Below are 55,150 nucleotides of genomic sequence, written 5' to 3'. Positions count from 1 at the left end.
GGTGGTCGTCGAGCACGGCACAGCGCGGCAGCGAAGTCATACCGGCATGATCGCGCACCGCCCCGCGGCCGTGGGGAGCGCCCGGGCGAGGGAAGGGACAGGGAAGGGGCAGGGGCGGGGACAGGGGCGGGGCTCACCCGATCGGGGGCGTCCGGGAAGCCGGTTCCGGGCCCCGCCCGCACAGTGGCCCCATGGGAGCACCTGACGGCGGGACCGACGACGAACTCACCCTGCTCCGTGCCCGGGTGGCCGCCCTGGAGGCCGGCACCGGGCAGGGCGCCCCGAAGCGCGAGCACCACCGGCTGCGCTCCTTCTTCTCCGGGCTCCTCGTCGTCATCGGCTGCGTCCTCGTGCCGCTGGGCCTGGTGGCCGCCTGGACGGCCGACCTCCTGGGCGACACCGACCGCTACGTGCAGACGGTGAGCCCGCTCGCCTCCGACCCGGACATCCAGGCGGCCGTGGCGAACCGGGTCACCGGCGCCGTCATGGAGCACATCGACCTCCCGGCGCTCCTCGAAGGCGTCGCGCCCGACCAGCGGCCGCTGGCGGAGAAGGCGCTCGGGAAGCTCGGCGACTCCCTGGAGAGCGCGGTCTCCAGCTTCGTCCACGACCGCGCGCAGGACGTCGTCGCCTCCCCGGCCTTCGAGACCATCTGGACCGACGCCAACCGCGCCATCCACACCTCCCTCGACCGCGCTCTGACGGGCGACCAGGACGGGGCGGTGAAGATCGAGACCGACACGGTGACGATCGACCTGGCCCCCGTCATCGAGCGGGTGAAGGAACGCCTGGTCGACTCCGGGCTCACCGTCGCCGGCAAGATCCCCGAGATCCACACGGACTTCACGGTCCTCAGGTCCGACGACATCGGGAAGGCGAAGACCGGCTTCGCGCTGCTCCAGACCATGGGCGTGTGGCTGCCGGTCATCGCGGTGCTGCTGGTGGCGGGCGGCGTGCTGCTCGCGGTGCGCCGGCGCCGGGCGCTGGTCGCCGCCGCCCTCGGCTTCGCCTTCGCGGCCGTGGTCCTCGGGATCGCGCTCACCGTCTTCCGCACGGTCTACCTCAACGCGCTGCCCTCCTCGGTCTCCCCGGCCGCCGCGGGCACGGTCTACGACACCCTGATCCGCTTCCTGCGCACCTCGGTCCGGGTCTGCGCGGTGCTCGGCGTGCTCGTCGCCCTGGTCGCCTGGCTGTCGGGCCCGAGCCGCCCGGCGGTCCTGGTCCGCGGGCTGTGGCACTCGGGCATCACCGCGACCCGGTCGACGGCGGACCGGGCGGGGATGCGGCTCGGCCCGGTCGGCGGCTTCGTGCGCCGCTTCCGCACCTGGATCGTGTGGATCCTGGTGGCGGCCGCGGCCCTCGCCTTCGTCCTCTGGCCGCACCCGACCGGCTGGGTTGTGTTCGGCCTGGCCCTGGCCCTCCTCTTCGCCCTGGCGGTGATGGACTTCCTGGCGGAGCCGGAGCCGGAGCCGGGGTTGGAGCCGACGTCGAAGTCGGGTCCGGGCCCCGGCGCGGGTCCGGGTCCGGGCCCCGGCGCGGGTCCCGGTGCGGGTCCGGGGCCGGGTGACGGGCCGGGGCCGGTTCACGGGGTCGGCTAGGAGGGGGGACCCGGGTCCTCCAGAACGCCCGGCACGTCCTCGTCCTCGCCGGCCCGGCGCCCGCGGTGACGGCGGTGACGCTCCTCCGGGACCCGCCCGCCCGAACACGGTCAGGATTCGAGAAGCGCGCGCCCGCGCCGCCAACTACCTTGATCCGCATGGACCTCACCATCCACACCACCGTCCTCCCGCACGAGGACCCCGACGCCTCCCTCGTCTTCTTCCGCGACGTCCTCGGCTTCGAGGTGCGCAGCGACGTCGGCCAGGGCAGGACGCGCTGGATCACCGTCGGCCCCGCCGGACAGTCCGGCACCTCGATCCTGCTCGCCCCGCCGGCCGTCGATCCGGGCATCACGGAGGACGAGCGCCGCACCATCACGGAGATGATGGCCAAGGGGACGTACGGCTGGATCCTCCTCGCCACCCCCGACCTCGACGCCGTCTTCGCGAAGGTCGCCGCCGGCGACACCGAGGTCGTCCAGGAGCCCACCCAGCAGCCCTACGGCGTCCGCGACTGCGCCTTCCGCGACCCGGCGGGCAATCTGATCCGCATCCAGGAAGTGCGCTGATCCGGCAGGGGGGACCGACATGTGCCAGCCCGCGTGGGCCGAAGCCCGCACCCGGACGGTACGGCTCCAGGAGCTGAGGGAGCTGCGCAGGATCCGCGACCGCATCGACCGCGAGTACACCCGCCCGCTGGACGTCCCGGGCCTCGCCCGGGAGGCGGGCCTGACCGCGGAGACGCTGCACCGCACGTTCACCCGGGCGTACGAGACGACGCCGTACGCCTTCGTCACCGCACTGCGCGCCACCCGGGGGGAGACGCCATGACCACCACGCCCGCGCCGAGGTCCCGCGAGGAACGCCTCAAGGACACCCTGGCCCGCCTGGAGACCGACGTGGACCTGTGGGTGGCCAGTCAGGGCCACCTGATCCCGCTCTCCTTCCTCTGGGACGGCGCCGCCGTCCTGGTCTCCACCCCGCGCGCCTCCCTCACCGGCCGCAACCTGCTGGCCGACGGCCGGGTCCGGCTGGCCCTCGGGCCCACCCGCGACGTGGTGATGATCGACGGCACCGCCGAGCCCGTGGACCTCGCCGACCTCCCGGCCGGCACGGGCGACGCGTTCGCCGAGAAGACCGGCTTCGACCCGCGCGAACTCACCCGGCCTTACCAGTACTTCCACATCCGGCCGCGGCGCGTGCACGCCTGGCGCGAGGCCGACGAACTCGACGGGCGCACCCTGATGCGCGACGGCGCCTGGCTCGCCTGAGCCGCCGGTCGGTTTCGGAGAAGCACCCGGGACCGGCGAAACCTAGCCTGGAACAGCACCGAGCAAGCCGAGCGGCACATCGACGAGGGGACCGGCCATGACCACCAGGAGCACACGGACCACCAAGGGCGCGGGGGCGACCGGGAGCGCCAAGTCCTACGACGGCTTCGACGAGGACGAGCGCGAGGCGATGAAGGAGCGGGCGAAGGAGCTGAAGGCCGGCACGGCCCGCGGCGGCCGCGCCAAGGCCGCCGACGGCGAGGCCGACCTCCTCGCGAAGGTCGCCGAGATGGCCGACGAGGACCGCGTCCTCGCCGAGGGCATCCACGCCCTGGTCAAGCGGGTCGCGCCCGGCCTGACCCCCAAGACCTGGTACGGCATGCCCGCCTACGCCCGGGACGGCAAGGTCCTCTTCTTCTTCCAGAGCGCCGCCAAGTTCAAGGCCCGCTACGCCACCCTCGGCTTCAACGACCCCGCCACCCTCGACGACGGCGACATGTGGCCCACCGCCTTCGCCCTCACCGTCCTCACCCCCGAGGTCGAGGCCCGCATCGAGGCCCTCATCGAGCGCGCCACCGCCTGACCGCCACCGCCCGGCCCCGCAGCACACCCGCCCGGCCCCGTTCCGACCCGCGGCGCACCCGCGCCCGCGGGTCAGCGGGCCGCCGCGGCCGCCATGCCCGCCCGGTGGTCCGGGTGGCGGGGGGTCCAGCCGAGCTCCCGGGTGGCCTTCGCGTGCGAGACCCGCAGACGGGTGTCGAGCATGAGGGAGCCCAGGTAGGGGACGGCCAGGCGGAGAAGACGGCCGGGCAGGCGGAGACCGCGCCCGCCGCGGGCCTCGGCGAGCTCGCCCCAGGTGGAGGGCCGGTCGTCGACGATGTTGTACGCCTCCCCCGCCCGCCCCCGGGCCAGCGCGGCGACCGTCGCCTCGGCCGCGTCCTCGACGTGCACCCACGACATCGTGCCGCCGCCGCCCCGGGGGACGGGGAACGGCCGGCTGCCGGGCGTCGGGTCGAACCAGGTGCCGGGGCCGTAGAAGACGCCGTACCGCAGCGCCGTGCCCGCCACGTGCCCGGCGGCGAAGAGCCTGCCCTCCGCCTCGACGAGACCCGTCACGACGTGGTCGGCGACGGTGCCGCCGAGGACGCCGAAGCGGTCCTCCTCGGTGACGGGCCGCTCCCCGTGGTCGTGGTAGCCGTAGCCCAGGACCAGCGACTGCGTGACGAAACGGCCCGCCCCCAGCACCCCCGCCGCCTCCAGGAGGTGCGCGGTGCCGCGCTCCCGCAGCACGTTGCTCGGGTCGTCCGCCGTGAGCCGGAGCCGGGGCGCCTTGAGCGCCGTCAGCTGGTGCACCACCGCGTCGGCGGACAGCCCGTCCAGGGCCCGCAGCAGGCCCTCCCGGTCGAGCGCGTCCGCCCGGACGGGCGTCGCGCCCAGGGCGCGTACCGTCCCCGCCGAGCCCTCCGAACGGGCCAGGGCCAGCACCTCGTGCCCGTCCCGGATCAGGGCACGGGTCAGCGGACGTCCGATGGCGCCGGTCGCGCCGGCGATCAGGATCCTCATGGTCAACCTCCAGGTGTCTCCACCAGGGAAGACCGGACAGGGCCTCCGGATGTGACACCCGGCCGGGGGCGGGGGGAGTGATCCGGGTCACCCGCCCCCTCCGTCACCCCCCGCCGCCCGTGCCGCCCCGTCGCCCGTCGCCCGCGCCTCGGCGGTCGAGCCCCGTCGCCCGCCCCCTGTCGACCGCGCCCGTCAGACGCCCGCGGTCCGCGCCCGGGCCCGCGCCCGGACCTCCGTCTCCGGCTCCCACGAGAAGCCGTCCGGGTCGGTGAAGCGGGCCGTGCCGCCGCCGAGCGCGACCCGGTGCGCCCCGCCGCCGTCGGCCGGGACGCCGGCGTCCTTGGCGAGGGCCCGGCGCGGGTACAGCGCGAGCGTCACGGCGCCCTCGGGCGCGGCGAACTCGACGTACTTGCGGCCGAAGCTCCGGGCGACGGTGAGGCCGTGGGCGACGTAGAACTCCTTGGTGGCGGTCATGTCCGAGGTGCCCAGCAGCACCACGACCCGCTCGACCAGCCCGGTGGCGGGCCCGCTCTCCTTCTTCTCGGAGGAGGCGAACTTCCAGATCGTCCCGTCCGGGGCGGACACGACGCCGCCGTAACCCCAGAAGGACTTCGCGGCGGGCTTCAGGGCCGTGCCCCCGGCGGCGGTCGCCGCCTCGACGAGGGCCCGGACGTCGGCCGGCCGCGGCACCGTGAGGGAGACCGTGAAGCCGCGGAACCCCTCCGAGGGCACGTCCGCGGCGGCGGCCCGCAGCCGCACGTGGGCGCCGAGCCCGGAGGCGGCGTAGAAGCTCTCGGCGGCGGCGAGGTCGGTGACTTCCAGCGTGATCTGCGTCAGTGAGGTCATGACGAACACGCTAGGTCCGGCCCCCGCACCCCCGCTTCTCCGATCCTGACCGGCCCCGCACGCCGCCCCGGCCCCTTGCCCGCGTCCTCCCGGCCGGACACCATGGACGCCGCACCCGCCCGGCGCCGGAGACCACCGCCCACGAGGCGGAGTCCCCGGCCCCGCCCGCTTCCCACCCCTCGCGAAAGGCGCAGCGCATGACGGAGCACGGACCCGCCCCCATGGACATCGTCACCGTCCCGGTCGGCCGGGTGGTCGGAGGCCGGGCCGAGGTCCGGGACGACGAGTGGGGCGGGGTGGCGGCGGTGATCCGCCTCGACGGACGGTTCGGCGCGGACGCGCTCGCCGGACTGGACGCCTTCTCGCACGTGGAGGTCGTCTACCACTTCGACCGGGTGCCGGAGGAGAAGGTGGAGACGGGGGCCCGGCACCCGCGCGGCAACCCCGACTGGCCGCTGGTCGGCATCTTCGCCCAGCGCGGCAAGAACCGCCCCAACCGCCTCGGGGTGTCCCGCTGCCGGCTGCTGCGGGTCGACGGACGCGAGCTCCACGTGGAGGGCCTGGACGCGGTCGACGGCACCCCGGTCCTCGACATCAAGCCCTACATGGACGAGTTCGGCCCGCGCGGCGCCACCACCCAGCCCGCCTGGGCCACCGAGATCATGCACAGCTACTACTGACGGCCCCTCAGTCCGTCCGTGCGGCGGACCGGTCGACGCGGGGCGGGCGGGCCCGGGCGCACGGACCCGGGCGCACGGGGGCGGGCCGCGGTCGCCGGTGAGGCGCGGGCGCGCGAGGAGCCGCCCGGAGCGCGGCGCGCCGGCGGCGCGGGTGCCGACGGGAAGGCCGGGGGCTTCGGTCCGGATCGGCGCGGGGCCGTCCTGCCCCGCCTCGTCGACCCGGCCGGGGAGGGGACCGGGTAACGTCGCGATCCCATCCCCCCACCACCCGGGAGCCCCCGTGACCGACAGCAAGAACATCAACAACCCCGTCGGCCAGGGCGGCGGCCAGCGCAAGAAGCTGTCCCGCGCCGAGCGCCAGAACAACGGCCCGCACCGCAACCTCGACCGCCAGGACGCCGCCGACCGCAAGGCGGAACTGGTGCGCAAGATGCGCGAGAAGGCCCGCGGGGCCGAGGCGACGGAGACGCCCGACGACGACGGGAAGAACTGACCGGCGACTCGACGGCGCCGCGAATCTCCCTCGGGTGAACGGGAGTTGCGCACTACCGTAGGCGTCATGACGACAAGATCCACTTCATCGGACGAGGTCCGGCCGGAACCCGCGGCCGCCCCCGGATCCGCACCTGGTCCCGCCCCCGCGTCCACCCCCGCCCCGCTGCCCGACGCCCTGAGGCTCCAGGCCCGGAACTCCGCCGCGCTCTGGACCGCGACCGGCCGGAGCCGGGGGCACCAGGTCGTCCGGCGCCGCGGCTTCGTCGCGATCGACGGCGACGAGCGCGCCGGCCTGCGCGTCCTGGTCCAGGAGCCCGACCTCGGGCCGGACGAGGTGGCCGAGGCGAGCGAGCTGGTGCGCCGGGCCGCGGGCCCGGCGCTCGTCGAGGACCCGTTCAGCTCGACCGACCTGAGCCACCTGGGCCTGCGCAGCTGGCAGATGCCGGTCATGACCCGCCCGCCCGGGCCCGTCGGCGCACCGGCGCTCGACGTGATCCGGGTCCGCCGGCCCGAGGACCTCCAGGCGGCCGAACGGATCGTGATCGAGGGCTTCGACCTGACCGGTTTCACGCCCCACCACCCCGGCGAGCTGTTCCCGCAGGCCCTGATCGAGCAGCCCGGCGTGGACGTCCACCTCGCCCTGCACGACGGCGTCCCGGCGGGAGCCGCCCTCAGCGTCGTGGACGCCGGGGTCGGCAGCCACTACTGGGTCGGCACCTCCGCGGCCTTCCGCTCGCGCGGTGTGGGCCGCGCCGTCATGCTCGGCTCCCTCGCCCCCCTGGCGCACCTCCCGGTCACGCTCACCGCCTCGAAGCTGGGCCGCCCGCTGTACGAGTCCCTGGGCTACACCGTCGCGGCCCCCTCCACCTGGTGGGCCTCGCCCGCCACCTGACCCCGCCGAGCGGCGCCGGCCTTCCGCTGATCGTCATGCGGCTGGACGGGTGGAGTTCGGATGCGGCTCCGGCGCCCCGGGCCCGGAGCGGTGCCCCGCCGGGTTACACAGGGGCCTGCGTCTCGGCGCGGGGCGTGCCGGTGCCCTCACGGCCCGGGCCACACGACTGGAAGAGCACCATGGCAGAGCACGACCCTCGCAACCGCACCGGCCGGAGCCCGCTACGTCGCGGGCTCGTGACCGCCGTGCTCGCGGTCGGCATGCTGACCGCCTCGACGGCATCCGGGTACGGGACCGACACGGCCGGTCCCGCGTCCGGCCCGCAGTTCACGCCGCTGACGGCGGCGGTGATGACCGAACCGACGCCGTTCCCCGCCACGGACGGCAGGACGCACCTCTCCTACGAACTGCTCACCACGAGCGCGCTGCCCAGCAGCACGCGGGTGCGCCTCGACCGGGTCGAGGTCCGGGACGCCCGCACCCACCGGGTGGTGGGCTCGCTGAGCGGCCGGGCGCTGGCCGACGCCGCCAATCCCGTGGGCGACCCGCTGCCGGGTGCGGACGGGTACACCCCGGCGCCCCCGGGGCCCACGCCGACCGTCATCCCGGGCTCCCAGCAGTGGGTCATCTGGATCGACCTGGCCCTCGACCGCGACCGGCGGGTGCCCAAGGTCCTCGAACACCACCTCTCGGGCGCCGTTCTCACCGCCTCCGGCCCCTCCCCGTTCGAGGAGACCGTCCAGGTCACCCCGACCGGCCGCACCGCGCCGCTGAACCTGAACGCCCCGGTCCGCCCCGGCACCTGGTACTCCAGCGAGTCGTGCTGCGGCAACACCCACCACCGGCGCGGCCTCGCCCCGATCAACGGCCGCTTCGACGTGCCGCAGCGCTTCGCCATCGACTGGTACCGGGTCGGCGAGCGGGGCCGGACCTGGGAGGGCGACCCCGCGCTGCTCACCAGCTACCTGAGCTACCGGCAGCCGGTCGTCGCCGCGGCCGGCGGCAGGGTGGTGGAGGTCCGGGACGGGATCCCGGACAACACGCCGCCCGTCTCACCGCCGATCCCGCCGATCGACGAGACCGTCGGCAACCACGTCACCGTGGAGGTCGCGCCGGGCCGCTACCTGCTCTACGCCCACCTGGAGCCCGGCTCGCTCAAGGTCCGGGAGGGCGACCACGTCGAACCCGGCCGGGTCCTCGGGCGGATCGGCAACAGCGGCAACTCGACCACGCCGCACCTGCACTTCCAGGTGATGACCACGCCCGAGTTCTTCCCGACCGACAGCCCGCCGTTCACCTTCCGCGAGTTCCGCGTCGTCGGCCACGTGGAACCCCGCATCTGGGACGACAACCTGGGCCTCCAGCCCACCGGCGTCCTCCCGATCAGCCCCTCGCCGTACGACGGCCCCCACCGCGCCCGCTACCCGCTCGACCGCGAGGTGCTGGAGTTCTGACCGGCTGCCGGCCGTGCCGGTTGCTGCTGCGCGGCCCTCGCGAAGAGGGCCGCGTCCCGCTCGCCGCCGTCGCTCGCGCGCACGCGGACGGACGGCCGGGGCCGGGGCGGGGTGTGGTCGTCTCAGGCCTGTTCCGAGGGCGGGCCGGATTCGGCGGCGCGGCGGTACTCGGCGTTGATGCGCTGGGCCTCCTCGAGCTGGTCCTCGAGGATGATGATCCGGCAGGCGGCCTCGATCGGGGTGCCCTGGTCGACGAGTTCACGGGCCCGGGCGGCGATGCGGAGCTGGTAGCGGGAGTAGCGGCGGTGGCCGCCTCCGGAGCGCAGCGGAGTGATCAGGCGGGCTTCGCCGAGGGCGCGGAGGAAGCCCTGGGTGGCGCCGATCATCTCGGCGGCCCTTCCCATGGTGTAGGCGGGATAGTCGTCGTCGTCGAGACGGTCGTACGAGTCGTCTGCTGTCATTTGCACCTCTCCGTGAAACGCATAGAGGGGCCCTGGTGCCAGTGCTGGCACCAGGGCCCTGAAGGAACTACTACACCACCTGCCGGCCCTGACGAAGCGCCGGCCTTCTGTGTCCGCCCGCCCGGCCTGGTCGCTGCCGGGGGCGCGGGGATCGCGGTTGCTCGACCGAAGACCACCTCGCTGACGATGTCCTGCGGTACCCGGGCCCAAGACGTCGGCCCGGGCGATCCTGATGGCGCCGCACTCCTCCGTTCTTCCTCGCTGATCGACCTCTTGCCCTGCTGGTGGTGCGTACCGCTCTGCGGCCCGGGAGGGCGCCGCTGTCGCGCCCCCGGTGCGCGCGTCCGCAGCCCGACGCCTTTCACCGGGGGTACCGCTCCACTGCTTCCGCGGGTACCGCTTCGCCATGACCGCGGTCCCGCTCTCGGAGGCCCCTGATCACCGCGGGCCTCCCGGTCCGGCCGCCAGTCCCGTCGCCGTCATGCCCAAGCCCTGGCTTCGAAACTCCGCCGCCGCACCGTCCTGCTCACTGATGCCGTTCGTGCTGCTCGCCGGCAGTTCGTCTCTGCCCGGCTTCCTTGTCTCTCTGGGTTACGAGAGAAAACGTAACCCACCTACCCCTCTATGTCTACTACGGCCACGATAGATTTTTGGTCCTCCGTCGAGGAGACAATCGGCTCTCGGCGGGGTGCGGAAGGAGTGCGGAAGCGCTGCGGCCCCTCCGCGCACGCGTCCGGGCCGTCGGCCCCGCCCGCGAGAGAGACCTGGGGGAGGAGGCGGGCCGCCCCGTAGGATCGGCTTCCATGTCGAAGATTGACGAGCTGCTCGTTGACGTCGCCCGGCTGGTGGAGTCCGGGCGGAGCAACCAGATGTCCCTGACCGTCGTCACCGGGGGCGCGGTCATCACAGGCCGGCTGGCACCCGAGGCGGTGTGGCGGCAGCGGGTCTCGGAGGTCCTGGCGGACTCCGACCACCTGGCCGACTTCTCCGCGGTCTTCGCCGCCGCGTCGAAGGCCGAGTCGCCCACCCATCTGCACTTCCACCTGGCGCGGATCCTTCAGGGCACGGTGGGGATCCCGGAGACGGGCGGCATGTACCGCGTCTCGATCGCGGACGTCAGCGCCTGGACGATGGGCGACGTCAGCTACTCCGAACACTGAGCCCGCCGCGGGAGTCAGGGGCGGTGGTGAGCCGGCCCCACCCTTCTCCGATGCCCCCGCCGTACGGGCGGGGGCATCGCGCGCTTCCACCCGGCCGGTTCGCGCCGGAGAACCTTTCGCGGTCCGGCACGGATCGAGGAGTCACCGCACGGGGCGAGCGGTTCCGGGAAGAAGGAGAGAATTCCGGAAGGAATGGGGGGCGGTGAATTCCGCGCGCGGGTGGAAGGAGCGGCGGGGCCGGTTCGAACGGGCCCGAAAGTCCTGGGAAATGCGAAGAGCTGGGGCCCGCACCCCGAAGGATGCGGGCCCCAGCTGCACAGGGCGCGTCAGCGTCAGGCGGGAACGATGTTCTCCGCCGTCGGGCCCTTCTGGCCCTGCGCGATGTCGAAGGAGACCTTCTGGCCCTCCTGGAGCTCGCGGAAGCCCTGGGTGGCGATGTTCGAGTAGTGGGCGAACACGTCAGGGCCGCCACCGTCCTGCTCGATGAAGCCGAAGCCCTTTTCCGCGTTGAACCACTTCACGGTACCGGCAGCCATGTCATTTCTCCTTCGGGCAGTGCAGCGGAACCCGCGATCTGCGGATTCCGTGTCGCCGCGATGATTCCCTGCCCGGAAGAAGACCGGAATGCAAGACGCCGCCGCTCGGCGTGCGGCCGGACGGGGCGTCTGAAACTTTTCGGGTACCAAAACTGCAACTGATTCGACCGTAGCACGCCGGAGCATTCCGTGCGGGTTTTCCTTTTTGCGTGTGCCACCGATAAAAACTCTCACGGTGGCATCGGTCAAAGTCTCGCTCCGCGAACGCAGTTATTCGTGTTCCGGAAATGTGGTCCGAAGGGCGCGGCGGTGTTCGTGCGCCTGGACGGTGGGACCGGTCCGGCCGGCCCGCGGCCGAGCTTCCCGTCCGTCGGAGGGGGGCTAGCCCGCGTCGCGTCGCGCCGCACTCGCGCCGGAGGCGGACCCGTGCGCGTCCTCGTCGAGCGGGAAGTCGAGCGGGAAGGTGTCGGCATCCCCGAAGTCGGGGGCCTGGAAGGGATGCGCGGTGGGCCGCGGCGATGCCGCGGCGGCGCGGGGGGACGCCTCTGCCGGAGCGGAGAACGGCGAGTTCAGGTCGATGGCAGGGGTCCTCTTCCTTGCGGGGCCATGAACGGTCCGGCGTGCCCTGACCGGGCACGACGGTCCTACAGCTTGCTCATCTTGGCGTACGGACTCAGGATCCGCTGTTGCGTCGAGCCGAAATCCACGACAGCCGCTATCCCGTCCTCGACGCCGGTGACCCGACCGAGGCCGTGCACGTCGTGGGTGACCTGGTCGCCCACGGCGAACTGCTTGGGAGGCGGCGCGACCGGGGCTTTGAAGGGGCTGGTGGGCAGAAAGCGCTTCGGTGCACTGGGCTTCGTCATCGCTACCAGTATGCGTCCACGCGTCTCTTCTGCGGCCGTTCGCGTCCACAGCGCGTCCAGAAAGCAACAAAGCCCCAGGTCTCTGACCTGGGGCTCCGCGAAAGAGCGGATGACGGGAATCGAACCCGCGCTATAAGCTTGGGAAGCTCATGTTCTACCATTAAACTACATCCGCGACAGTGGCCGGATGAACCGGCCGCATCGTTGCACACTGTACCCCATGCGCCACGGTCGGCGTGGATCGCCCCTCCCGTGCGGGTCGGAGTGCCGCGTAGAGGGCGCCCTGTTGATCCCCTAATGTGGCCTCTCGTCCAGCATGTGTGTAGGGGAAGGGACTTGATGGGTTCCGTGGAGCGCACCGTCGTCCGCTGTGCCGAAGGGCACGTGTTCAGTACCGCCTCGTTTCCGCTTCAGCAGCTCGGTGCCGGGCGGATCGGGCCCGGGCGGCTCATCCGGTGTCCGCGGTGTGCGCGGTTGAGGCAGGCGGTGCCGGTGGAGGTCCAGCAGCGCTGACCTGGGCGGCCGGGTGAAGGGCGTGGGCGGTCCCGATTGGGGAGGTCCGCGCCCTCTGCGTATCGTGGGGGCGTGCTTCTCTCAGACAAGGACATCCGGGCCGAGATCGATGCCGGGCGGGTGCGCATCGACCCGTACGACGAATCCATGGTGCAGCCGTCCAGCATCGACGTGCGCCTCGACCGCTTCTTCCGGGTGTTCGAGAACCACCGCTACCCGCACATCGACCCCGCCGTCGAGCAGCTCGACCTGACGCGCGAGGTGGAGCCGGAGGGCGACGAGGCGTTCATCCTGCACCCGGGCGAGTTCGTGCTCGCGTCGACCTACGAGGTCATCACCCTGCCGGACGACATCGCGTCGCGCCTGGAGGGGAAGAGCTCCCTGGGGCGGCTCGGGCTCGTCACGCACTCGACCGCCGGGTTCATCGACCCCGGGTTCTCCGGTCACGTGACCCTGGAGCTGTCGAACCTCGCGACCCTGCCGATCAAGCTGTGGCCGGGGATGAAGATCGGGCAGCTGTGCATGTTCCGGCTGAGCTCGCCCGCCGAGTTCCCGTACGGCAGCGAGCGGTACGGCTCCCGGTACCAGGGGCAGCGGGGCCCGACGGCCTCCCGCTCGTTCATGAACTTCCATCGGACCCAGGTGTGAGGCGGACCGGACATGAGTGAAGTACGCGAGAACCTGACGTACGAGGGCTTCGGGACGGCCGTCCGCGAGCTGGCGCAGACCATCGCCGACGACGGCTACGAGCCCGACATCGTCCTCTCCATCGCCCGCGGCGGCGTGTTCGTCGCCGGCGGTCTGGCCTACGCGCTCGACTGCAAGAACATCCACCTCGTGAACGTGGAGTTCTACACGGGTGTGGGGACCACGCTGGAGATGCCGGTCATGCTGGCGCCCGTGCCGGACGCGATCGACTTCTCCGACAAGAAGGTCCTGATCACCGACGACGTCGCCGACACCGGCAAGACGCTGAAGCTCGTCCACGACTTCTGCGTCGACCACGTCGCCGAGGTCCGCTCCGCCGTCATCTACGAGAAGTCCCACTCCCTCGTGAAGTGCGAGTACGTCTGGAAGAAGACGGACGAGTGGATCAACTTCCCCTGGTCGGTCGAGCCGCCCGTCGTCAAGCGCGAGGGCCAGGTCCTCGACGCCTGAGGCCCCCCGACGCACGCGAGAAGGCCCCCGCCGTGACCGGCGGGGGCCTTCTCGTGTGCGGGTGCCGTGTTCTACAGCGTGCCGAGCTTGATGAGGCTCAGGAGGGCGACCAGCTGGATGGCGGAGGCGCCGAGGGCCTTGGGCCAGGGGAGGTCGTGGGAGCGGCTGACCATCAGGGTGAAGAGGGCGCCGGCGGCGAGCCAGGTGAGCCAGCCGATGATCTGGACGAGGGCGTTCTCGCCGCCGAGGAAGAGGGCGAAGAGGAGGCGGGGGGCGTCCGTCAGGGACATGATCAGCATGGAGAGGCCGACCGTGGGCTGCCAGGCGCCGTCGCCGCCGAGCTGGCGGGCGAGGGTGTGGGTGACGGCGCCGAGGATCAGGCCGGCGACGACGAAGCCGACGCCCGTCATCAGGACGTACGGGATCGTGTTCGACAGCGTCGCGTTCAGCACCTCCTCGCGGGCCTGGTCGAAGCCGAAGATCGCCAGCAGGCCGTAGAGGAAGGTGACGGTCAGCGCCGGGGCCCAGACCGCGTGGTCGCGCATCCGGAGGAAGGTGTCCGCCGGGCGGAGCACGATGCCGCTCAGGAGGGCCTTCCAGGGCAGCCGGGGACCGGTCGGGACGGGCGGGGCCTGGTAGCCGCCGGCCTGGCCGTACGGGTCGTCGACGCTGAACATCTGGGTGTGGCCCGGGTTGTTCGCCGCCGCGTGCTGCTGCGGGTGCTGTCCGTGCGGGTCGCCGAAGTACTCCGGCTCGCCGTACGGCTGCTGCTGGTGCCGTGGCGGCTGTTGCTGCCACTGCTGCTGCGGGTACGCCTGCGGAGGCGCCTCGTACCCGTACGGCGCCTGCTGCGGTCGATGCTGTTGCTGCGGGGGGCGGTTGTCCCGGCCGCGTCCGTTCCTGAATCCAGCCACGTCAATGAACGTACCCGTTTCCGCGGCGGCCCCGCTCCTTCGGTGCGGAGCTGTGACATCCCCTAGGGGGTCACAGGGTCGTGCGGCGGTCGTGGGGCCGCTGTTACGAAACGGACGTATCGCCTCAATGTGGGCTCCGTAGCTTCGGTGGGGTCAGCAGCGAAACCCCTCTGGAGTTCTCCATGCTTCTCAACCGTCGTACCCGTGTCCTGCGCACCGCCGCCGTCGCCACCGGCACCTCCGTCGCCCTCCTCCTCCCGGCCGCCGCCGCCTTCGCCGCCGACGCGCCCCGGCCGGTGACGGGCCAGAACCAGGGCCAGGACCAGGACCAGGGACGGGAACGGAGTCAGGACCAGGGGCAGGTGTCCAGTTGGCCGCTGGCCGACGGGTCCACCGCGCAGGTGCGGCAGACCGGGGAGGGCTCGTACAGCGCCGACATCGTGGGGCGGGACGGCGTGCTGATCGGCAGTCTGACCAGTACGGGGGGACAGCCCGGGTACGGGGAGAACAACGGGCTCCACATCGTCCTCCAGCCCGACGGCACCGTGAGCTCCTGGAGGGAGGACGTCCCGGCGCCCGTACCGACCCCCGAGCCCGCGCCCAAGCCCGCGCCCAAGCCCGCGCCGCAGCCCAAGCCCGCGTCCCACCACCGGAGCGTCCAGGCCAAGCTGCCCGACGGGACCGTCGCCACCTTCGCCCGGCACGTCAAGGACGGGCCGCGCGTCCAGGTGTCCTCCACGAACGGCAGGCGGATCGCCACCGTCGACGCCCGGCACCTCACGGCCCAGCACCGCGGCTGGACCTACAAGCTCGCCGTGCAGCCCGGCAAGCACGCGTACCGCTTCGTCGTCGTCGACACCCCGAAGCAGGGCGGCGACAGCTGGGTCTACGACCTGAACGGCAAGCTCGTCGCGGAGTACCACGCCCGGAAGCGGTGACCCTCCCGGCATGACGAAGGGCCGCCCCGTCCGAGACGGGGCGGCCCTTCACACGCGTGTGCCCTACGCGGCCGGCTCGGGCTCCGGCGCCTCGGCCGGGGCCTCCGGCTCGGGGTCGGCCGGGGTCTTCACCGAGTCGAGCAGCAGCTGGGCCACGTCGACGACCTGGAGCGACTCCTTCGCCTTGCCGTCGTTCTTCTTGCCGTTCACGGAGTCCGTGAGCATGACGAGGCAGAACGGGCAGGCGGTGGAGACGATGTCCGGGTTGAGGGACAGGGCCTCGTCGACGCGCTCGGTGTTGATGCGCTTGCCGATCCGCTCCTCCATCCACATCCGCGCGCCGCCGGCGCCGCAGCAGAAGCCGCGCTCCTTGTGGCGGTGCATCTCCTGCTGGCGCAGGCCCGGGACGGCCGACATGATCTCGCGCGGCGGCGTGTAGACCTTGTTGTGACGGCCCAGGTAGCACGGGTCGTGGTAGGTGATGAGGCCGTCCACCGGCGTCACCGGGATCAGCCTGCCCTCGTCGATGAGGTGCTGGAGCAGCTGGGTGTGGTGGATGACCTCGTACTCGCCGCCGAGCTGCGGGTACTCGTTGGCGATGGTGTTGAAGCAGTGCGGGCAGGTCGAGACGATCTTCTTCGCCGACTTCGGCTTCTTCGTCGACTCGTCCTCGTCGTCCTCGCCGAACGCCATGTTCAGCATCGCGACGTTCTCCTGGCCGAGCTGCTGGAACAGCGGCTCGTTGCCCAGGCGGCGGGGGGAGTCACCGGTGCACTTCTCGTCGCCGCCCATGATCGCGAACTTGACGCCCGCGATGTGCAGCAGCTCGGCGAAGGCCTTGGTGGTCTTCTTGGCGCGGTCCTCCAGGGCGCCGGCGCAGCCGACCCAGTAGAGGTAGTCGACCTCGGAGAGGTCCTCGATGTCCTTGCCGACGATCGGGACCTCGAAGTCGACCTCCTTGGTCCACTCGACGCGCGCCTTCTTGGCGAGGCCCCAGGGGTTGCCCTTCTTCTCCAGGTTCTTCAGCATCGTGCCGGCCTCCGACGGGAAGGCGGACTCGATCATGACCTGGTAGCGGCGCATGTCGACGATGTGGTCGATGTGCTCGATGTCGACCGGGCACTGCTCGACGCATGCGCCGCAGGTGGTGCAGGACCACAGGACGTCGGGGTCGATGACGCCGTTCTCCTCGGCGGTGCCGATGAGGGGGCGCTCGGCCTCGGCGAGGGCCGCGGCGGGGACGTCCTTGAGCTGCTCGGCGGTCGCCTTCTCGTTGCCCTCCATGTCCTTGCCGCCGCCCGCGAGCAGGTACGGCGCCTTGGCGTGCGCGTGGTCGCGCAGCGACATGATGAGGAGCTTGGGGGAGAGGGGCTTGCCGGTGTTCCAGGCGGGGCACTGCGACTGGCAGCGGCCGCACTCGGTGCAGGTGGAGAAGTCGAGCAGGCCCTTCCAGGAGAACTGCTCGACCTGGGAGACGCCGTAGACGTCGTCCTCGCCCGGGTCCTCGAAGTCGACGGGCTTGCCGCCGGTCGTCATCGGCTGGAGCGCGCCGAGCGCGGTGGCGCCGTCGGCGTTGCGCTTGAACCAGATGTTCGGGAAGCCGAGGAAGCGGTGCCAGGCGACGCCCATGTTGGTGTTCAGCGAGACCACGATCATCCAGATGAACGAGGTGCTGATCTTCACCATGGCGGTGAAGTAGATGAGCGTCTGGAGGGTGGTGACCGACAGGCCCTTGAAGGCCAGCACGAGCGGGTACGAGGCGAAGTACGCGGCCTCGTAGCCCTCGACGTGGTGGATCGCGCCCTCCAGGCCGCGGAGCACGTAGATCGCGAGGCCGATGGTGAGGATCACGTACTCGACGAAGTACGCCTGGCCGGCCTTGGAGCCGGCGAAGCGGGACTTGCGGCCGGCCCGCGAGGGCAGGCTCAGCAGGCGGATGACCATCAGCACGGCGATGCCGAGGATGGTCATGACGCCGATGAACTCGATGTAGAGCTCGAAGGGCAGGAAGCCGCCGATGACCGGCAGCGTCCAGTCGGCCTGGAAGAGCTGGCCGAAGGCCTGCGCGAGGGTCGGCGGCAGGGTCAGGAAGCCGACCGCGACGAACCAGTGCGCGAAGCCGACGATGCCCCAGCGGTTCATCCGGGTGTGGCCCAGGAACTCCCGGACCAGGGTGACGCTGCGCTGATAGGGGTTGTCGGTCCGGGCTCCGGCCGGGACCGGCTGGCCCAGCTTGAAGTAGCGGACGAACTGGCCGATGGCGCGAGCGAGCAGGGCAACGCCGACCACGGTCAGCGTCAGCGACACGATGATCGCGGCGAGTTGCATGACGGGCTCCTCGGGCGGGCCCATGGGGCGCGGTCGGCGCGGCCTGTGCTCGCCTCGCCCTCGCCCTGAGCCTACTAAGCGGTAACTTAATTAGTCCGTGCTGAGATTACCGGTTCCCGGCGCCGCGCTGTAGCGGCCCTCGCGGTGATCTGTGTCGCTCAGGCAAGCCTTGCCGCGCGGGCGGAGGCGCGACGGAGACGACGTCGGCGGACTGCTGGAAGCGTACGCGCCAGAACGGACAGATCCATGCCGAGCCAGTGGTGGTCCACATAGTGGAGGTCCAGCAGCTCGCGCTCCTCCCACGGCAGGTCGGAGCGGTCGCTGATCTGCCACGGCCCGGTCAGCCCCGGCCGGACCGTGAGCCGGCGCCGCGCCTCGCCTGTGCACTCCCGGTGGGTGGGGGAGAGCGGGCACGGCCCGACGAGCGACATCTGGCCCCGTACGACGTGCAGCAGCAGCGGCAGCGCGGCCAGCGGGCTCCGGGTGCGCAGCGTCAGCATGGTGAAGGGCCGGCCGCCCCGCCCCGCCACGGTGCGGCGGCGCAGGGCGGGGCCCTCCTGGCCGAGCGCGAGCGAGAGGGCCGCCGCGCCGAGCAGCGGCGAGAGGAGCAGCAGCAGTGCCGTACCCCCCAGGAGGTCGAGGCCGCGCTTGAGGTCGACCCTGCGGTGGTTCGCCGTCATGCCCCGGACCCCTTCGGCTGAGATCATGGGATGTTCGTGGGATATGCCTGCTTTGCCCGACAAGGGGCACCAGGACTCTGCCACTTTCCGCGCCGCGGGTCAGGTAACGACGCGCCCTGTGCGTCTCTTTGAGCGACAGAAGCGGCGAAGAGTTGAGTGCCCTCGACTCAGGTCTGTTGACGCCCCGCGCTCCGTCATGCATCCTTGAGCCAGTTCCACTCAAGTCAGTCAGCTGGAGGAATCGAAATGGCACGTGCGGTCGGCATCGACCTGGGTACGACTAACTCCGTCGTCAGCGTTCTGGAAGGCGGCGAGCCCACCGTCATCACCAACGCCGAGGGCGCCAGGACCACGCCGTCCGTCGTCGCCTTCGCCAAGAACGGCGAGGTGCTCGTCGGCGAGGTCGCCAAGCGTCAGGCGGTCACCAACGTCGACCGGACCATCCGGTCCGTGAAGCGTCACATGGGCACCGACTGGAAGATCGAGCTGGACGGGAAGAACTTCAACCCGCAGCAGATGTCCGCCTTCATCCTCCAGAAGCTGAAGCGCGACGCCGAGGCCTACCTGGGCGAGAAGGTGACCGACGCGGTCATCACCGTCCCGGCGTACTTCAACGACTCCGAGCGCCAGGCCACCAAGGAGGCCGGTGAGATCGCGGGCCTCAACGTCCTGCGCATCGTCAACGAGCCGACCGCGGCCGCCCTGGCCTACGGCCTCGACAAGGACGACCAGACGATCCTCGTCTTCGACCTCGGTGGCGGCACCTTCGACGTGTCCCTCCTGGAGATCGGCGACGGCGTCGTCGAGGTGAAGGCCACCAACGGTGACAACCACCTCGGTGGCGACGACTGGGACCAGCGCGTCGTCGACTACCTGGTGACCCAGTTCAAGAACGGTCACGGCGTCGACCTGGCCCTCGACAAGATGGCGCTCCAGCGTCTGCGCGAGGCGGCCGAGAAGGCGAAGATCGAGCTCTCCTCCTCGACCGAGACCTCCATCAACCTGCCCTACATCACGGCCTCCGCCGAGGGCCCGCTGCACCTGGACGAGAAGCTCACGCGCGCCCAGTTCCAGCAGCTCACCTCGGACCTCCTGGAGCGCTGCAAGGTCCCGTTCCACAACGTCATCAAGGACGCGGGCATCGCCCTCTCCGAGATCGACCACGTGGTCCTGGTCGGCGGCTCGACCCGCATGCCGGCCGTCGCCGAGCTCGTCAAGGAGCTGACCGGTGGCAACGAGGCCAACAAGGGCGTGAACCCGGACGAGGTCGTCGCCATCGGCGCCGTCCTGCAGGCCGGTGTCCTCAAGGGCGAGGTCAAGGACGTCCTGCTCCTCGACGTGACCCCGCTGTCCCTCGGCATCGAGACCAAGGGCGGCATCATGACCAAGCTCATCGAGCGCAACACCACGATCCCGACCAAGCGGTCCGAGATCTTCACGACGGCCGAGGACAACCAGCCGTCCGTGCAGATCCAGGTCTACCAGGGCGAGCGCGAGATCGCGGCGTACAACAAGAAGCTCGGCATGTTCGAGCTGACCGGCCTCCCGCCGGCCCCGCGCGGCGTCCCGCAGATCGAGGTCGCCTTCGACATCGACGCCAACGGCATCATGCACGTGACCGCGAAGGACCTGGGCACGGGCAAGGAGCAGAAGATGACCGTCACCGGCGGCTCCTCGCTGCCGAAGGACGAGGTCGACCGGATGCGCCAGGAGGCCGAGCAGTACGCGGAGGAGGACCACCGCCGCCGCGAGGCCGCCGAGTCCCGCAACCAGGGCGAGCAGCTCGTCTACCAGACCGAGAAGTTCCTCAAGGACAACGAGGACAAGGTCCCGGGCGACGTGAAGTCCGAGGTCGAGGCCGCTCTCGCCGAGCTGAAGGAGAAGCTCAAGGGCGAGGACTCCGCCGAGATCCGCACCGCCACCGAGAAGGTCGCGGCCGTCTCCCAGAAGCTCGGCCAGGCCATGTACGCCGACGCGCAGGCCGCCCAGGCCGGTGCCCCGGCCGGCGAGGCCAAGGCCGACGACGACGTCGTCGACGCCGAGATCGTCGACGACGAGCCCAAGAAGGACGGCCAGGCGTGAGCGAGGAGACTCCGGGCTTCGAGGAGAAGCCCGACGTCCCCTCCGGCGACGCCGCCGAGGCCGCCGAGTCCACCGAGGACACGGCGGCCCCGGCCGGGGACGTGGCGGACACTGCTCTCCTGGCCCAGCTGGACCAGGCCCGTACGGCGCTCTCCGAGCGCACCGCGGACCTCCAGCGGCTCCAGGCCGAGTACCAGAACTACCGGCGCCGGGTCGAGCGGGACCGGGTCACGGTCAAGGAGATCGCCGTGGCGAGCCTCCTGACCGAGCTGCTCCCGGTCCTCGACGACATCGGCCGGGCCCGGGAGCACGGCGAGGTCGTCGGCGGCTTCAAGTCGGTCGCCGAGTCGCTGGAGACCGTCGTCGCCAAGATGGGGCTCCAGCAGTTCGGCAAGGAGGGCGAGCCCTTCGACCCGACGATCCACGAGGCCCTGATGCACTCGTACGCGCCGGACGTCACCGAGACGACCTGCGTCGCGATCCTGCAGCCCGGGTACCGGATCGGCGAGCGGACCGTCCGGCCCGCCCGCGTGGCCGTCGCCGAGCCCCAGCCGGGCGCGCAGGCGAAGGCGGAGGAGTCGGACGACTCCTCCGAGAAGGACAGCGAGTAAGCAGCCACACCCGCACGCGGGAGGAGGGACGTCGATGAGCACGAAGGACTTCGTCGAGAAGGACTACTACAAGGTCCTCGGCGTCCCCAAGGACGCCACCGAGGCAGAGATCAAGAAGGCGTACCGGAAGCTCGCCCGCGAGAACCATCCGGACGCCAACAAGGGCGACACCAAGGCCGAGGAGCGCTTCAAGGAGATCTCCGAGGCGAACGACGTCCTCGGTGACCCCAAGAAGCGCAAGGAGTACGACGAGGCGCGCGCGCTCTTCGGGAACGGCGGCTTCCGGGCCGGCGGCCCCGGGGGCGGCGGCTCGTTCAACTTCGACCTGGGCGACCTCTTCGGAGGCGGCGCCCAGGGCGGTGCCGGCGGCTTCGGCGGCGGCGGTGGCGGCATCGGGGACGTCTTCGGAGGCCTGTTCAACCGCGGCGGCGGCGCGGGTGCCCGCACCCAGCCCCGCCGCGGCCAGGACATCGAGTCCGAGGTGACGCTCAGCTTCACCGAGGCCATCGAGGGCGCCACCGTGCCCCTGCGGATGTCCAGCCAGCAGCCCTGTACGGCCTGTTCCGGAACCGGCGACAAGAACGGCACCCCCCGGGTGTGCCCGACCTGCGTCGGCACCGGCCAGGTCTCGCGCGGCAGCGGCGGCGGCTTCTCGCTGACCGACCCGTGCGTGGACTGCAAGGGCCGCGGCCTCATCGCTGAGAACCCCTGCGAGGTCTGCAAGGGGTCCGGCCGGGCCAAGTCCTCGCGGACCATGCAGGTCCGGATCCCGGCGGGCGTCTCCGACGGCCAGAAGATCCGGCTGCGCGGCAAGGGCGCCCCGGGCGAGCGCGGCGGGCCCAACGGCGACCTGTTCGTCGTCGTGCACGTCGACGCCCACCCGGTCTTCGGCCGCAAGGACGACAACCTCACCGTCACCGTGCCGGTCTCCTTCACGGAGGCCGCGCTCGGCGGCGAGATCAAGGTCCCGACCCTCGGCGGCCCCGCGGTCACCCTCAAGCTGCCCGCGGGCACGCCGAACGGCCGGACCATGCGCGCCCGCGGCAAGGGCGCGGTCCGCAAGGACGGCACGCGCGGCGACCTGCTGGTGACGGTCGAGGTCGCGGTGCCGACGGAGCTGGACGACAAGGCCCGCGAGGCCCTGGAGACCTACCGCGAGGCGACCGCCTCGACGGACCCCAGGGCGGAGCTGTTCCAGGCGGCGAAGGGAGCGTGACGCGGTGGACGGACGACGACGGCAGCCGGGCTTCGGCGGCAGGGCGTACGAACTGACCGACGAGACCCCGGTGTACGTCATCTCGGTGGCGGCCCAGCTGTCGGGTCTGCACCCGCAGACCCTGCGCCAGTACGACCGCCTGGGTCTGGTCTCCCCGGACCGCACGGCCGGCCGCGGCCGGCGCTACTCGGCCCGCGACATCGAACTGCTCCGCCAGGTGCAGCAGTTGTCGCAGGACGAGGGCATCAACCTGGCCGGCATCAAGCGCATCATCGAGCTGGAGAACCAGGTCGCCGCGCTCCAGGCCCGCGTCGCCGAGCTCTCCTCGGCCGTCGAGGGCGCGGCCGCCGCGATGCGGCAGCGCGAGGCCCAGGTGCACGCCTCCTACCGGCGCGACCTGGTGCCGTACCAGGACGTGCAGCAGGCGAGCGCGCTGGTCGTGTGGCGCCCGGCGCCGAAGCGCGGCGAGTAGCCTCCGGCACGACGTACGAGTCCGCACGACCCCGTGAGGCCTCGCACGACCCCGTACGAGCCGGGTCGGCCCCCTTCCACCGGAAGGGGGCCGACCCGGCTCGCGGCGTCTCAGGGGGCGATGAGCTCGCCGACGATGTCCCCGGCCGTCTCCCACCAGGGCGCGGCGCCGGTGCCGAACGCGGCGGCCAGCGCGGTGCCGACGGCCAGGTCGAGCGGGGTCGGCTCGACGGCCCAGTCGTCGGTCACGCGTCCGTCGCCGGTGGAGTCCAGGGTGCCGAGCCGCCGTCCGTCCCGGCTCAGCCGGCTCTCCGCGTACGAGCAGGGCACGAGCCGGTAGCGGTGGCCGCCGGCGCGGACGTCCACCCGGTACGAGCGCCGCAGCAGCCGCCCGCGGGACGGCCGGATCACGGCGGGGGCGCCGTCGACGGTGAGCGTCAGCAGGGCGGCCCTGCGGGTGCCGATGGGCGTGTGGGCGTCGGGGGGCGTCCCCGGGGCCCGGACGAGTTCCACGTCCGGGAGGCCGGGCCCGGTGATCCGGAGGGTGCCGGCGGGGCCGTCGAGCGCGATGTCCGCGTGCATGGTGGTCAGTCTCCCCGTTCGAGGAGGCCGGACCGGGCGATGAGGTACCCGAGCTGGGCCCGGCTCCCGCTGCCCAGCGCGGTGGCGAGCTTGGCGATGTGCGCCCGGCAGGTCCGCACGTTCATCCCGAGCCGCCGCGCGATCGCCTCGTCGACGTGCCCCTCGACGAGGAGCCGCGCGATGGAGCGCTGGACGCCGCTGATGGCGTCGGTCTTGGCGTCGTAGGGGATCTCGTCGCGGATCGGGACGGCCAGGTGCCAGAACTGGTCGAACACGCCGCCGAGATAGGCGACCAGCCCGGGGTGGCGGAGCTCCAGGGCCACCTGGCGGTCGCTGCGGGCGGGGATGAAGGCGACCTCGCGGTCGATGATGATGAGCCGGTCGATGATCTCCTCAAGGGTGCGGACCTGGACCTCCGGCCCGACGTGTTCGAGGTAGTTCAGCGTGAGTTCGGTGTGCCGGGCGGTGTGCTGGTAGAGCGTCCGCATGTCGATGCCGCGCCCGAGGAGCGGGGAGACCCGGCGCAGGGCCTCGCTCAGGGCGTGGGCGGGGCGGCCGCCGCCGGGCTGGACGGTCAGCAGTTCCTTCTGGCAGTTGGCGACCGTGCGGTCCAGCGTGGTGTTGATGCGGTCGATGCCCTCCAGGACCGTGATGGCGCTGGTGTTCGCCGAGTCGAAGGCGGTGATCGCCATGAAGGGTTCGAAGGCGTCGGACAGCGCGACGGTCATCCGCCGGTGTTCGAGGATCTCCCGCTCGATGGGCTGGAGGAGCTGGGCCAGCGCGGCGGACGGCGGCACCGGACGCAGCCACTGGGCGTCGTCGGGGTCGGGGTGAAGCAGCGACAGATCGAGCAGGCAGGGCGCCTCGATGGCGTCTGACCGGGGTATTCGTCCTGTCCGAAGGGCGGACGCGTACAGCTCGGAGCCCGCCGTGCAGAGCTCCGTATGGGAATGGGAGTGCCCGGTTTCGTCTGCTTGTTTCCGCATATGTACACCCCCAGGCTCCTGCATCTCAGGAACATGATGCCTGGGTTTGGTGGTGTGAGCGCAGGGAGTGAGTCATCGTTTTCCCACGGGGGTCGGAGAGACGTTGCCTTCAAGTGAGGTTGCACGGTGATGATGAAGAAGCTCATACGCACGGTGGCCGGAGTCGCCTTCATCGCGGCGGCGGCGCTTGGTGTCGTGGGCGTGGCCGACCCGGGCTGGCACTCGGAGCCGGCGCAGGTGCGGGCCGCGGTCAACGACCCGGGCTGGCACGCCGCTCCCGCCCAGGACCCGGGCTGGCACGCCCTTCCCGCACTGGACCCGGGCTGGAACTAGCCGGCCCATGAATGTTCCTGACGATCCCAGATTCCGACGGGAGATGGCTTCGGCCTACCGGTCCGGGTGGCACTTCGTCGATCTCGTCACGGCCATCCCCCACCGTGGCGACTCGCTGAGGATCACCCTCTTCGGGGAGCCCGTGATCGTGGCACGGGAGCAGGACGAGGACGTCCGCGCCTACCGGTGCCTCCGTCGCCCCCGCGGCGCCCCGCAGCCCGTCCGCTGTGCCATCAGGTACGGCATGATCTTCGTCAACTTGGACCAGCGCGACCACCAGCCGGTCGAGGCGCGGTTCGACCCCGAGACCCTCTCCGCCACCCCCCGCAGTGCCTGAGCGATTCCCCCGTCGTTGTAGATCGCTCAGGTGCTTCCCCCACACAACGGCGCCATCGCGGACCTGAAACGCGATGGCGCCGTTGTGCTTTTCCGTTTCCGTCCGCCGGGACCCGGGGCCGGGCCCCGGGCGGCTCGCTCCGGCTACGCGCGGCCCATCGCGCGGGTGAGGGCGATCTCGATGACGACCCGGTCGGGGTTGGGTGTCGGGGTGCGGCCGTAGCGGTCCGCGTAGCGCGCCACCGCGTCGGCGACCTCCTCCTCCTCCGTACGGATCCGGGCGACGCCCTCCAGGGTGGCCCAGCGGCCCTTGTCGACCTGGCAGACCGCGACCCGGGCGCCCGCCGCGCCGGCCGCCAGCACGTTCGCGACCTTCCGGCTGTGCTTGTTGGTGATGACCCGCGCCAGGCCGTTCTCGGGGTCGTACGTGACGCCGACGGCCACCACGTGCGGGGTGCCGTCCGGGCGCGGGGTGGTCAGCGTGCACATGTGGTACTCGCGCCAGAAGCTGAGATACGAGTCCGTGGGGTTCCTCGGGTCAGTCGCCATGCCCGGAAACTACCGCCGCCGCCACCGGCTCCGATACCTTGAGCGGAATAGACTCAACTTTATGTACGCTGTATGAGTCAGTACAGACAGGACCCAGAGGACCACACCCAGGAGGAGACCCCGCACGTGGACGCCGAACTGACCAACAGGAGCCGGGACGCGCTGAACGCGGCGAGCAGCCGCGCCGTGTCCCAGGGGCACGCCGACCTGACCCCCGCCCATCTTCTGCTCGCACTGCTGGCCGGTCAGGACAACGAGAACATCACCGACCTGCTCGCCGCCGTCGAGGCCGACCAGGCCGCCGTCCGCGCGGGCGCGGAGCGGCTGCTCGCCGCCCTGCCCAGCGTCACCGGCTCCACCGTCGCGCCCCCGCAGCCCAACCGGGACCTGCTCGCCGTCATCGCCGACGCCGACGCGCGCGCGAAGAAGCTCGGCGACGAGTTCCTGTCCACGGAGCACCTGCTCATCGGCCTCGCCGCCAAGGGCGGGCAGGCCGGCCAGGTCCTGGACCGGCAGGGCGCGACCGCCCGCCGGCTCCAGGACGCCTTCGAGAAGGCCCGGGGAGGCCGCCGCGTGACCACCGCCGACCCCGAGGGCTCGTACAAGGCCCTGGAGAAGTTCGGCACGGACTTCACCGCCGCCGCCCGCGAGGGCAAGCTCGACCCGGTGATCGGCCGCGACCACGAGATCCGGCGCGTGGTGCAGGTCCTGTCCCGGCGCACCAAGAACAACCCGGTCCTCATCGGCGAGCCCGGCGTCGGCAAGACCGCCGTCGTCGAGGGCCTCGCCCAGCGGATCGTGAAGGGCGACGTCCCGGAGTCGCTGCGGAACAAGCGGCTGGTCTCCCTGGACCTCGGCGCGATGGTCGCCGGCGCGAAGTACCGCGGCGAGTTCGAGGAGCGGCTCAAGACCGTCCTCTCCGAGATCAAGGAGAGCGACGGCCAGGTCATCACCTTCATCGACGAGCTGCACACCGTCGTCGGCGCGGGCGCGGGCGGCGACTCCGCCATGGACGCCGGCAACATGCTCAAGCCCATGCTGGCCCGCGGCGAGCTCCGCATGGTCGGCGCCACCACCCTCGACGAGTACCGCGAGCGGATCGAGAAGGACCCCGCCCTGGAGCGCCGCTTCCAGCAGGTCCTGGTCGCCGAGCCGTCCGTCGAGGACACCGTCGCCATCCTCCGCGGCCTCAAGGGCCGGTACGAGGCCCACCACAAGGTGCAGATCAACGACTCCGCGCTGGTGGCCGCCGCGACCCTCTCCGACCGGTACATCACCTCCCGCTTCCTCCCCGACAAGGCCATCGACCTCGTCGACGAGGCGGCCTCCCGGCTCCGCATGGAGATCGACTCCTCCCCGGTCGAGATCGACGAGCTCCAGCGCTCCGTCGACCGGCTCCGCATGGAGGAGCTGGCCCTCGCCAAGGAGACCGACCCGGCCAGCGTGCAGCGCCTGGAGAAGCTCCGCCGCGACCTCGCCGACCGCGAGGAGGAACTGCGCGGCCTCACCGCCCGCTGGGAGAAGGAGAAGCAGTCCCTCAACCGGGTCGGCGAGCTCAAGGAACGGCTCGACGAGACCCGCGGCCGCGCCGAGCGCGCCCAGCGCGACGGCGACTTCGACACCGCCTCCAAGCTGCTCTACGGCGAGATCCCGACCCTGGAGCGGGAGCTGGAGGAGGCCACCGAGGCCGAGCGCGAGGTCCAGAAGGACACCATGGTCAAGGAGGAGGTCGGACCGGACGACATCGCCGACGTCGTCGGCGCCTGGACCGGCATCCCCGCCGGCCGCCTCCTGGAGGGCGAGACGCAGAAGCTGCTCCGCATGGAGGACGAGCTGGGCCGCCGGCTCATCGGCCAGTCCGAGGCCGTCCGGGCCGTCTCCGACGCCGTGCGCCGCACCCGCGCCGGGATCGCCGACCCCGACCGGCCCACCGGCTCCTTCCTCTTCCTCGGCCCCACCGGCGTCGGCAAGACCGAGCTGGCGAAGGCGCTCGCCGACTTCCTCTTCGACGACGAGCGGGCCATGGTCCGCATCGACATGTCGGAGTACTCCGAGAAGCACTCGGTGGCCCGGCTGGTCGGCGCGCCCCCCGGCTACGTCGGCTACGAGGAGGGCGGTCAGCTCACCGAGGCCGTCCGCCGCCGTCCGTACAGCGTCGTGCTGCTCGACGAGGTGGAGAAGGCGCACCCGGAGGTCTTCGACATCCTGCTCCAGGTCCTCGACGACGGCCGGCTCACCGACGGCCAGGGCCGGACGGTCGACTTCCGCAACACCATCCTGATCCTCACCTCGAACCTGGGCAGCTCGTACCTGGTGGAGCCGCTGACCAGCGACGAGGAGAAGAAGCAGCAGGTCCTGGAGGTCGTGCGGGCCAGCTTCAAGCCCGAGTTCCTGAACCGGCTCGACGACCTGGTGGTCTTCTCCGCGCTCGACCGGGCCGAGCTGGGCCGGATCGCGCGGCTCCAGATCGACCGGCTCGCCAAGCGCCTCGCCGACCGCCGGCTCACCCTGGACGTCACCCCGGAGGCCCTGGAGTGGCTGGCGGAGGAGGGCAACGACCCGGCGTACGGCGCCCGGCCGCTGCGCCGCCTCATCCAGACGGCCATCGGCGACCGGCTCGCCCGGGAGATCCTGGCCGGAGAGGTCCGCGACGGCGACACCGTCCGCGTGGACCGCTTCGAGGACGGCCTGATCGTCGGCCGGGCGGAGTGACGGGCCCGGACGCCGAAGACGCCGAAGAAGCCGAGGTGGACGAGGGCGGCGCCGCCGTCCTCGTCCCGTCGTGCCCCCGTGGGGAACCGCATCCTGTCAGCCCGCAGCGGATCCGCCCCGGCGGGGCTTGCCACGGACCGGCCGGGATGGGGGAGGATGGCAACATCCGTACGAAGGGAAATTCACGGTGAGCATCGACCCGTCCTCGATTCCGAATTTCGGGGGACAGCCCCAGCCTCAGGCAGGACCGGCGGGCCCCGTCGTCCCCGACCAGGACCTGGTGAAGCAGCTCCTGGAGCAGATGGAGCTCAAGTACGTCGTCGACGACGAGGGTGACCTCGCGGCGCCGTGGGAGGACTTCCGCACGTACTTCATGTTCCGCGGCGAGAACGAGCAGCAGGTGTTCTCGGTGCGCACGTTCTACGACCGGCCGCACTCGGCCGACGACCGCGCCAAGATCCTCGACGCGATCGACGACTGGAACCGCCGGACCCTGTGGCCGAAGGTCTACACCCACCTGCACGAGGAGGAGGACGGCTCCGCCACCCTCCGTCTCATCGGTGAGGCGCAGATGCTGATCGGCACCGGCGTCGCCCTGGAGCACTTCGTCTCCTCCACGGTGAGCTGGGTCCGCGCCTCCATCGAGTTCGACAAGTGGATCGTCGAGCAGTTCGGCCTCCAGTCCCCCGAGGACAAGGCCGAGGGCGAGGCCGACGAGGCCTGAGCCCCGTCCCGCACCGCGCGCGGAAGCCGGGCCCCCCTGTGCGGGGGCCCGGCTTCCGTCGTGCTCAGCCCAGCCGCCCGAGCCGGTCCACCGCCTCCTGGAGGACGTCGGCGCGCTTGCAGAAGGCGAAGCGGACGAAGGGCGCCCCGGCCTCGCGGTGGTCGTAGAAGACGGCGTTCGGGATGGCGACGACGCCGGCCCGCTCGGGCAGCGAGCGGCAGAAGGCGAAGCCGTCGTCGGCGCCGAGGGGGCGGATGTCGGTGGTGACGAAGTACGTGCCCCGCGGGCGGTAGACCGTGAAGCCCGCCCGGGCGAGCCCGTCGCTCAGCAGGTCCCGCTTGGCCTGGAGGTCGGCGCGCAGTCCGTCGTAGTAGGAGTCGGGCAGGCGCAGGGCCTCGGCGACGGCGTACTGGAATGGCCCGGACGACACGTAGGTCAGGAACTGCTTCGCCGAGCGGACGGCCGCGGTCAGCTCCGGGCTCGCGGTGGTCCAGCCGACCTTCCAGCCGGTGAAGGAGTACGTCTTGCCGGCCGAGCCGATGGTGACGGTGCGGTCCCGCATGCCGGGGAAGGTCGCGAGCGGCAGGTGCTCGGCGTCGTCGAAGACCAGGTGCTCGTAGACCTCGTCGGTGACGACGAGCAGGTCCCGCTCGACGGCCAGCTCGGCGACGGCGGTCAGCTCGGCGCGGGTGAGGACGGTGCCGGTGGGGTTGTGCGGGGTGTTGAGGAGGATCAGCCGGGTGCGCGGGGTGACGGCGGCCCGCAGTTCGTCGAGGTCGAGGACGTAGCGGCCCTCGTGGGGGCGGAGGGTGACCGGGACGCGGGTGCCGCCGGCCATGGCCACGCAGGCCGCGTACGAGTCGTAGTACGGCTCCAGGGCGATGACCTCGTCGCCGGGCTCGACCAGGGCGAGCAGGGCCGCGGCGATCGCCTCGGTGGCGCCGGCCGTGACCAGGACCTCCCGGTCGGGGTCGTACTCCAGGCCGTAGCGGGCGCGCTGGTGGTCGGCGATCGCGGTGCGCAGCTCGGGGACGCCGGGGCCGGGCGGGTACTGGTTGCCGTGGCCGTCGCGCAGGGCGCGCACGGCGGCCTCGCGCACCTCCTCGGGGCCGTCGGTGTCGGGGAAGCCCTGACCGAGGTTGATCGAACCCGTCCTGGCGGCGAGCGCGGACATCTCGGCGAAGATCGTCGTCCCGAACTCCGCGAGCCGGCGGTTGAGCAGCGGTCGTGTCATGGCGGTCATCCTGGGCCGAAGCTCTGGACTTGCTCAAGTGCGCTTTGGGTGTCGCGGGGGGCGGGAATCCCCCGGGCAGAGGCGGCAGGGAGCCGCCGGACGGGGGCGATGACGATGGAATTCCTGATCACGGTGTTCGTGGTCCTGGTGGTGGCCGGCCTGGTCGTGTCGGGTGCCGGGGGCGGCCGGAAGCGGAAGCGGCGCGGCGGCTGGTCCGACGGCGGGGGTGGCGGCTGCGGCTCCAGCTCGTGCGGATCCAGCTGCGGGGGCGGCGGCTGTGGCGGTGGTGGCGGGGGCGACTGACGGGACGGGTGGGACAACGGCCCCGGGGCGGGGCGGGATTGGCGTTCCGAGGGGCTCTTCCGGTCGCTCATCGATCGAATCTGTTTGAACAATTGAACTGTGGGGTCCCCGAAGGGGATGGAAACCACGGCAAGTTGGGTAAAAACGCTGCGAGTCGTCCGGCGTCCGTGGTTCTCTCGCTCCTGTCAGAGACAGCCCTCGGACCGTGTGTGGACCCGAGCCGGCGCTCCCCCACTCCCGTTGAATCCCTCTCCGGGGCGCCCCCGGCCCACCCGTCAAACCGTGTTTGCGGAGCCGACCCATGCTCACCACCCTGAAGACCTCCTACACCGACACCCGCGCGGCCGACCTGGCCTGGGCGCTGGGCCGCGAACCGCTGCCCGCGCTCGCCGTGCTCAACCTCGAACTCTCCGGCGCGAAACTGCAGTTGCGCCTGCTCGGCGCCTCCCACCAGGTCCTCCTGGAGGAGGAGGGCCGGACCTGTTCCGAGACCGTCGCCTGCATGCCGGGCAGCAGCACCCCGCTGCCGCTCGGCGTCTCCAAGCGCTTCGGCGAATGGGAGTACGAATTCGCGGCCCGCGTCGAGACGCTCACCCAGGGCTCCTTCGCGGGCCGGGCGCAGGAGCTGCTCGCGCTGGTCGCCGACCATCCCCACGGCCTGGCCGGGACGTTCCCCGGCTCGCCGCACGCCTTCACCGCGATGCTGGCGCAGCGTCACGAGGGGCAGGTGCGCTGGCGGACCTGGCACGCCTACCCGCAGGAAGGCCAGCTCGTGGTCACCCGCACCAGGATCGGCGTCCGTATGCCCGCGACGCTCTGACGCGCCTCCCCCTTGCCCCAGGTGCACTCGTGTGGGTGACAAGGGGCGAGGGGGTCGTGACGTAGCGTTACGAACATGATCGAGCCGACCGTGACCCTGCCACCCACGAGGGTGCGACGCCGACCGCCGCCGCGGCCGCGCGACACGGTGCGGTGGCCGGTCCTCATGGTGGTCTTCGTCTGCGCCGCCTGCGGCCTCGTCTACGAACTCGAACTCGTCGCCCTCGCCTCGTACCTGATCGGGGACTCGGTCACCCAGGCGTCCGTCGTGCTCTCCGTGATGGTCTTCGCGATGGGCCTGGGCTCGCTGCTCGCCAAGCGGCTGCGCTGCCGCGCCGCCGTCGGCTTCGGCCTCGTCGAGGGCGCGCTCGCGCTCTTCGGCGGCACCTCGGCGCTGGTGCTGTACGCGTGCTTCGCCTGGCTCGGCGAGGCGCGCTGGGTCCTGGTGGCCTTCTCGCTCGGCATCGGGGTGCTGATCGGCGCGGAGATCCCGCTGCTCATGTCGCTCATACAGCGGGCGCCGGAGCGGACCGGCGCCGGCGGACGGCCCCGCCGCGCGGACCGCCCCGCCCCGCCCGGCGACCCCGACGACGCGGCGGGCACGGTGGCCGACCTCTTCGCCGCCGACTACGTGGGCGCGCTCGTCGGCGGCCTCGCCTTCCCGTTCCTGCTGCTGCCCTGGCTCGGTCAGCTCACCGGCGCGCTCGTCACCGGGGCGGTCAACGCGGTCGCGGGCGCCGCCCTCGTCCTCTGGTTCTTCCGCCGCGACCTCACGGCCCGCACCCGCGCGCTCGTCGTCGGCGTCAACCTCGCCGTGCTCGGCGTCCTCGCGACCGCGACGGTCCTCGTCGACGACTTCGAGGAGGCCGCCCGCCGGGCCGTGTACGGGGAGCGGGTGCGGGTCGCCGTCCACACCGACCTCCAGGAGGTGGTGGTGACCGGCGGCCGCGAGGGCCCGCCCGACCTCTACCTCGACGGCCGGCTGCGGGTCGCCGGAGCGGACGAGTACCGCTACCACGAGGCGCTCGTCCACCCCGCGATGAAGGGCCCGCACGCGCGCGTCCTCATCGTCGGCGGCGGCGACGGCCTCGCCGCCCGCGAGGTGCTCCGCTACCCCGGCGTCCGCTCCGTCACCGTCGTCGAACTCGACGCGGGCGTCGTCCAGCTGGCCCGCACCGACCCCGCGCTCGCCGCGCTCAACGGACAGTCCTTCCGCGACCCGCGCGTGGGCGTCGTCCACGCCGACGCCTTCGACTGGCTGAGGCGCGCCTCCGGGCACGTGCAGGAACGGTACGACGTGGTGATCTCCGATCTGCCCGACCCCGGGATCACCCCCAGCGCCAAGCTCTACGCCCAGGAGTTCTACGGCCTCGCCGCCGGTGTCCTCGCCGACGGCGGCCGGCTCGTCGTGCACGCCGGGACCACCACCGACCGGCCCCGCACCTACTGGACCGCCGACGCCACCCTGCGCGCCGCCGGCTACGCCACCCGGCCGTACAGCACCGAGGGCCGCACCCCCGGCTTCGCCGCGGGACCCGACCGCGCCGGGCGGGCCGGCGCCGGCCGCCACGAGCCCGACGACTGGGGCTTCCTGCTCGCCGTCCGCGGCCACCGGCCGCCCGGCCTCGGGCTCGCCGCCGCCGCGCCCCGGCTCCGCTCCCTCACCCCCGGCGACCTGGCCGCCGCCGCCCGCCGCGCGGAGCGCACCCGGCTCACCGGGCTGCCGCCGTCGACGCTGGTGCACCCCCGCTACGGCCACTGAGCGGGGGACCCGGGAGAGGGCTCCGGGGGCGAACGGGCGACGCGGGGCGCCCCGCTGAGTAGGCTCGGCTCCCATGGAGCATGAGGTGTTCGTCCCGGTCCCGGCCGAGGCCCTGCGGGCCGCCCTCACCGACCCGGCGCGGGTGGCGCGCTGCGTCCCCGGCTTCCAGCGCGACGTCTCCGAGGCGGCCACCGGGGCGGGCGAGGACCTCGTCGGACGCTTCCGGCTCCGGGTCGGCGGCCACACCATCACCTACCGGGGCGGTCTGCGGATCGTCGAACGGGACGGCGCCATCACCTACGAGGGCGAGGGCGCCGAGGCCCGCGGCAAGGGCGTCGCCGAGATCTCCCTGACCGTCGTCCTCACTCCCGCGGCCGAAGGCACCGGACTCAGCTTCACCGGCGCCCTCACCGCCACCGGCCGGCTCGCCGAGGAGCCCGAGGAGGCCCGGGACGCCGCCCGCGACCGCCTCCTCGACGCGTTCGTGGAGGCCGCCGCGGACCTGGCGGCGGAGTCGGCGGAGCCGGCGGACTCCGCCGGGACGCGGGCCGAGGCCGACGACGAGGCCGGTCCGGAGGGGCGGACCGCCTTCGGGACCGGAGCCTTCGACGGCGGCCCGGGCTTCGAGGAGGACGTGCTCCCCGAGCCCGCCGCGCCCCCGGAGTTCCCCGCCGCGAGGCCCGCCGCCGAGGCCGCCCACGCCCGCCGGACGATGATCGGCCGGAGCGCCGAGGAGGTCGACCACGCGCCGCCGCGCGGGCGGTACGCCCCCGTGCCCGCACCCGAACAGGGCGGCGCCGGCGCCACCCTCCGCTGGGTCGCCCTCGCCGCCGCCCTCGCCCTCGCCTCCGCGGTCATCGTCACCCGGGCGCTGCGCCGGCGCCGCTGAGGGCGCGCCCGGACGACGGCGCCGCGGGCCGGCCGGAAACCCCGGCCGGAAGCCCGGGCGCGGGGCCGCCCGCGAGGGCCCGCGCGAGGCCCGCCCGCGGCCCGGTCGCGGGGCCCGCCGAAAGTCCGCGTTGAAACGGTCCAATCCAGCGGGTCCCAGGACTTAGGGTCGGGGCGTGAGCAACCTGACGCGACTGACGGCGGGCGACGCCGAGCTGACCATCAACCCCGAGCACGGCGGCCGGATCGAGAGCCTGCGCATCGCCGGCACCGAGGTCCTGAAGCAGGGCGAGCGCTACGGCAGCTTCCCGATGGTGCCCTGGTGCGGCCGGACCGAGAACGGCCGGTTCCGCGACGGGGCCACCACCCACCAGCTGCCCGTCAACGCCGCCCCGCACGCCATCCACGGCACCGTCCGCGACCGGGCCTGGACGGTGGCCCGGACCTCCGCCACCGAGGCCGTCCTCACCTGCGAGCTCGACGACCCGTGGCCGTACAAGGGCCGGGTCACCCAGGTCCTCGAACTGGCCGAGGACCGGCTGACGCTGCGGTTCGGCGTGGAGGCGTTCGACGCCTCCTTCCCGGCGCAGGCCGGCTGGCACCCCTGGTTCCTGCGGAACCTCGGGCACGGCGGCGAGGACGTGACCCTCGGCTTCACCCCGGAATGGCAGGAGGAGCGCGGCGAGGACCACCTCCCCACCGGCCGGCGCATCGCCCCCCTCCCCGGCCCCTGGGACGACTGCTTCGGCATGCCCGACGGCGTCGACGTCACCCTCACCTGGCCGGGCGAGCTGGAGCTCAAGGTGACCAGCCGCGCCGAGTGGGTGGTGATCTACGACGAGCCCGAGGACGCCGTCTGCGTCGAGCCGCAGTCCGGTCCGCCGAACGGCCTCAACACCCACCCGCGCCTGGTCACCCCCATCGACCCCCTGGAGGTCGAGAGCGTCTGGGCCTGGCAGCGCCTCTGAGCGCGGCGCCCTTAAGCTCGGGGCATGACTGACGTACGCGCTGAACTGCTCCAGCAGATCAAGGACAAGGCCGTGGTGCACGGCAAGGTGACCCTCTCCTCGGGTCTGGAAGCCGACTACTACATCGACCTTCGCCGGATCACGCTGGACGGCGAGGCCGCGCCGCTCGTGGGCCAGGTCATGCTCGACCTGACCGCGGACCTCGACTTCGACTGCGTCGGCGGCCTCACCCTGGGCGCCGACCCGGTCGCCACCTCGATGCTGCACGCCTCCGCCGCGCGCGGGCAGCGCCTCGACGCCTTCGTCGTGCGCAAGGCGCAGAAGGCGCACGGCATGCAGCGCCGGATCGAGGGCACGGACGTGAAGGGCCGCCGCTGCCTGGTGGTCGAGGACACCTCGACCACCGGCGGTTCCCCGCTGACGGCCGTCGAGGCCGTCCGCGAGGCCGGCGGCGAGGTCGTCGCCGTCGCCACGATCGTGGACCGGGGCGCGGCCGGCGCGATCGCCGACGCGGGCCTGCCGTACCTGACCGGCTACCAGCTGACGGACCTCGGCCTCGCCTGAGACCGGAGGGGCCCAGCGTAACCGCCGCGAAGTCGTGACTTAGGTCCCGGACCCCGGCACATACGGTTCTGACCTGCGCTTTTCCCCGAGGGCGGGGTGTTTCACGTGAAACACCCCGCCCTTCGGCACGCGGCGCCCGTGGGAGCCCGTACGAGAGTCTGGAAAGATGGCACCGACGATGACGTCGCCCTAGGTCAGGGATACAGCAACGCACACCCGCACATCACAAGGAGCGGACGAATGCCCATCGCAACCCCCGAGGTCTACGCCGAGATGCTCGACCGGGCGAAGGCTGGCAAGTTCGCCTACCCGGCCATCAACGTGACCTCCTCCCAGACCCTCCACGCGGCGCTGCGCGGGTTCGCCGAGGCCCAGAGCGACGGCATCATCCAGATCTCGACCGGTGGCGCCGAGTTCCTGGGCGGCCAGTACAACAAGGACATGGTCACGGGCGCCGTCGCCCTGGCCGAGTTCGCCCACATCGTCGCCGCGAAGTACGACATCACGGTCGCGCTGCACACGGACCACTGCCCGAAGGACAAGCTGGACGGCTACGTCCGCCCGCTGCTGGAGGTCTCCGCCGAGCGCGTCGCGCGCGGCGAGAACCCGCTGTTCCAGTCGCACATGTGGGACGGCTCCGCCGAGACCCTCGCCGACAACCTGTCCATCGCGCAGGAGCTGCTCGCGAAGGCCCACGCCGCCAAGATCATCCTTGAGGTCGAGATCACCCCGACCGGCGGCGAGGAGGACGGCGTCAGCCACGAGATCAACGACGAGCTGTACACCACCGTCGACGACGCGATCCGCACCGCCGAGGCCCTGGGCCTGGGCGAGAAGGGCCGCTACCTGCTCGCCGCCTCCTTCGGCAACGTGCACGGCGTCTACAAGCCGGGCAACGTCGTCCTGCGCCCGGAGCTCCTCAAGGACCTCCAGGCCGGCGTCGCCGAGAAGTTCGGCCAGGCGTCCCCGTTCGACTTCGTCTTCCACGGCGGCTCGGGCTCGACCGCCGAGGAGATCGCCACCGCGCTGGAGAACGGCGTCGTGAAGATGAACCTCGACACCGACACCCAGTACGCCTTCACCCGCCCGGTCGTGGACCACGTGTTCCGCAACTACGACGGCGTCCTGAAGGTCGACGGCGAGGTCGGCACCAAGTCCACCTACGACCCGCGGACCTGGGGCAAGCTCGCCGAGGCCGGCATGGCCAAGCGCGTCACCGAGGCGTGCGAGGCGCTGCGCTCGACCGGCACCAAGCTGAAGTAAGCCGTGACCGAGGGGCCCGGCATCCGCGGAAGGGTGCCGGGCCCCTCGCGTACCTGGAGGTAGGGATCGATGTACGACTTCGACGAGGCACGGGACCGGACGGGCACCTGGTCGGTCCAGTGGGACGGCGTCGCGGACCGCTTCGGCGTCCCCGACCTGCTGCCGTTCACCATCTCCGACATGGACTTCGCCTCCCCGCCGGTGGTCCTCGACGCGCTGCGCGAGCGCGTCGGCCACGGCGTCTTCGGCTACACCGACTGGCGGCTCGGCGGCGACGACGGCTTCCGGGAGGCGATACGCCACTGGTACGCGAGCCGCTACGACACCGCGATCGACACCGACGCCCTCGTGTACGCGCCCTCGGTGCTCTCCCAGCTCTCCCAGCTGCTCCGGATGTGGACGGAGCCCGGCGACGGCGTCGTCGTCCACACCCCCACCTACGACGGCTTCCGCAAGGCCGTCACCGGGCTCGGGCGCGAACTGCGCGGGGTGCCGGTCGGGGACACCGCGGCGCTGGAGCGGGAGCTGGCCCGTCCGGACAGCCGGATGCTGCTGCTCTGCTCCCCGCACAACCCGACCGGCCGGGTCTGGACCGAGAAGGAGCTCACCGACTTCCACGAGCTGGCCGAGCGGCACGGCGCGACCGTCGTCAGCGACGAGATCCACGCCGACCTGACCACCGACGGCCACCGCCACGTGCCGTTCAGCCGGATCGCGGAGCCCGGCCCCGGCCGCGGCTGGGCCGTGATCACCTCGGGCACCAAGGCGTTCAACTTCCCGGCGCTCTCCGGCTCGTACGGCATCATCGGCGACCCCGGCGAGCGGGCGGAGTTCGTGCGGCGGATGGAGACCGGCGAGGGCCTCGCCTCCCCGGCCGTCCTCTCGCTCACCGCGCACATCGCCGCCTACCGGCACGGCGCGCCCTGGCTCGACGGACTGCGCGACTACGTCGCCGGCACGATGGCGATGGTCGGGGAACGGCTCCGCGCGGGCCTCCCGGGAGTCGACTGGACCCCGCCGCAGGCCGGCTACCTCGCCTGGATCGACCTCCGGCCGCTCGGCATCGACGAGGACCGGCTCCAGGAGGAGCTGATCCGGACGGAGCGGGTCGCCATCATGCCCGGCGGGACGTACGGCACCCCCGGCTTCGTCCGGCTCAACGTCGGCTGCCCGCGGGCCAAGGCCGAGCGGGGCGTGGACGCGCTGGTCAGGGCGGCGGGACGGCTGCGGACCCGCTGAGGCCCCGGACGGATTCCGCGGGCCCGGCTCCGGCCCCGCTCCGGCTCGGGCCCGGCTCGGGCTCCGGCTCCGCCCCGGCCCCCGCCGGTCCGAGGAGACCGGCGGGGGAGTGCGGATCGGCGGGGGAATCCGCGGACCCGACAGGGGAGCGTGAACCGACGGGGGACGCCGGGGACCGGCCGGTTCCGGGGAGGCGGTCGTGCCCGGATCGGGGGACCATGCAGGCATGAGCGTGGCCGGTCCCGAGGTGCGGATGGCTTCCCGGAGCGGGCGGTGGATCGTCCTCACGACGGTCCTCGGCTCCGGGATGGCGCTGCTCGACTCGACCGTCGTCAACGTCGCCCTGCCGCACATCGGCGAGGACCTCGGCGCCGACCTCGCCGTCCTCCAGTGGACCGTCAACGCGTACATGCTGACGCTGGCCGGGCTCATCCTGCTCGGCGGCTCGCTCGGCGACCGGTACGGGCGCCGGCGGGTCTTCGTCGTCGGCGTGGTCTGGTTCGCCCTCGCCTCGCTGCTGTGCGGGCTCGCCCCGAACGCCGGCGTGCTCATCGCCGCCCGCGCCCTCCAGGGCGTCGGCGGCGCGCTGCTCACCCCCGGGTCGCTCGCGCTGATCCAGGCGAGCTTCCACCCCGACGACCGGGCGCGGGCGGTCGGCCTGTGGTCCGGCTTCGGCGGCGTCGGGGCGGCGATCGGGCCGTTCGTCGGCGGCTGGCTCGTCGACGGGCCCGGCTGGCGGTGGGTCTTCCTCCTGAACGTGCCGCTCGCCGCGGTCTGCGTGCCGGTCGCGCTGCGGCACGTCCCCGAGTCCCGCGACGAGGCGGCGCGCGGCCGCCGCTTCGACGTGCTCGGGGCGGTGCTCGGCGCGGCCGGCCTCGCCCTCGTGACGTACGCGCTGATCGACGCGGTGTGGTGGGCGGGGGCGGCGGGCGTGCTCACCGGGGCCGCCTTCGTGGTGGTGGAGCGGCGGCGCGGCGAGCGGGCGATGGTGCCGCCGTCGATCTTCCGGTCCCGCCTCTTCACGGCGGTGAACCTCGTGACGCTCTGCGTGTACGCGGCCTTCGGCGGCTTCTTCTTCCTCGCCGCGCTCCAGCTCCAGGTCGTCTCCGGCTACTCCGCCCTCGCCGCCGGGACGGCGCTGCTGCCCACCACCGTGCTGATGCTGCTGCTCTCCGCGAGGGCCGGCGAGCTGGGCGAACGGATCGGGCCGCGCATCCCGCTGACCGTCGGGCCGCTGCTGTGCGCGGCCGGGATGCTGCTGATGCTGCGGGTCGGGGCGGACGCCTCGTACGTGCGCGACGTGCTGCCGGCCCTGGTGGTGCTGGGCCTCGGCATGACGGTGCTGGTCGCGCCCCTGACCGCGACCGTGCTCGCCTCCGTCGACGTCTCGCGCGCCGGGCTCGCCAGCGGCGTCAACAACGCGGCGGCCCGGGCGGCGGGGCTGGTCGCGGTGGCGGCGCTGCCGCTGCTGACCGGGATGGGCCCGGAGGCGTACCGCTCGCCGGAGGAGTTCGACGAGACCTTCGGGAAGGCGATGCCGATCTGCGCGGCGGTGCTGCTCCTGGGCGCCGTCCTCGCCTGGACGACCATGCGCACCCCCGGGCCGGCCGCCTGCCACCCCACCTGCAGGACCCACTGCGCCGTCACCGCCCCGCCCCTGGACCCGGGCACGTCGTAGGCCGGCGTCCGCCCCCGGGGCCCGGGAGCCCGTGAGCGCCCGGTCCCGCAGCCGGCCCGCCCCGTGGCGCCCGCCCCGCGGGGCTCTGGGGCAGACTGGGGGGATGGTTACGCATGAGAATCTGCTGGGCGGGCCCGCGCCCACCCTGCTGCCCGACGACCCCGGTCCCCGCGAGGCGCTCGCGCAGGGCACCGCCCCCACCGAAGTCGCCGCGAAGTACCCGACGTCCTCGCTCGCCTGGGCGCAGCTCGCGGACGACGCCTTCGAGGCCGGCCGCGTGGTGGAGTCGTACGCCTACGCCCGCACCGGCTACCACCGGGCGCTCGACGCGCTGCGCCGCAACGGGTGGAAGGGCCACGGCCCGGTGCCGTGGGAGCACGAGCCGAACCGCGGCTTCCTGCGGGCCCTGCACGCGCTGGCGCGGGCCGCCGGCGAGATCGGCGAGCAGGCCGAGTACGAGCGGTGCACGACCTTCCTGCGGGACTCCTCGGAGACGGCCGCCGAGACCCTGGGCTGACCGGAGCCCCGGGCGCACGACGCCCCGGGCCGCCCCCCCGCTCCCCGTTCCCCGTCACCCCCGGCCGGTACGATCCCCCGGACCGGCCTGAACAGGGGGGAACTGTCATGGGCAAGCGGGGGGCGTCCGACCGGCGCCGACAGAATCGACATAGCGGGCGGAGCCGCCGCGGGGGGACGCGCGTCACGCGCCGTGGGCGGCTCGTCCTCTCGACCCTCGTGCTGATGGGCGTCTCGCTCGGCGCGGGCGTGGCGCTCGCGCACTTCCAGGGCCGTCAGGACCCCGCCGGCCCCGCCGCCCGCGCCCCGCTCTCCGCCGAGCCCCCGTCGGCCGCGCCGACCACGGCCCCGCCCACGCCGAAGCCGACCGCGAGCAAGAAGCCGAAGCCGAAGCCCACGCCGAAGCCGAAGCCGACCGCGACGAAGAAGAAGCCCCCGACCGTGCCGCGGTCCGGGCCGGGCACCTTCACCACCGCCACCGCCTCCGGGAAGATCACCGGCACGAGCGGCACGCTGCGCCGCTACCGGGTGCAGATCGAGGAGGGCGTCGACCTGTCGGCGCGCGGGACCGCCGAGGAGATCGAGGCGATCCTCGCCCATCCGCGCAGCTGGGCCGCGCACGGCCGGGGCCGCTTCCAGCTGGTCGCGTCGAACGCCGACTTCGTGATCCGGATCGCCACCCCCGACACCGCCGACGCGCTCTGCGCCCGGCAGGGCCTCAACACCCACGGCGAGTTGAACTGCGAGACCACCGAAGGCGTCGTGGTGAACCTCAAGCGCTGGATGCTGGGCTCGCCGACCTTCTCCGGGTCGCCGGAGCAGTACCGTCACCTGATCATCAACCACGAGGTCGGGCACGAGATCGGCATCCGGCAGCACATGGGCTGCGGCGGCCCGGGGAAGCCCGCGCCGGCGATGATGCAGCAGATCAAGGGGCTCAACGGCTGCCGTTCGAACGAATTTCCGTACAGCGAAGACGGGAGCTACATCACCGGTCCGATCGTGTCATGATGCGCGTGGGACGCGCGCGAAGAAGCACGCCTCCCGAGGGGACCGGAGCTCCCGCGGCGCACCGCAGCGTGCGCGCGGTGGAGCGGACCGCTACCCGGTAGCCCGTACCGAGGAGACAGCAATGTCATCCACCCCCCCTCCGGACGCCACCGGATCCGGATCCGGATCGGCCGTCGACGCCCCGAACCTCGACTTCGCGGGGACGACGCCCTACGAGGACTACGTCCAGGCGGACGTCCTCACCCACCTCCAGCACCTCCGCTCGGACGATCCCGGCGAGATGGTCTTCCTGGTCACCACCCAGGTCATGGAGCTGTGGTTCACGGTCATCGTGCACGAGTGGGAGACCGCGAGCCGCGCCCTGCGCGAGGACCGCCTGCCGGTCGCCGTCGACGCGCTCAAGCGCTCGGTGCGCGAGCTGGAGGCGCTCAACCACTCCTGGCGCCCGCTCGCGCAGCTCACCCCCGCCCAGTTCAACGCCTACCGCGGCGCGCTCGGCGAGGGCTCCGGCTTCCAGTCGGCGATGTACCGGCGCATGGAGTTCCTGCTCGGCGAGAAGTCGGCGTCCATGCTCGTCCCGCACCGGGGCGCGCCCCGCGTCCACGCCGAGCTGGAGAAGGCGCTGCACGAGCCGAGCCTGTACGACGAGGTGCTCGGCTTCCTCGCCCGCCGCGGCCTGCCCGTGCCCGCCTCCGTCCTCGGCCGCGACCTGGCGCAGCGGTACGAGCCCTCGCCGCAGGTCGAGGCCGTCTGGGCGGCGCTCTACGCCGAGCCCGAGGCCGACGGCAACGCCGAGCTGGTCCGCCTCGGCGAGGCCCTCAGCGACGTCGCCGAACTGGTCTGGCGCTGGCGCAACGACCACCTGGTCGCCACCCGCCGCGCGATGGGCTCCAAGACCGGCACCGGCGGCTCCGCCGGCGTCGCCTGGCTGGAGAAGCGCGCCCAGAAGAACGTCTTCCCCGAGCTGTGGACGGCGCGCAGCCATGTCTGATCTCCAGCAGGAGGCGAAGCGCCTCGACGCCGCCGACCCGCTCGCCGGCCACCGCGCCAAGTTCGCCCTCGACGACGCCACCGTCTACCTCGACGGCAACTCGCTCGGCGCGCTGCCCGCGCACGTCCCCGCCCGGATGGCCGACGTCATCGGCCGCGAGTGGGGCGAGCTGCGGATCCGTTCCTGGGACGAGTCGGGCTGGTGGACCGCCCCCGAGCGGATCGGCGACCGGATCGCCCCGCTCGTCGGCGCCGCCGCGGGCCGGATCGTCGTCGGCGACTCGACCAGCGTGAACGTCTTCAAGGCGGTCGTCGCGGCGGCCCGGATCGCCGGGGAGGGACGCGACGAGATCCTGGTGGACGCGTCGACCTTTCCCACGGACGGGTACATCGCCGAGTCCGCCGCCCGGATGACCGGTCACCGGATCGTGCCCCTCGACCCGGCCGACATCCCCGCCGCGGCGAACGACCGGACGGCGCTCGCGCTCGTCAACCACGTCGACTACCGCACCGGCCGGCTGCACGACCTGCCCGGCACCACCGCCGCCCTCCACGCGGCGGGCGCGCTGGCCGTCTGGGACCTGTGCCACAGCGCCGGCGCCCTGCCCGTCGGCCTCGACGCGCACGGCGTCGACCTGGCCATCGGCTGCACCTACAAGTACCTGAACGGCGGGCCCGGTTCGCCCGCGTACGTGTACGTCGCCGAGCGCCACCAGAGCCGCTTCGACTCGCCGCTGCCGGGCTGGACCTCGCACGCCGACCCCTTCGGCATGGAGCCCGGCTACCGGGCCGCCGACGGCGCCGTCCGGGGCCGTGTCGGCACCCCGGACATCCTGTCCATGCTGGCCCTGGAGGCGGCGCTCGACGTGTGGGACGGGGTCGCGATCGAGTCCGTCCGCGCCAAGTCCCTCGCCCTCACGGACTTCTTCCTGGAGTGCGTGCGGGCCTACGTCCCCGAGGGCCGGGTCACCCCGATCACCCCGGAGGCGCACGGCGAGCGCGGCAGCCAGGTGGCGCTGGCCTGCGCGGACGCGCCCGCCGTGATGCCCGAGCTGATCCGGCGGGGGGTCGTCGGCGACCTGCGTCCCGGCCTGCTCCGCTTCGGCTTCACCCCGCTGTACGTCGGCTTCGCCGACGCCGAGCGGGCGGCCCGCGTCCTCGCCGACGTGCTGGCCGGGACGCCCGCCGGGGAGTAGCCGACTCACCGACGGTGGACGGCCGGTGACCGGTCGTCAGGTCGGATCTTCACCTGATCTGCGGGGCCCGGGACCCTGATACGGTCCCCGCAGGTCAGGCCGATTCGGCCCCGTCACCGAGAGGTTGGAACCCCCCATGCCGGACCCCGCCGCGCGCGACGCCGCCGAAGAGGCATCGGCCTTCTCGCACCCGGCCGTCCCCCCCGACGCCACCGCCGCGTACGGCGACCACCCCGACCAGGTCGTCGACCTCTACGCCCCCAGGACCGGCGAGGGGCGCGCCCCGCTCGTCGTCGTCCTGCACGGCGGCGCGTGGCGGGCCCCGTACGACCGGCTGCACATCAGCCCCTTCGCGGACTTCCTGGCCCGCCGCGGCTTCGCCGTCGCCAGCGTCGAGTACCGGCGCGGCCCCGGCCTGCCCCACCAGGGCGGCGCGGCGCCCGTCGCCGGCCGCTGGCCGGAGACCTTCGACGACGTGGCCGCCGCCCTCGACGCCCTGCGCGAGCAGGCCGCCGCCGACCTGCCGCAGGCCGACCCGCACCGCACGGTCCTCACCGGGCACTCGGCCGGCGGCCAGCTCGCCCTGTGGGCCGCCGCCCGGCACGTGCTGCCCGCCGGCTCCCCCTGGCGGCTGCCCGCCCCGCCCGCGCTGCGCGGCGTCGTCGCCCTGGCCCCGATCGGGCACTTCGACCGGGCCCGGGAGCTCGACGTGTGCGGCGGCGCGGTGACCCAACTGCTCGGCGGGGAGGAGGCGTACGAGGAGCGGGCCGCGGCCACCGACCCGGCGCGGCTGCTGCCCACCGGCATCGCCACCGCCCTCGTCCAGGGCCGTGCGGACCTCACCGTCCCGGCCGAGGTCGCCGACGCCTTCGTGGAGGCGGCGGCCAAGGCGGGCGAGACGGTCGGCCTCACGCTCCTGGAGGACGTCGGCCACTTCCCGCTGATCGACCCGGCGGCCGACGCCTGCGCGGTGGTCGCGGAGGAGCTCGCGCAGCTCGCCTTCTGACGGGGTCCGGCGGGTGCCGCCGGTTTTTCCCTCGGCGGCCGTCGGCGGCTGCCGATATTCTCCGGACACTTCAACTTCCGTGACGACAGGGGGAACAGAGGCTCATGGGGACCGACGATCAGGTGGGCGCGGCACCTCCGCCTCCTCCGCAGCACCCGCCTTCCTCCCCGTCCCCGCGGTACTCGCCCCCGCCCCCGCCCCCGCCGGGCCCGCCCCGGTCGGAGCAGCCCCGGTGGGCGTGGTGGGTGGCGGGGATCGCCCTGCCCCTGCTGGGCATCGTGGCCAGCCTGGTCGTGGGCATGGACCGCGGCGACGCGTCCCCGACGGTCGCCTCGCCCCCGTCCTCCTCCGCCTCCTCGGACTCGGTGGATCCGGCCTCGTCCGAGGAACCGGAACCGACCGCGACCACGACCACCCCCGCCTCCGACGACAAGAGCGCGGCGCCGCCCCTCGACCCGCCCGACAGCCCCCTCCCGAGCGGGTCCGGCGCCTCGACGACCCGGGTGGACCTGGCCCCTCCCCGGGGGCACGGCCCGGCGCGCGAGTCCTCCTGGGGCCTGACCCCCGCGCCCTGCACCAACTACGAGCAGCAGCTGATCGACCTCGACACCGGCCTGAGCCGGGTCGAGAAGGAGGACAACGGCAGGATCGGAGAGCCCGGCGGGGCCGAGCTCCACTACTGGCCGGACACGTGCACGGGCGGCGCCGACTACCGCCTGCGGGGCGTCCCCAACACCCGGGTGGGCCTCCTGCGGGCCGACGACCCGCACACCGCGGAGCAGTGCCGGAAGGTCTCGAACACCGGGCTGCCCCCGCTGAACCTCAACGACTCCGAGACGATCGAACAGGCCGGCTTCGTCGTCGGCGCCGCCATCTGCTCCGTGACGACCGAGGGCTCCGTCGCCATGGCGACGATCGACCACATCAGCGACGGCGGCATCGGCGGGGAGGCCACCGCCAGCGGCACCCTCTACGTCTGGCCCGAGGCGTCCTGACGGGGGCGCCCGGGGGCGCGTAGTACTCAAGGGGGACGGCCCGGGATCCGTATCCAGCGGGACGCGGCCGTCCCGGGCCGTTCCGTACCGTGGGCTGCGTGAACCCGACACAGACCCCCGACACGGGCAGCCGCAGCCCCGAGCTCCGCATGACGCTGGACGCGCTCGGCGGTCTGCGCGCGGACCTCGCCGGCGACGCCCTCTCCTACCGCCCGCTGCCCCCGCTCGCGCCGGACAGCCCCGCCCTGCGCTTCCTGCCCCGGCGGATACGCCCGCACGCCGTGCGGCTCCCGCACGCGGCGGTCGGCTTCCTCGCCCTGGTGACCTTCCTCCTCGGCTTCGACCAGCTGACCGGCTCCGTCGGACCGGTCGCCCTCGTCGCCTGCGGGGTGCCGACCGCCGCCGTGCTCCTCACCCTGATCCGGCCGGCGTCCGCCTTCTGGCTCTCGATCGCCTCGACGCCCTTCGTCGCCTACCTCAGCGGGTACGACGGCTGGCCCTGGGCGCCGAACTCCTTCGCCGCCCACCTCTTCGTGCTGGTGGTCGTCGCCCTGCGGACCGGACCCCGGGCCGCCGCCTGGATGTGGGTGATCACCGCCGGGTACGCCACCTTCACCTCCTTCTTCCTCGGCATGTCCGCGGGGTACGGCTCCAACGGCGCCGAGATGCTCTTCTTCTCCGCGCTCTTCCTGCTGGTCATCGCCGTCGTCCAGATCCGCCGCCAGGCGGACCGCGAGGTCACCGCCCAGCAGACCGTCACCGCCGTCGAGCGCTCGAAGCGGACCCTCCTGGAGGAGCGGACCACCATCGCCCGCGAGCTGCACGACGTCGTCGCCCACCACATGTCGGTGGTCGCCATCCAGGCCGAGGCCGCGCCCTACCGGGTGGAGAACCCGCCGCCGGAGCTGGAGCAGGCGTTCCTCACCATCCGGGAGAACGCGGTGGCCGCCCTCACCGAGCTGCGCCGCATCCTCGGTGTCGTCCGCGCCGAGGACTACGAGGCGCCCGACGCGCCGCAGCCGACCCTCGCCGACCTGCACGGGCTGGTCGGCAACGTCCGGGAGGCCGGGCTCGACGTCTCCATGGCGGTGACCGGCGCGGTGCGCGAGCTGCCGCAGGGCGTGGAGCTCTCCGCGTACCGGATCGTCCAGGAGGCCCTGTCCAACGTGCTGCGGCACGCGCCCGGGGCCGACGCGAAGGTGGAGGTCAGCCATGTGCTCGGCGGCCTCGGGCTGCGGATCGCCAACGGACCCGCGCGGGGCCTCGTCAAGCCCACCCGTCACCCGGCCACCGCCCCTGAAGGAGGGCTGCGCCCACCCCTCTCGACCGGCGCCGGCCACGGCATCACCGGCATGCGCGAACGTGTCACGATGCTCGGCGGGGAGATGACCGACGGACCGACCGACGACGGCGGCTACGAGGTCGCCGTCTTCGTCCCCGTCCAGCGCGAAGGGGCCGACCAGTGATCAAGGTACTGATCGTCGACGACCAGATCATGGTCCGCGAGGGCTTCTCGGTGCTGCTCGGCGCGATGCCGGACATCGAGGTCGTCGGCGAGGCCGTCAACGGCCGGGAGGCGGTCGCCCAGGTCGCCGCCCTCCGACCGGACGTCGTCCTCATGGACATCCGGATGCCCGAGCTGAACGGCATCGACGCCACCCGCGAGATCGTGGCCGCCGACGCGGACGCCAAGGTGCTCGTCCTCACCACCTTCGACCTCGACGAGTACGTCTACCAGGCGCTGCGGGCCGGGGCCTCCGGCTTCCTCCTCAAGGACGCCTCGGCCCGGCAGCTCGCCGAGGGCGTCCGGGTCGTCGCCGCCGGCGAGGCGCTGCTCGCGCCGACCGTGACGAAACGACTCATCACCGAGTTCGCGAAGTCCGCCGACACCGCGCCGAAGGCGCCCGCCGTCGCCCAGATCGGCGAGCTGACCGAGCGCGAGACCGAGGTCCTGGTCCTCATCGCCCAGGGCCTGTCCAACCAGGAGATCGCCGGCCACCTCGTCGTCGCCGAGTCCACCATCAAGACCCACGTCAGCCGGATCCTGGTGAAGCTGGGCCTGCGCGACCGGACGCAGGCGGCGGTCTTCGCGTACGAGGCACGGCTGGTGCAGGTCGGTCGCTGAGCCGGGGGAGCGGGGGTAGCGTCCAGGCATGGACGCCGCCGCCGCTTTCGACCCCTGGTCCCCGGAGTTCGTCGCCGACCCCTACCCGGTGTACGCGGAGCTGCGCGCCGCCGGGCCCGCCCACTGGTACGGGCCCACCAGGCAGTGGCTGATCCCGCGTCACGAGGACGTGTCGGCGCTGCTGCGGGACCGGCGCCTGGGGCGTACGTACACCCACCGCTTCACCCACGAGGAGTTCGGCCGCGAGGCGCCGGACCCCCGCCACGAGCCCTTCCACACCCTCAACGACCACGGGCTGCTCGACCTGGAGGGCGCCGACCACACCCGCATCCGGCGGCTGGTGTCGAAGGCGTTCACCCCGAGGACGGTGGAGCGGCTGGCGCCGACGGTACGGGGGCTGGCGGACGGTCTGGTGGGGGAGCTGGTCGCGGCGGGCGGCGGCGACCTCCAGGCGGCGGTCGCCGAACCGCTGCCGGTCGCGGTCATCGCCGCGATGCTGGGCGTCCCGGAGGAGGACGAGGAGCGGGCCATGCTGCGGCCCTGGTCGGCGGCGATCTGCGGGATGTTCGAGCTGAACCCGTCGGAGGAGACGGCGCGGGCGGCCGTGCGGGCCTCGATCGAGTTCTCCGGCTATCTGCGGGAGCTGATCGCGCGGCGGCGGGCCGAGCCCGGCGAGGACCTGGTCTCGGCGTTGATCGGGGTGGAGGAGCTGACCGAGCAGGAGATGGTCTCCACCTGCGTGCTGCTGCTGAACGCCGGCCACGAGGCGACGGTCAACACGACGGTGGGCGGGGTGTGGACGCTGCTGCGGCACGGGGCCTGGGAGGCGCTCCCCGCGCCCGGGCTGTCCACGGCCGTGGACGAACTCCTGCGGTACGACACCCCGCTGCACCTGTTCGAGCGCTGGGTCCTCGACGACATCGAGGTCGGCGGGACCGTCATCCCCCGGGGCTCGGAGGTCGCCCTCCTCCTCGGCTCCGCCAACCGCGACCCGGCCCGCTTCGGCCGCACGGCGGACGTGCTGGACCTGACCCGCGCCGACAACCCCCACGTCACCTTCGGCGCGGGCATCCACTACTGCCTGGGCGCCCCGCTGGCCCGCCTCGAACTCGCCGCCGTCTTCGACGCGCTGCTGCGGCGGGCGCCCGGGCTGCGGCTCGCCGCGGACCCCGTCCGGAGACCCGGTTACGTGATCCGCGGCTTCGAGTCGCTCCTCGTGGAGGTCTGACCCGCGTCAGACCTGGAGGTCGCGGCGGCGCAGCCCCGCCAGGCCGGCCGCGGTGAGGGCCGCCGCCAGCGCGGTGAGGGCGAGGAGCGGCGTCCACGTCGGCTCCGGGCCCGGCAGCTTCGGCAGGTGGGCGAAGGGGGAGACGTTCAGGACCGCCCGGGGGAGGTTCAGGGCCGGGCCGATCCAGCCGAGCGCCAGGCAGAGCCCGGCGGCCGCCCACCCGGCGCCCGCCGCCCGGGGCAGCGCGCCCCACAGCAGGGTGGCGACGCCCGCGAGCGTCCAGACGGCGGGGAGCTGGGCGAGGGCGGCGCCGAGGACGGGGCCGTACGAGCCGCCGAAGCCGAGGGCGAGGCCGAGGCCCGCCGCGAGGAGGATCAGCGCCGCGCCGCCGAAGGCGGGGACCAGGTGGCCGGCCGCCCAGCGGAGCCGGCCGAGGGAGCCCGCCAGCAGTGGTTCCGCGCGCCCGGAGGTCTCCTCGGTGTGCGCCCGGAGCACCGCGCCGACCGCGTACAGCGCGGCGAGCATCCCGAAGAGGGAGACCATCGTGGCGAGGAAGGCGTCGGTGAGCGCGGTCTGGCCGCCCATCCGCTCGAAGATCTCGCGGGCCTTCTCGTTGTCGCCGACCAGGTCCGCCGCCCCCTCGGCCATGCCGCCGAAGACGAGCCCGCCGAGCAGGAAGCCGGCCCCCCAGCCGAGGAGCGCGCCGCGCTGGAGCCGCAGGGCGAGGGCCCCGGCGGTGGCGAGCCGTCCGGCGGCCGGGCCCGGCCGGGTGGCGAGGAAGGAGGCGCCGACGTCGCGGCGGGCGGCGAGCCCGTACGCGAGCGCGGTCTGCGCGGCGACGGCGGCGGCGATCAGCGGCAGCACCCACCACCGCTCGTCGCCGTACGCGCGGACGCTCTCGGCCCAGCCGACGGGCGAGAGCCAGGTGAGCGCGGAGCCCCCGGAGGCGTCCCCGGAGTCGCCCGCCGCGCGCAGCACGAACGCGAGGCCGAGGGCGCCGCCCGCGATGCCCTTGGCGAGCCGGGCGCTCTCGGTGAACTGCGCGGCGAGCGCGGCGACGGTCGCGAAGACCATGCCGGTGCCGCCGATGGCGAGGGCGAGGGCGAGCGCCCCGGCCGCGCCCTGGCCGGCGAGTCCGGCGAAGACGAGCAGGGCGACGGCGGTGTTGAGGACCAGGGCGGCGAGCAGGGCGGAGGTGAGCGGTGCGCGGCGGCCGACCGCCCCGGCGGAGAGCAGTTCCTGACGGCCCGTCTCCTCCTCCTCGCGGGTGTGCCGGACGACCACGATCAGGCTCGCGACGGCCGCGAGGACGGCGCCGAAGGTGCCGAAGCGCCAGGCGACGAGCCCGCCGAGGGAGTCGGAGAAGACCGGTCCGTAGAGCGAGCGCATCGAGCTGTTGGCGGTCATCGAGGCGGCGAGTTCGGCGCGCGCGGCGGCGGTGTCGTACAGGCCGCCGAGGGAGCCGGGGCCGGAGGCGACGAGGCCGCCGGTGACCAGGGCCCAGACGGGGAGGGTCAGCCGGTCGCGGCGGAGCGCGAGCCGGGTGAGGGTGCCGGTGCCGGCGAGGGCGGTCATGACGCCACCTCGGTGTCCGCGTAGTGACGGAGGAAGAGCTCCTCCAGGGTGGGCGGGGTGCTGGTGAGCGAGCGGACGCCGGCGGTCAGGAGCGCGGCGAGGACCGGGTCGAGCTTGTCGGTGTCGACCTGGAGGCGGACCCTGCGGCCCTCCACGCGCAGGTCGTGGACGCCGGCGAGCCGGTCCAGGTCCCCGGGCGGTCCGGCGAGCTCGGCGGTGACGCTGGTGCGGGTCAGGTGGCGCAGCTGGGCGAGCGAACCCGTCTCCACCGTGCGGCCCTTGCGGACGATGCTGACCCGGTCGCAGAGGGTCTCGACCTCGCTGAGGATGTGGCTGGAGAGGAGGACGGTCCGGCCCCGGTCGCGGGCCTCGCGGACGCAGTCCTGGAAGACCTCCTCCATCAGCGGGTCGAGGCCGCTGGTGGGCTCGTCGAGGACGAGGAGCTCGGCGTCGGAGGCGAAGGCGGCGACCAGGGCGACCTTCTGCCGGTTGCCCTTGGAGTAGGTGCGGCCCTTCTTGGTGGGGTCGAGCTCGAAGCGCTCGATCAGCTCCGCGCGGCGGGCCCGGTCGAGGCCGGTGCCGCGCAGTCGCCCGTACAGGTCGATGACCTCGCCGCCGGAGAGGTTCCGCCAGAGGGTGACGTCGCCGGGGACGTACGCCAGGCGCCGGTGGAGGGCGACGGCGTCGGCCCACGGGTCGCCGCCGAGCAGCTCCACGGCGCCGGAGTCGGCGCGCAGCAGTCCGAGGAGGACGCGGATGGTGGTGGACTTCCCGGCGCCGTTGGGGCCGAGGAAGCCGTGGACCTCGCCGGTGGCGACGGTGAGGTCGAGTCCGTCGAGGGCGTGGGTGCGGCCGAAGGACTTGTGGAGGCCGGTGACGCTGATGGCGTTCGTCATGCTTCGGAACGTACGCTCATTTCACAAATTTGTGAAGTTAAGGAAACGTAAAAAGACACGGTATAGAGTCGTCCCCATGACCAGCACCGAAGGCACCCCCGCGCAGGAGGACGCCGTCTCCCGTTTCGTGGAGCGCTTCGCCGGCGAGCTGACCGAGGCCGGCATGCAGCGCATGGCCTCCCGGGTCTTCGCCGCCCTGCTCGCCTCCGAGACCGCCTCGCTGACCTCGGCCGATCTCGCCGCACAGCTCAAGATCAGCCCCGCCGCCGTCTCCGGCGCGGTCCGCTACCTCACCCAGGTCGGCATGGTCGCCCGCGAACGCGAACCGGGCACCCGCCGCGAGCGCTACGTGCTCCACAACGAGATCTGGTACGAGACCTTCACCCGCCGCGACCAGATCCTGCTCCGCTGGGAGAAGGTCCTCCGCGACGGCGCCGCCTCCCTCGGCGCCGACACGGCCGCCGGAGCCCGCACCACCGAGACCGCCGACTTCTTCGCCTTCATGCAGGAGGAGATGCTCACCCTGATGGACCGCTGGCGCGAACGGAAGGCCCAGCGGGCGGCCGACGAAGCCGCTCAGGAACCGTCCGCCTCCTGAGGCTCCGAAGGCGCCTCCGAGGGCGGGGTCGGCCGGTTGAGCGGCGCCGCTGGCTCCGGCGCCCGCTCCCGGCCAGGGTCAGGCGCCGTCGCGCGGCAGCGTCAGGCCCCAGCCCTCCGGGTGGACCGTCCAGGTGCGGCGGCGGACCGGGCCGGTGACGCGGCCGTCGGCGCGGTAGCGGAAGTCGGGGCCGGAGACGGTCAGGACGCCGCGGTAGGCGCGGCGCGGGGCGTCCGCCGGGCCGGCCGGGTGGACGGTCACCTCCGCCGTGCCGGCGCCGCCGTCCGGGCGGGCCGTCACCGCCGTCACCGGCGCGTCCACGTCGGCGAGCAGCACCCCGTCGGCCTCCACCCGCAGCCGGTGCACCAGGACGCCGGGGTACGTCGGCGCGGGCCGCACCAGGGTGCGGACCAGGGAGCGGCAGGTCCCCCAGACGGAGGGGGCGGTGCCGGCGGCGGGCACCGGCACGGCGGGCACCCGCAGGTCGCCCAGGACCACCCCGTCGCTGTCGTCGACCAGCAGGTCCATGCTCCGTACCGCCCCGTCCAGGACCGTCCGGGCGGCCGCCACCGCGGTGCGCGGCACGCCGAGGCCGTACGCGACCTCCAGGGCGTCCGGCGGGCCGATCGGGACGAGCGCGAGCGGCGCCCGGTCCCGGTGCAGCAGGGTCACCGCGCGGAGCAGCGCCCGGTCGTCACCGAGGACGACGGGGCACCGGGAACCGCGCCGGGACAGGGCACGGGAGAATTCCTCGGGGGAGTCCGGCAGGCAGATCTTCGCCTCCGCGCCCGCGGACAGGACATCCTTCGCGATCCGCACGGACTCGCCGTCACTTCGGCGGGCGACCGGGTCGACGATGACCAGCAGCTGGTCGTGATCCGACACCTCGGTCCTTCCTCGGGTAGCATCTTTGTGCAAGAGCCCCTTGCGCTATTGCGCCAGGGGCTTCGTCTATTCCGGGGCACACCGGTGAGGCGGCGTACGCCCCCTGACCTTGGACATGCCCCACCCGGAAGGGGTGTACGCCTGTGCCCGCACTTGTGCTGCTCGGTGCTCAGTGGGGTGACGAGGGCAAGGGAAAGGCCACCGACCTGCTCGGTGGATCCGTGGACTACGTGGTGCGTTACCAGGGCGGCAACAATGCCGGCCACACGGTCGTCGTCGGCGACCAGAAGTACGCGCTCCACCTCCTCCCTTCCGGAATCCTCTCCCCGGGGTGCACCCCGGTGATCGGAAACGGTGTCGTCGTCGACCCGGCGGTCCTGCTCTCCGAGCTGAGCGGGCTGAACGAGCGAGGCGTGGACACGTCGAAGCTCCTGATCAGTGGCAACGCCCATCTGATCACCCCGTACAACGTCACCCTCGACAAGGTGACGGAACGGTTCCTCGGCAAGCGCAAGATCGGCACCACCGGTCGCGGCATCGGCCCCACCTACGCCGACAAGATCAACCGCACCGGCATCCGGGTCCAGGACCTCTACGACGAGTCGATCCTGGAGCAGAAGGTCGAGGCGGCCCTGGAGCAGAAGAACCAGCTCCTCGCCAAGGTCTTCAACCGCCGCGCCATCGAGTCCGGCCGGATCGTCGAGGAGATGCTCCAGTACGCGGAGCAGATCAAGCCCTTCGTGGCCGACACGACCCTGATCCTCAACAACGCCATCGACGAGGGCAAGGTCGTCCTCTTCGAGGGCGGCCAGGGCACCCTCCTGGACGTGGACCACGGCACGTACCCCTTCGTCACCTCCTCGAACCCGACCGCCGGCGGTGCCTGCACCGGCGCGGGCGTCGGCCCGACGAAGATCAACCGGGTCATCGGCATCCTCAAGGCGTACACCACCCGTGTCGGCGCCGGTCCGTTCCCGACCGAGCTCTTCGACGCGGACGGCGAGGCCCTGCGCCGCATCGGCGGCGAGCGCGGCGTCACCACCGGCCGCGACCGCCGCTGCGGCTGGTTCGACGCGGTCATCGCCCGCTACGCCACCCGCGTCAACGGCCTGACCGACTTCTTCCTCACCAAGCTGGACGTCCTGACCGGCTGGGAGGAGATCCCGGTCTGCGTCGCGTACGAGATCGACGGCAAGCGCGTCGAGGAACTCCCGTACTCCCAGACCGACTTCCACCACGCGAAGCCGATCTACGAGACCCTGCCCGGCTGGTCGGAGGACATCACGAAGGCCAAGACCTTCGCGGACCTCCCGAAGAACGCGCAGAACTACGTGAAGGCGCTGGAGGAGATGTCCGGCGCCCCGATCTCCGCCATCGGCGTCGGCCCCGGCCGCACCGAGACCATCGAGATCAACTCCTTCCTGTAGGCGGTCGACCGAAGGGCCCGCACCCCCCCGGGGGGGGTGCGGGCCCTTCGGCGTGCCACGGGGCCCGTCAGTCGGCCCGGCGGTACTCCGCCGGTTCCGTGTCCGTCATGGGATAGACCTGGAAGACCTTCTCGCCCTTGTACGTGGTGAGCACCAGGTAGCTGCCCAGGTCGTCGCGGACGCAGTCCGGGTCGGCACCGGGTTCGAGGGTCATGGGGCCCGTGACGTAGGGCGGGGTGGTGGTGGCGAGGATGGCGGTCCAGGTGCAGTTGACGGCGTCCAGGAGGGTGTTGCCCTGCTCGTCGGTGCGCGGATAGACGCTGAGGGTGCGCAGGACGGCGGCGCCGACCGCGCCCTGCGCGACCGTCACCTCGTCGGTGTAGCGGTCGGCCTCCGGGCCCTCGACCAGGGGCGCCATCTTCCAGCGGCCGAGGTACTCGGCGGGGAGGATCTCCGACCCGGTGCGGGCCTTGTGGAAGGTGGCCTTCGCGGCGCCCGAGGTCCATTCGAGGACCTCGGGGGAGCGCAGGGTGAGGGTCTGGTGCGCGGCGGCCATGCACCGCTGGGCGGGCACGCTCGTGGTGACGGTCGACTCGCCCAGGACGACCTTGTCCTCGTCGGCGGAGACCAGGCGCGAGCGGCCCATGCACAGGCGGCCGTCGCCGACGTGGGTGTAGACGGCGGCCTTGGAGCCGGCCGGGCCCTGGGACAGCTCGATGCGGACGGTCTCGCGGGGGTGCTCGGGGGTGCCCTGGAGGACGCCCTCCCAGGCGCCGAGGAAGGCGGCGGGAACCGCCCCGGCGGGCCGGGAGGCCGCGGAGGACGAGCCGGCGGAGGACGAGCCGGCGGGCTTGCCGTCCCCGCCGGGGGTGCCGGAGCCGCCGAGCGGCCAGAAGGCGTAGCCGACGCCCGCCTCGGCCGCGACGGCGTCGGCCGCGAGCGCGGCCGTCAGGACCCGGCGGCGGGATCGGGCGCCCGGCGGCTCCGGGGCCGGCGCGGGGGCGGGGGCCGCGGTGCCCCCGGTGGCGG

General features: G+C 73.0%; 57 protein-coding genes, 1 tRNA gene and 1 pseudogene (1 of these 59 cut by a window edge). 41 read left to right on the top strand and 18 right to left on the bottom strand.

From position 1 onward, the window contains the following. Positions 1–40, bottom strand: partial view of a D-2-hydroxyacid dehydrogenase family protein gene (locus IE321_RS20290; RefSeq protein WP_190223985.1) — the 5' end (the start) only. The gene continues 950 nt to the left of window position 1, outside the view; only the first 40 of its 990 coding nucleotides appear in the window; the start codon lies at positions 38–40; its stop codon lies off the left edge, out of view. A 151-nt stretch (positions 41–191) separates the two neighbouring features. Between IE321_RS20290 and IE321_RS20285 the strand changes: the two genes are divergently transcribed. The 5 genes from IE321_RS20285 (at position 192) to IE321_RS20265 (ending at position 3,452) form a co-directional block, all read left to right on the top strand. Further along, entirely contained in the window at positions 192–1,598 is a 1,407-nt protein-coding gene (locus IE321_RS20285; protein ID WP_226652141.1) for a hypothetical protein, read from the top strand. A gap of 158 nt (positions 1,599–1,756) precedes the next feature. Continuing rightward, the gene (locus IE321_RS20280) at positions 1,757–2,167 is read left to right on the top strand and encodes a VOC family protein (RefSeq protein ID WP_043227453.1); all 411 of its coding nucleotides are present in this window, start codon (positions 1,757–1,759) and stop codon (positions 2,165–2,167) included. 19 nt (positions 2,168–2,186) lie between these two features. Next, a complete protein-coding gene (locus tag IE321_RS20275; protein ID WP_051842482.1) occupies positions 2,187–2,429 on the top strand; it encodes a helix-turn-helix transcriptional regulator in 243 nt (80 codons plus the stop codon). Further along, positions 2,426–2,869: a pyridoxamine 5'-phosphate oxidase family protein gene (locus tag IE321_RS20270; RefSeq protein WP_190223984.1), complete on the top strand. Its 444-nt coding sequence runs from the start codon at positions 2,426–2,428 to the stop codon at positions 2,867–2,869. The genes IE321_RS20275 and IE321_RS20270 overlap by 4 nt, the downstream gene beginning before the upstream one ends. Before the next feature lie 97 nt (positions 2,870–2,966). Continuing rightward, complete coding sequence (locus IE321_RS20265) at positions 2,967–3,452, top strand: iron chaperone (RefSeq protein ID WP_043227456.1); 486 nt, start codon at positions 2,967–2,969, stop codon at positions 3,450–3,452. A gap of 71 nt (positions 3,453–3,523) precedes the next feature. Here IE321_RS20265 and IE321_RS20260 read toward each other — a convergent pair whose 3' ends face one another. Both IE321_RS20260 and IE321_RS20255 read right to left on the bottom strand, forming a co-directional pair. Next, a complete protein-coding gene (locus IE321_RS20260) occupies positions 3,524–4,432 on the bottom strand; it encodes an NAD-dependent epimerase/dehydratase family protein (protein WP_043227457.1) in 909 nt (302 codons plus the stop codon). A 192-nt stretch (positions 4,433–4,624) separates the two neighbouring features. Continuing rightward, the gene (locus tag IE321_RS20255; protein WP_190223983.1) at positions 4,625–5,278 is read right to left on the bottom strand and encodes a VOC family protein; all 654 of its coding nucleotides are present in this window, start codon (positions 5,276–5,278) and stop codon (positions 4,625–4,627) included. A 197-nt stretch (positions 5,279–5,475) separates the two neighbouring features. Here IE321_RS20255 and IE321_RS20250 point away from each other — a divergent pair, with 197 nt between their 5' ends. The 4 genes from IE321_RS20250 (at position 5,476) to IE321_RS20235 (ending at position 8,799) form a co-directional block, all read left to right on the top strand. Further along, positions 5,476–5,958, top strand: coding sequence for an SAM-dependent methyltransferase (locus tag IE321_RS20250; protein ID WP_190223982.1), 483 nt, complete (start codon positions 5,476–5,478; stop codon positions 5,956–5,958). A gap of 280 nt (positions 5,959–6,238) precedes the next feature. After that, on the top strand, positions 6,239–6,451 hold the full coding sequence (locus IE321_RS20245; protein WP_043221324.1) for a DUF6243 family protein: 213 nt from the start codon (positions 6,239–6,241) through the stop codon (positions 6,449–6,451). Between the two features lie 66 nt (positions 6,452–6,517). After that, the gene (locus tag IE321_RS20240) at positions 6,518–7,345 is read left to right on the top strand and encodes a GNAT family N-acetyltransferase (protein ID WP_226652139.1); all 828 of its coding nucleotides are present in this window, start codon (positions 6,518–6,520) and stop codon (positions 7,343–7,345) included. Positions 7,346–7,524: 179 nt separating this feature from the next. Further along, the gene (locus tag IE321_RS20235; RefSeq protein WP_190223981.1) at positions 7,525–8,799 is read left to right on the top strand and encodes a M23 family metallopeptidase; all 1,275 of its coding nucleotides are present in this window, start codon (positions 7,525–7,527) and stop codon (positions 8,797–8,799) included. Between the two features lie 122 nt (positions 8,800–8,921). Here IE321_RS20235 and IE321_RS20230 read toward each other — a convergent pair whose 3' ends face one another. Beyond that, a complete protein-coding gene (locus tag IE321_RS20230; protein WP_043221323.1) occupies positions 8,922–9,260 on the bottom strand; it encodes a MerR family transcriptional regulator in 339 nt (112 codons plus the stop codon). 803 nt (positions 9,261–10,063) lie between these two features. Between IE321_RS20230 and IE321_RS20225 the strand changes: the two genes are divergently transcribed. Then, positions 10,064–10,420 carry a GvpU-like protein gene (locus tag IE321_RS20225; RefSeq protein ID WP_043221321.1) on the top strand — a complete coding sequence of 119 codons (357 nt, stop codon included), beginning with the start codon at positions 10,064–10,066 and terminating at the stop codon, positions 10,418–10,420. Positions 10,421–10,752: 332 nt separating this feature from the next. Here IE321_RS20225 and IE321_RS20220 read toward each other — a convergent pair whose 3' ends face one another. The 3 genes from IE321_RS20220 to IE321_RS20210 all read right to left on the bottom strand — a co-directional run bounded on the left by IE321_RS20220 (position 10,753) and on the right by IE321_RS20210 (position 11,997). Next, on the bottom strand, positions 10,753–10,956 hold the full coding sequence (locus tag IE321_RS20220) for a cold-shock protein (RefSeq protein ID WP_190223980.1): 204 nt from the start codon (positions 10,954–10,956) through the stop codon (positions 10,753–10,755). A gap of 644 nt (positions 10,957–11,600) precedes the next feature. Further along, positions 11,601–11,822 carry a hypothetical protein gene (locus IE321_RS20215; RefSeq protein WP_043221320.1) on the bottom strand — a complete coding sequence of 74 codons (222 nt, stop codon included), beginning with the start codon at positions 11,820–11,822 and terminating at the stop codon, positions 11,601–11,603. A 104-nt stretch (positions 11,823–11,926) separates the two neighbouring features. Continuing rightward, positions 11,927–11,997 (bottom strand) — tRNA-Gly (locus IE321_RS20210). Between the two features lie 410 nt (positions 11,998–12,407). Here IE321_RS20210 and dcd point away from each other — a divergent pair. Together dcd and IE321_RS20200 are read left to right on the top strand one after the other, a co-directional pair. Next, entirely contained in the window at positions 12,408–12,983 is a 576-nt protein-coding gene (gene dcd, locus IE321_RS20205; RefSeq protein WP_017240230.1) for a dCTP deaminase, read from the top strand. A 12-nt stretch (positions 12,984–12,995) separates the two neighbouring features. After that, a complete protein-coding gene (locus IE321_RS20200; protein WP_024755952.1) occupies positions 12,996–13,493 on the top strand; it encodes a phosphoribosyltransferase in 498 nt (165 codons plus the stop codon). Between the two features lie 71 nt (positions 13,494–13,564). Here the strand turns inward: IE321_RS20200 and IE321_RS20195 are convergent, their stop codons facing one another. Next, positions 13,565–14,407, bottom strand: a complete 843-nt coding sequence (locus IE321_RS20195) for a Yip1 family protein (protein WP_190223979.1) — start codon at positions 14,405–14,407, stop codon at positions 13,565–13,567. A 182-nt stretch (positions 14,408–14,589) separates the two neighbouring features. On the opposite strand from IE321_RS20195, the gene IE321_RS42860 reads away from it, so the two are divergent. After that, a complete protein-coding gene (locus IE321_RS42860) occupies positions 14,590–15,345 on the top strand; it encodes a hypothetical protein (RefSeq protein WP_190223978.1) in 756 nt (251 codons plus the stop codon). Between the two features lie 63 nt (positions 15,346–15,408). On the opposite strand, the gene IE321_RS20185 is transcribed toward IE321_RS42860, so the two are convergent. Both IE321_RS20185 and IE321_RS20180 read right to left on the bottom strand, forming a co-directional pair. After that, positions 15,409–17,673 carry a heterodisulfide reductase-related iron-sulfur binding cluster gene (locus IE321_RS20185; RefSeq protein WP_190223977.1) on the bottom strand — a complete coding sequence of 755 codons (2,265 nt, stop codon included), beginning with the start codon at positions 17,671–17,673 and terminating at the stop codon, positions 15,409–15,411. 158 nt (positions 17,674–17,831) lie between these two features. Continuing rightward, positions 17,832–18,353 (bottom strand): sugar transferase, encoded by a 522-nt coding sequence (locus IE321_RS20180; RefSeq protein ID WP_190223976.1) that lies wholly within the window; start codon positions 18,351–18,353, stop codon positions 17,832–17,834. 246 nt (positions 18,354–18,599) lie between these two features. On the opposite strand from IE321_RS20180, the gene dnaK reads away from it, so the two are divergent. Genes dnaK through IE321_RS20160 form a run of 4 tightly spaced genes read left to right on the top strand, consistent with a single transcriptional unit; the run spans position 18,600 to position 22,734 of the window. Continuing rightward, entirely contained in the window at positions 18,600–20,435 is a 1,836-nt protein-coding gene (gene dnaK / locus IE321_RS20175) for a molecular chaperone DnaK (protein WP_043221304.1), read from the top strand. Then, positions 20,432–21,046 carry a nucleotide exchange factor GrpE gene (gene grpE / locus IE321_RS20170; RefSeq protein ID WP_043221301.1) on the top strand — a complete coding sequence of 205 codons (615 nt, stop codon included), beginning with the start codon at positions 20,432–20,434 and terminating at the stop codon, positions 21,044–21,046. The genes dnaK and grpE overlap by 4 nt, the downstream gene beginning before the upstream one ends. Positions 21,047–21,080: 34 nt before the next feature. Further along, positions 21,081–22,262 (top strand): molecular chaperone DnaJ, encoded by a 1,182-nt coding sequence (dnaJ, locus tag IE321_RS20165; RefSeq protein ID WP_043221297.1) that lies wholly within the window; start codon positions 21,081–21,083, stop codon positions 22,260–22,262. A gap of 4 nt (positions 22,263–22,266) precedes the next feature. Further along, a complete protein-coding gene (locus IE321_RS20160; RefSeq protein WP_043221295.1) occupies positions 22,267–22,734 on the top strand; it encodes a heat shock protein transcriptional repressor HspR in 468 nt (155 codons plus the stop codon). 110 nt (positions 22,735–22,844) lie between these two features. Here IE321_RS20160 and IE321_RS20155 read toward each other — a convergent pair whose 3' ends face one another. Next, positions 22,845–23,315, bottom strand: a complete 471-nt coding sequence (locus tag IE321_RS20155) for a hypothetical protein (protein ID WP_190223975.1) — start codon at positions 23,313–23,315, stop codon at positions 22,845–22,847. 5 nt (positions 23,316–23,320) lie between these two features. Next, entirely contained in the window at positions 23,321–24,301 is a 981-nt protein-coding gene (locus IE321_RS20150; RefSeq protein ID WP_190223974.1) for a helix-turn-helix domain-containing protein, read from the bottom strand. Between the two features lie 129 nt (positions 24,302–24,430). On the opposite strand from IE321_RS20150, the gene IE321_RS20145 reads away from it, so the two are divergent. Continuing rightward, complete coding sequence (locus IE321_RS20145; protein WP_190223973.1) at positions 24,431–24,634, top strand: hypothetical protein; 204 nt, start codon at positions 24,431–24,433, stop codon at positions 24,632–24,634. 7 nt (positions 24,635–24,641) lie between these two features. Next, positions 24,642–24,971, top strand: coding sequence for a Rieske (2Fe-2S) protein (locus IE321_RS20140; protein WP_079021860.1), 330 nt, complete (start codon positions 24,642–24,644; stop codon positions 24,969–24,971). A 143-nt stretch (positions 24,972–25,114) separates the two neighbouring features. Here the strand turns inward: IE321_RS20140 and IE321_RS20135 are convergent, their stop codons facing one another. Continuing rightward, complete coding sequence (locus IE321_RS20135; protein WP_190223972.1) at positions 25,115–25,519, bottom strand: pyridoxamine 5'-phosphate oxidase family protein; 405 nt, start codon at positions 25,517–25,519, stop codon at positions 25,115–25,117. Between the two features lie 126 nt (positions 25,520–25,645). Between IE321_RS20135 and clpB the strand changes: the two genes are divergently transcribed. Both clpB and IE321_RS20125 read left to right on the top strand, forming a co-directional pair. Next, a complete protein-coding gene (gene clpB / locus IE321_RS20130; protein ID WP_043221286.1) occupies positions 25,646–28,231 on the top strand; it encodes an ATP-dependent chaperone ClpB in 2,586 nt (861 codons plus the stop codon). Positions 28,232–28,418: 187 nt separating this feature from the next. Beyond that, complete coding sequence (locus tag IE321_RS20125) at positions 28,419–28,955, top strand: type III secretion system chaperone family protein (RefSeq protein WP_043221285.1); 537 nt, start codon at positions 28,419–28,421, stop codon at positions 28,953–28,955. A 64-nt stretch (positions 28,956–29,019) separates the two neighbouring features. Here the strand turns inward: IE321_RS20125 and IE321_RS20120 are convergent, their stop codons facing one another. Continuing rightward, entirely contained in the window at positions 29,020–30,198 is a 1,179-nt protein-coding gene (locus IE321_RS20120) for a pyridoxal phosphate-dependent aminotransferase (RefSeq protein ID WP_190223971.1), read from the bottom strand. 99 nt (positions 30,199–30,297) lie between these two features. Here IE321_RS20120 and IE321_RS20115 point away from each other — a divergent pair, with 99 nt between their 5' ends. The 18 genes from IE321_RS20115 (at position 30,298) to IE321_RS20030 (ending at position 48,740) form a co-directional block, all read left to right on the top strand. Further along, on the top strand, positions 30,298–30,492 hold the full coding sequence (locus IE321_RS20115; RefSeq protein WP_051841729.1) for a hypothetical protein: 195 nt from the start codon (positions 30,298–30,300) through the stop codon (positions 30,490–30,492). 301 nt (positions 30,493–30,793) lie between these two features. Next, a complete protein-coding gene (locus IE321_RS20110) occupies positions 30,794–31,312 on the top strand; it encodes a DUF2617 family protein (RefSeq protein WP_043221282.1) in 519 nt (172 codons plus the stop codon). Between the two features lie 75 nt (positions 31,313–31,387). Then, a complete protein-coding gene (locus IE321_RS20105; RefSeq protein WP_190223970.1) occupies positions 31,388–33,073 on the top strand; it encodes a polyamine aminopropyltransferase in 1,686 nt (561 codons plus the stop codon). Positions 33,074–33,146: 73 nt separating this feature from the next. Further along, the gene (locus IE321_RS20100; protein WP_190223969.1) at positions 33,147–33,962 is read left to right on the top strand and encodes an SRPBCC family protein; all 816 of its coding nucleotides are present in this window, start codon (positions 33,147–33,149) and stop codon (positions 33,960–33,962) included. Positions 33,963–34,137: 175 nt separating this feature from the next. Further along, positions 34,138–34,929 carry an aldose epimerase family protein gene (locus IE321_RS20095; protein WP_190223968.1) on the top strand — a complete coding sequence of 264 codons (792 nt, stop codon included), beginning with the start codon at positions 34,138–34,140 and terminating at the stop codon, positions 34,927–34,929. A 24-nt stretch (positions 34,930–34,953) separates the two neighbouring features. Continuing rightward, positions 34,954–35,493 carry an orotate phosphoribosyltransferase gene (gene pyrE, locus IE321_RS20090; RefSeq protein ID WP_043221267.1) on the top strand — a complete coding sequence of 180 codons (540 nt, stop codon included), beginning with the start codon at positions 34,954–34,956 and terminating at the stop codon, positions 35,491–35,493. 240 nt (positions 35,494–35,733) lie between these two features. Beyond that, positions 35,734–36,756, top strand: coding sequence for a class II fructose-bisphosphate aldolase (gene fbaA / locus IE321_RS20085; protein ID WP_190223967.1), 1,023 nt, complete (start codon positions 35,734–35,736; stop codon positions 36,754–36,756). Between the two features lie 69 nt (positions 36,757–36,825). After that, on the top strand, positions 36,826–37,995 hold the full coding sequence (locus tag IE321_RS20080; protein ID WP_043221262.1) for a MalY/PatB family protein: 1,170 nt from the start codon (positions 36,826–36,828) through the stop codon (positions 37,993–37,995). Positions 37,996–38,221: 226 nt separating this feature from the next. Beyond that, positions 38,222–39,673, top strand: coding sequence for an MFS transporter (locus IE321_RS20075; protein ID WP_190223966.1), 1,452 nt, complete (start codon positions 38,222–38,224; stop codon positions 39,671–39,673). Between the two features lie 103 nt (positions 39,674–39,776). Next, positions 39,777–40,190 carry a DUF3151 domain-containing protein gene (locus IE321_RS20070; RefSeq protein ID WP_190223965.1) on the top strand — a complete coding sequence of 138 codons (414 nt, stop codon included), beginning with the start codon at positions 39,777–39,779 and terminating at the stop codon, positions 40,188–40,190. A 224-nt stretch (positions 40,191–40,414) separates the two neighbouring features. Then, positions 40,415–41,200, top strand: a complete 786-nt coding sequence (locus tag IE321_RS20065) for a DUF3152 domain-containing protein (protein ID WP_226652136.1) — start codon at positions 40,415–40,417, stop codon at positions 41,198–41,200. A gap of 121 nt (positions 41,201–41,321) precedes the next feature. Continuing rightward, entirely contained in the window at positions 41,322–42,191 is an 870-nt protein-coding gene (locus tag IE321_RS20060; protein WP_043221250.1) for a tryptophan 2,3-dioxygenase family protein, read from the top strand. Continuing rightward, positions 42,184–43,386, top strand: a complete 1,203-nt coding sequence (kynU, locus tag IE321_RS20055) for a kynureninase (RefSeq protein WP_190223963.1) — start codon at positions 42,184–42,186, stop codon at positions 43,384–43,386. The genes IE321_RS20060 and kynU overlap by 8 nt, the downstream gene beginning before the upstream one ends. 136 nt (positions 43,387–43,522) lie before the next feature. Further along, on the top strand, positions 43,523–44,392 hold the full coding sequence (locus IE321_RS20050; RefSeq protein WP_190223962.1) for an alpha/beta hydrolase family protein: 870 nt from the start codon (positions 43,523–43,525) through the stop codon (positions 44,390–44,392). Between the two features lie 245 nt (positions 44,393–44,637). Further along, a complete protein-coding gene (locus tag IE321_RS20045) occupies positions 44,638–45,387 on the top strand; it encodes a hypothetical protein (RefSeq protein ID WP_190223961.1) in 750 nt (249 codons plus the stop codon). A gap of 149 nt (positions 45,388–45,536) precedes the next feature. Further along, entirely contained in the window at positions 45,537–46,853 is a 1,317-nt protein-coding gene (locus IE321_RS20040; protein WP_190223993.1) for a sensor histidine kinase, read from the top strand. Continuing rightward, a complete protein-coding gene (locus IE321_RS20035; protein WP_043221242.1) occupies positions 46,850–47,512 on the top strand; it encodes a response regulator in 663 nt (220 codons plus the stop codon). Before IE321_RS20040 ends, IE321_RS20035 begins: the two co-directional genes overlap by 4 nt. Before the next feature lie 28 nt (positions 47,513–47,540). After that, on the top strand, positions 47,541–48,740 hold the full coding sequence (locus IE321_RS20030; protein WP_190223960.1) for a cytochrome P450: 1,200 nt from the start codon (positions 47,541–47,543) through the stop codon (positions 48,738–48,740). Positions 48,741–48,746: 6 nt separating this feature from the next. On the opposite strand, the gene IE321_RS20025 is transcribed toward IE321_RS20030, so the two are convergent. Next, positions 48,747–50,315 carry an ABC transporter permease gene (locus tag IE321_RS20025; protein WP_190223959.1) on the bottom strand — a complete coding sequence of 523 codons (1,569 nt, stop codon included), beginning with the start codon at positions 50,313–50,315 and terminating at the stop codon, positions 48,747–48,749. Then, the gene (locus IE321_RS20020; protein ID WP_190223958.1) at positions 50,312–51,211 is read right to left on the bottom strand and encodes an ABC transporter ATP-binding protein; all 900 of its coding nucleotides are present in this window, start codon (positions 51,209–51,211) and stop codon (positions 50,312–50,314) included. The genes IE321_RS20025 and IE321_RS20020 overlap by 4 nt, the downstream gene beginning before the upstream one ends. A gap of 76 nt (positions 51,212–51,287) precedes the next feature. Between IE321_RS20020 and IE321_RS20015 the strand changes: the two genes are divergently transcribed. Continuing rightward, the gene (locus tag IE321_RS20015; protein ID WP_226652134.1) at positions 51,288–51,809 is read left to right on the top strand and encodes a GbsR/MarR family transcriptional regulator; all 522 of its coding nucleotides are present in this window, start codon (positions 51,288–51,290) and stop codon (positions 51,807–51,809) included. Between the two features lie 78 nt (positions 51,810–51,887). On the opposite strand, the gene IE321_RS20010 is transcribed toward IE321_RS20015, so the two are convergent. After that, entirely contained in the window at positions 51,888–52,694 is an 807-nt protein-coding gene (locus IE321_RS20010; protein WP_229916469.1) for a diacylglycerol kinase family protein, read from the bottom strand. A 143-nt stretch (positions 52,695–52,837) separates the two neighbouring features. Between IE321_RS20010 and IE321_RS20005 the strand changes: the two genes are divergently transcribed. Then, complete coding sequence (locus IE321_RS20005; protein WP_043221225.1) at positions 52,838–54,121, top strand: adenylosuccinate synthase; 1,284 nt, start codon at positions 52,838–52,840, stop codon at positions 54,119–54,121. A gap of 67 nt (positions 54,122–54,188) precedes the next feature. Here IE321_RS20005 and IE321_RS20000 read toward each other — a convergent pair. Continuing rightward, a pseudogene (locus IE321_RS20000) lies at positions 54,189–55,150 on the bottom strand (serine/threonine-protein kinase); the annotation flags it as partial.

Source organism: Streptomyces hydrogenans, assembly GCF_014656075.1.
In the GTDB taxonomy this organism is placed as follows: Bacteria; Actinomycetota; Actinomycetes; order Streptomycetales; family Streptomycetaceae; genus Streptomyces; species Streptomyces hydrogenans.
Note: the sequence above shows the minus strand (reverse complement) of the source record. Positions and strands in the feature narration are given on the sequence as shown.

Bases quoted from the DNA above. Each gene is read 5' to 3' on its own strand.
- dnaK (WP_043221304.1), top strand. From the start codon at position 18,600: ATGGCACGTGCGGTCGGCATCGACCTGGGTACGACTAACTCCGTCGTC.
- IE321_RS42860 (WP_190223978.1), top strand. From the start codon at position 14,590: ATGCTTCTCAACCGTCGTACCCGTGTCCTGCGCACCGCCGCCGTCGCC.
- IE321_RS20020 (WP_190223958.1), bottom strand. From the start codon at position 51,211: ATGACGAACGCCATCAGCGTCACCGGCCTCCACAAGTCCTTCGGCCGC.
- IE321_RS20050 (WP_190223962.1), top strand. From the start codon at position 43,523: ATGCCGGACCCCGCCGCGCGCGACGCCGCCGAAGAGGCATCGGCCTTC.
- IE321_RS20285 (WP_226652141.1), top strand. From the start codon at position 192: ATGGGAGCACCTGACGGCGGGACCGACGACGAACTCACCCTGCTCCGT.
- IE321_RS20040 (WP_190223993.1), top strand. From the start codon at position 45,537: ATGACGCTGGACGCGCTCGGCGGTCTGCGCGCGGACCTCGCCGGCGAC.
- IE321_RS20235 (WP_190223981.1), top strand. From the start codon at position 7,525: ATGGCAGAGCACGACCCTCGCAACCGCACCGGCCGGAGCCCGCTACGT.
- dnaJ (WP_043221297.1), top strand. From the start codon at position 21,081: ATGAGCACGAAGGACTTCGTCGAGAAGGACTACTACAAGGTCCTCGGC.
- kynU (WP_190223963.1), top strand. From the start codon at position 42,184: ATGTCTGATCTCCAGCAGGAGGCGAAGCGCCTCGACGCCGCCGACCCG.
- IE321_RS20155 (WP_190223975.1), bottom strand. From the start codon at position 23,315: ATGCACGCGGACATCGCGCTCGACGGCCCCGCCGGCACCCTCCGGATC.
- IE321_RS20225 (WP_043221321.1), top strand. From the start codon at position 10,064: ATGTCGAAGATTGACGAGCTGCTCGTTGACGTCGCCCGGCTGGTGGAG.
- IE321_RS20135 (WP_190223972.1), bottom strand. From the start codon at position 25,519: ATGGCGACTGACCCGAGGAACCCCACGGACTCGTATCTCAGCTTCTGG.
- IE321_RS20075 (WP_190223966.1), top strand. From the start codon at position 38,222: ATGAGCGTGGCCGGTCCCGAGGTGCGGATGGCTTCCCGGAGCGGGCGG.
- IE321_RS20240 (WP_226652139.1), top strand. From the start codon at position 6,518: ATGACGACAAGATCCACTTCATCGGACGAGGTCCGGCCGGAACCCGCG.
- IE321_RS20280 (WP_043227453.1), top strand. From the start codon at position 1,757: ATGGACCTCACCATCCACACCACCGTCCTCCCGCACGAGGACCCCGAC.
- IE321_RS20015 (WP_226652134.1), top strand. From the start codon at position 51,288: ATGACCAGCACCGAAGGCACCCCCGCGCAGGAGGACGCCGTCTCCCGT.
- IE321_RS20065 (WP_226652136.1), top strand. From the start codon at position 40,415: ATGGGCGTCTCGCTCGGCGCGGGCGTGGCGCTCGCGCACTTCCAGGGC.
- IE321_RS20115 (WP_051841729.1), top strand. From the start codon at position 30,298: ATGACGATGGAATTCCTGATCACGGTGTTCGTGGTCCTGGTGGTGGCC.
- IE321_RS20060 (WP_043221250.1), top strand. From the start codon at position 41,322: ATGTCATCCACCCCCCCTCCGGACGCCACCGGATCCGGATCCGGATCG.
- IE321_RS20080 (WP_043221262.1), top strand. From the start codon at position 36,826: ATGTACGACTTCGACGAGGCACGGGACCGGACGGGCACCTGGTCGGTC.
- IE321_RS20150 (WP_190223974.1), bottom strand. From the start codon at position 24,301: ATGCGGAAACAAGCAGACGAAACCGGGCACTCCCATTCCCATACGGAG.
- IE321_RS20120 (WP_190223971.1), bottom strand. From the start codon at position 30,198: ATGACCGCCATGACACGACCGCTGCTCAACCGCCGGCTCGCGGAGTTC.
- IE321_RS20215 (WP_043221320.1), bottom strand. From the start codon at position 11,822: ATGACGAAGCCCAGTGCACCGAAGCGCTTTCTGCCCACCAGCCCCTTC.
- IE321_RS20265 (WP_043227456.1), top strand. From the start codon at position 2,967: ATGACCACCAGGAGCACACGGACCACCAAGGGCGCGGGGGCGACCGGG.
- IE321_RS20070 (WP_190223965.1), top strand. From the start codon at position 39,777: ATGGTTACGCATGAGAATCTGCTGGGCGGGCCCGCGCCCACCCTGCTG.
- IE321_RS20145 (WP_190223973.1), top strand. From the start codon at position 24,431: ATGATGAAGAAGCTCATACGCACGGTGGCCGGAGTCGCCTTCATCGCG.
- IE321_RS20220 (WP_190223980.1), bottom strand. From the start codon at position 10,956: ATGGCTGCCGGTACCGTGAAGTGGTTCAACGCGGAAAAGGGCTTCGGC.
- IE321_RS20230 (WP_043221323.1), bottom strand. From the start codon at position 9,260: ATGACAGCAGACGACTCGTACGACCGTCTCGACGACGACGACTATCCC.
- IE321_RS20200 (WP_024755952.1), top strand. From the start codon at position 12,996: ATGAGTGAAGTACGCGAGAACCTGACGTACGAGGGCTTCGGGACGGCC.
- IE321_RS20275 (WP_051842482.1), top strand. From the start codon at position 2,187: ATGTGCCAGCCCGCGTGGGCCGAAGCCCGCACCCGGACGGTACGGCTC.
- IE321_RS20180 (WP_190223976.1), bottom strand. From the start codon at position 18,353: ATGACGGCGAACCACCGCAGGGTCGACCTCAAGCGCGGCCTCGACCTC.
- IE321_RS20100 (WP_190223969.1), top strand. From the start codon at position 33,147: ATGGAGCATGAGGTGTTCGTCCCGGTCCCGGCCGAGGCCCTGCGGGCC.
- IE321_RS20185 (WP_190223977.1), bottom strand. From the start codon at position 17,673: ATGCAACTCGCCGCGATCATCGTGTCGCTGACGCTGACCGTGGTCGGC.
- IE321_RS20110 (WP_043221282.1), top strand. From the start codon at position 30,794: ATGCTCACCACCCTGAAGACCTCCTACACCGACACCCGCGCGGCCGAC.
- IE321_RS20255 (WP_190223983.1), bottom strand. From the start codon at position 5,278: ATGACCTCACTGACGCAGATCACGCTGGAAGTCACCGACCTCGCCGCC.
- IE321_RS20260 (WP_043227457.1), bottom strand. From the start codon at position 4,432: ATGAGGATCCTGATCGCCGGCGCGACCGGCGCCATCGGACGTCCGCTG.
- pyrE (WP_043221267.1), top strand. From the start codon at position 34,954: ATGACTGACGTACGCGCTGAACTGCTCCAGCAGATCAAGGACAAGGCC.
- fbaA (WP_190223967.1), top strand. From the start codon at position 35,734: ATGCCCATCGCAACCCCCGAGGTCTACGCCGAGATGCTCGACCGGGCG.
- IE321_RS20250 (WP_190223982.1), top strand. From the start codon at position 5,476: ATGACGGAGCACGGACCCGCCCCCATGGACATCGTCACCGTCCCGGTC.
- IE321_RS20025 (WP_190223959.1), bottom strand. From the start codon at position 50,315: ATGACCGCCCTCGCCGGCACCGGCACCCTCACCCGGCTCGCGCTCCGC.
- IE321_RS20140 (WP_079021860.1), top strand. From the start codon at position 24,642: ATGAATGTTCCTGACGATCCCAGATTCCGACGGGAGATGGCTTCGGCC.
- IE321_RS20105 (WP_190223970.1), top strand. From the start codon at position 31,388: ATGATCGAGCCGACCGTGACCCTGCCACCCACGAGGGTGCGACGCCGA.
- IE321_RS20030 (WP_190223960.1), top strand. From the start codon at position 47,541: ATGGACGCCGCCGCCGCTTTCGACCCCTGGTCCCCGGAGTTCGTCGCC.
- IE321_RS20270 (WP_190223984.1), top strand. From the start codon at position 2,426: ATGACCACCACGCCCGCGCCGAGGTCCCGCGAGGAACGCCTCAAGGAC.